General features: G+C 71.6%; 59 protein-coding genes, 1 tRNA gene and 1 pseudogene (2 of these 61 cut by a window edge). 42 read left to right on the top strand and 19 right to left on the bottom strand.

The window, feature by feature from the left end:
• The 3 genes in view from IEZ06_RS13285 to IEZ06_RS13275 are tightly spaced (at most 50 nt apart) and all read right to left on the bottom strand, a layout consistent with a single transcriptional unit that may run on beyond the window.
• Positions 1-684, bottom strand: partial view of an HAD-IA family hydrolase gene (locus IEZ06_RS13285; protein WP_189236995.1) — the 5' portion only. It extends 141 nt beyond the left edge of the window; the window shows 684 of its 825 coding nt (coding positions 1-684); it begins with the start codon at positions 682-684; its stop codon lies off the left edge, out of view.
• On the bottom strand, positions 587-1255 hold the full coding sequence (locus tag IEZ06_RS13280) for a thymidylate synthase (protein WP_189236994.1): 669 nt from the start codon (positions 1253-1255) through the stop codon (positions 587-589). Before IEZ06_RS13280 ends, IEZ06_RS13285 begins: the two co-directional genes overlap by 98 nt.
• Before the next feature lie 50 nt (positions 1256-1305).
• Positions 1306-1989 carry a hypothetical protein gene (locus IEZ06_RS13275; RefSeq protein ID WP_189236993.1) on the bottom strand — a complete coding sequence of 228 codons (684 nt, stop codon included), beginning with the start codon at positions 1987-1989 and terminating at the stop codon, positions 1306-1308.
• A 231-nt stretch (positions 1990-2220) separates the two neighbouring features.
• On the opposite strand from IEZ06_RS13275, the gene IEZ06_RS13270 reads away from it, so the two are divergent.
• Entirely contained in the window at positions 2221-3312 is a 1092-nt protein-coding gene (locus tag IEZ06_RS13270) for a calcium:cation antiporter (protein WP_189236992.1), read from the top strand.
• A gap of 22 nt (positions 3313-3334) precedes the next feature.
• Here the strand turns inward: IEZ06_RS13270 and IEZ06_RS13265 are convergent, their stop codons facing one another.
• Together IEZ06_RS13265 and IEZ06_RS13260 are read right to left on the bottom strand one after the other, a co-directional pair.
• Positions 3335-4384: a LacI family DNA-binding transcriptional regulator gene (locus IEZ06_RS13265; RefSeq protein WP_203871839.1), complete on the bottom strand. Its 1050-nt coding sequence runs from the start codon at positions 4382-4384 to the stop codon at positions 3335-3337.
• 217 nt (positions 4385-4601) lie between these two features.
• Entirely contained in the window at positions 4602-4778 is a 177-nt protein-coding gene (locus IEZ06_RS13260) for a hypothetical protein (protein ID WP_189236990.1), read from the bottom strand.
• 177 nt (positions 4779-4955) lie between these two features.
• Here IEZ06_RS13260 and IEZ06_RS13255 point away from each other — a divergent pair, with 177 nt between their 5' ends.
• From IEZ06_RS13255 to IEZ06_RS13245, 3 genes are all read left to right on the top strand, one after another.
• On the top strand, positions 4956-5864 hold the full coding sequence (locus IEZ06_RS13255) for an alpha/beta fold hydrolase (RefSeq protein WP_203871838.1): 909 nt from the start codon (positions 4956-4958) through the stop codon (positions 5862-5864).
• A gap of 171 nt (positions 5865-6035) precedes the next feature.
• Positions 6036-7025 (top strand): ATP-binding cassette domain-containing protein, encoded by a 990-nt coding sequence (locus IEZ06_RS13250; protein ID WP_189236989.1) that lies wholly within the window; start codon positions 6036-6038, stop codon positions 7023-7025.
• Complete coding sequence (locus tag IEZ06_RS13245) at positions 7022-7900, top strand: ABC transporter permease (RefSeq protein ID WP_189236988.1); 879 nt, start codon at positions 7022-7024, stop codon at positions 7898-7900. The genes IEZ06_RS13250 and IEZ06_RS13245 overlap by 4 nt, the downstream gene beginning before the upstream one ends.
• Before the next feature lie 18 nt (positions 7901-7918).
• Here the strand turns inward: IEZ06_RS13245 and IEZ06_RS13240 are convergent, their stop codons facing one another.
• Both IEZ06_RS13240 and IEZ06_RS13235 read right to left on the bottom strand, forming a co-directional pair.
• A complete protein-coding gene (locus tag IEZ06_RS13240; protein ID WP_189236987.1) occupies positions 7919-11029 on the bottom strand; it encodes an ATP-binding protein in 3111 nt (1036 codons plus the stop codon).
• An 850-nt stretch (positions 11030-11879) separates the two neighbouring features.
• Positions 11880-12071, bottom strand: coding sequence for a DUF6247 family protein (locus IEZ06_RS13235; RefSeq protein ID WP_189236986.1), 192 nt, complete (start codon positions 12069-12071; stop codon positions 11880-11882).
• A 401-nt stretch (positions 12072-12472) separates the two neighbouring features.
• On the opposite strand from IEZ06_RS13235, the gene IEZ06_RS13230 reads away from it, so the two are divergent.
• The gene (locus IEZ06_RS13230; RefSeq protein ID WP_189236985.1) at positions 12473-12718 is read left to right on the top strand and encodes a hypothetical protein; all 246 of its coding nucleotides are present in this window, start codon (positions 12473-12475) and stop codon (positions 12716-12718) included.
• A complete protein-coding gene (locus IEZ06_RS13225; protein WP_189236984.1) occupies positions 12715-13140 on the top strand; it encodes a type II toxin-antitoxin system VapC family toxin in 426 nt (141 codons plus the stop codon). The genes IEZ06_RS13230 and IEZ06_RS13225 overlap by 4 nt, the downstream gene beginning before the upstream one ends.
• Positions 13141-13319: 179 nt before the next feature.
• On the opposite strand, the gene IEZ06_RS13220 is transcribed toward IEZ06_RS13225, so the two are convergent.
• On the bottom strand, positions 13320-13541 hold the full coding sequence (locus IEZ06_RS13220) for a hypothetical protein (protein WP_203871837.1): 222 nt from the start codon (positions 13539-13541) through the stop codon (positions 13320-13322).
• A 401-nt stretch (positions 13542-13942) separates the two neighbouring features.
• On the opposite strand from IEZ06_RS13220, the gene IEZ06_RS13215 reads away from it, so the two are divergent.
• Entirely contained in the window at positions 13943-14290 is a 348-nt protein-coding gene (locus tag IEZ06_RS13215) for a hypothetical protein (protein ID WP_203871836.1), read from the top strand.
• A 316-nt stretch (positions 14291-14606) separates the two neighbouring features.
• Positions 14607-14918 (top strand): hypothetical protein, encoded by a 312-nt coding sequence (locus IEZ06_RS13210; protein ID WP_189236982.1) that lies wholly within the window; start codon positions 14607-14609, stop codon positions 14916-14918.
• Positions 14919-14933: 15 nt separating this feature from the next.
• Here IEZ06_RS13210 and IEZ06_RS13205 read toward each other — a convergent pair whose 3' ends face one another.
• On the bottom strand, positions 14934-16226 hold the full coding sequence (locus IEZ06_RS13205) for an NsdA family TPR-like regulatory protein (protein WP_505851884.1): 1293 nt from the start codon (positions 16224-16226) through the stop codon (positions 14934-14936).
• Positions 16227-16572: 346 nt separating this feature from the next.
• Between IEZ06_RS13205 and IEZ06_RS13200 the strand changes: the two genes are divergently transcribed.
• Both IEZ06_RS13200 and IEZ06_RS13195 read left to right on the top strand, forming a co-directional pair.
• Positions 16573-16863: a hypothetical protein gene (locus tag IEZ06_RS13200; RefSeq protein ID WP_189236980.1), complete on the top strand. Its 291-nt coding sequence runs from the start codon at positions 16573-16575 to the stop codon at positions 16861-16863.
• Positions 16864-17125: 262 nt separating this feature from the next.
• Entirely contained in the window at positions 17126-17860 is a 735-nt protein-coding gene (locus tag IEZ06_RS13195) for a GntR family transcriptional regulator (protein ID WP_203871835.1), read from the top strand.
• Positions 17861-17925: 65 nt separating this feature from the next.
• Here IEZ06_RS13195 and IEZ06_RS13190 read toward each other — a convergent pair whose 3' ends face one another.
• A complete protein-coding gene (locus IEZ06_RS13190) occupies positions 17926-18369 on the bottom strand; it encodes a hypothetical protein (RefSeq protein ID WP_189236979.1) in 444 nt (147 codons plus the stop codon).
• Between the two features lie 178 nt (positions 18370-18547).
• Between IEZ06_RS13190 and IEZ06_RS13185 the strand changes: the two genes are divergently transcribed.
• From IEZ06_RS13185 to IEZ06_RS13155, 7 genes and pseudogenes are all read left to right on the top strand, one after another.
• Positions 18548-18985 (top strand): plasmid replication, integration and excision activator, encoded by a 438-nt coding sequence (locus tag IEZ06_RS13185; RefSeq protein ID WP_189236978.1) that lies wholly within the window; start codon positions 18548-18550, stop codon positions 18983-18985.
• On the top strand, positions 18985-19257 hold the full coding sequence (locus IEZ06_RS13180) for a hypothetical protein (RefSeq protein WP_189236977.1): 273 nt from the start codon (positions 18985-18987) through the stop codon (positions 19255-19257). Before IEZ06_RS13185 ends, IEZ06_RS13180 begins: the two co-directional genes overlap by 1 nt.
• Before the next feature lie 82 nt (positions 19258-19339).
• Positions 19340-20763, top strand: a pseudogene (locus tag IEZ06_RS37630) (FtsK/SpoIIIE domain-containing protein).
• A complete protein-coding gene (locus IEZ06_RS13170; protein WP_189236976.1) occupies positions 20760-20909 on the top strand; it encodes a hypothetical protein in 150 nt (49 codons plus the stop codon). Before IEZ06_RS37630 ends, IEZ06_RS13170 begins: the two are co-directional and overlap by 4 nt.
• Positions 20906-22567: a replication initiator gene (locus IEZ06_RS13165; protein ID WP_189236975.1), complete on the top strand. Its 1662-nt coding sequence runs from the start codon at positions 20906-20908 to the stop codon at positions 22565-22567. The genes IEZ06_RS13170 and IEZ06_RS13165 overlap by 4 nt, the downstream gene beginning before the upstream one ends.
• Before the next feature lie 12 nt (positions 22568-22579).
• Positions 22580-22786 (top strand): helix-turn-helix domain-containing protein, encoded by a 207-nt coding sequence (locus IEZ06_RS13160; RefSeq protein WP_189236974.1) that lies wholly within the window; start codon positions 22580-22582, stop codon positions 22784-22786.
• The gene (locus IEZ06_RS13155; protein WP_189236973.1) at positions 22786-24123 is read left to right on the top strand and encodes a tyrosine-type recombinase/integrase; all 1338 of its coding nucleotides are present in this window, start codon (positions 22786-22788) and stop codon (positions 24121-24123) included. The genes IEZ06_RS13160 and IEZ06_RS13155 overlap by 1 nt, the downstream gene beginning before the upstream one ends.
• Positions 24124-24213: 90 nt before the next feature.
• Here IEZ06_RS13155 and IEZ06_RS13150 read toward each other — a convergent pair.
• Positions 24214-24287: transfer RNA gene (locus tag IEZ06_RS13150), tRNA-Gly, on the bottom strand.
• A gap of 112 nt (positions 24288-24399) precedes the next feature.
• Here IEZ06_RS13150 and dcd point away from each other — a divergent pair.
• On the top strand, positions 24400-24975 hold the full coding sequence (dcd, locus tag IEZ06_RS13145) for a dCTP deaminase (protein ID WP_189236972.1): 576 nt from the start codon (positions 24400-24402) through the stop codon (positions 24973-24975).
• Here dcd and IEZ06_RS13140 read toward each other — a convergent pair.
• Positions 24860-26221, bottom strand: coding sequence for an MFS transporter (locus IEZ06_RS13140; RefSeq protein WP_189236971.1), 1362 nt, complete (start codon positions 26219-26221; stop codon positions 24860-24862). The two genes, dcd and IEZ06_RS13140, sit on opposite strands and share 116 nt — an antisense overlap.
• Before the next feature lie 273 nt (positions 26222-26494).
• Between IEZ06_RS13140 and IEZ06_RS13135 the strand changes: the two genes are divergently transcribed.
• Together IEZ06_RS13135 and IEZ06_RS13130 are read left to right on the top strand one after the other, a co-directional pair.
• Entirely contained in the window at positions 26495-27112 is a 618-nt protein-coding gene (locus IEZ06_RS13135; RefSeq protein ID WP_189236970.1) for a DUF47 domain-containing protein, read from the top strand.
• Positions 27113-28117, top strand: coding sequence for an inorganic phosphate transporter (locus IEZ06_RS13130; protein WP_189236969.1), 1005 nt, complete (start codon positions 27113-27115; stop codon positions 28115-28117).
• 82 nt (positions 28118-28199) lie between these two features.
• Here IEZ06_RS13130 and mshD read toward each other — a convergent pair whose 3' ends face one another.
• Positions 28200-29123, bottom strand: a complete 924-nt coding sequence (mshD, locus tag IEZ06_RS13125) for a mycothiol synthase (RefSeq protein ID WP_189236968.1) — start codon at positions 29121-29123, stop codon at positions 28200-28202.
• Positions 29124-29254: 131 nt separating this feature from the next.
• Here mshD and IEZ06_RS13120 point away from each other — a divergent pair, with 131 nt between their 5' ends.
• Entirely contained in the window at positions 29255-31048 is a 1794-nt protein-coding gene (locus tag IEZ06_RS13120; RefSeq protein ID WP_189236967.1) for a bifunctional metallophosphatase/5'-nucleotidase, read from the top strand.
• 154 nt (positions 31049-31202) lie between these two features.
• Here the strand turns inward: IEZ06_RS13120 and IEZ06_RS13115 are convergent, their stop codons facing one another.
• On the bottom strand, positions 31203-31916 hold the full coding sequence (locus IEZ06_RS13115) for a winged helix-turn-helix domain-containing protein (protein WP_189236966.1): 714 nt from the start codon (positions 31914-31916) through the stop codon (positions 31203-31205).
• 274 nt (positions 31917-32190) lie between these two features.
• Between IEZ06_RS13115 and IEZ06_RS13110 the strand changes: the two genes are divergently transcribed.
• From IEZ06_RS13110 to IEZ06_RS13070, 10 genes are all read left to right on the top strand, one after another.
• The gene (locus tag IEZ06_RS13110; RefSeq protein WP_189236965.1) at positions 32191-32442 is read left to right on the top strand and encodes a MoaD/ThiS family protein; all 252 of its coding nucleotides are present in this window, start codon (positions 32191-32193) and stop codon (positions 32440-32442) included.
• Between the two features lie 247 nt (positions 32443-32689).
• Complete coding sequence (locus IEZ06_RS13105; RefSeq protein WP_189236964.1) at positions 32690-33370, top strand: LmeA family phospholipid-binding protein; 681 nt, start codon at positions 32690-32692, stop codon at positions 33368-33370.
• A gap of 164 nt (positions 33371-33534) precedes the next feature.
• Positions 33535-34086: a sigma-70 family RNA polymerase sigma factor gene (locus tag IEZ06_RS13100; protein ID WP_268245597.1), complete on the top strand. Its 552-nt coding sequence runs from the start codon at positions 33535-33537 to the stop codon at positions 34084-34086.
• Positions 34083-34985 carry a zf-HC2 domain-containing protein gene (locus IEZ06_RS13095; RefSeq protein WP_229798067.1) on the top strand — a complete coding sequence of 301 codons (903 nt, stop codon included), beginning with the start codon at positions 34083-34085 and terminating at the stop codon, positions 34983-34985. Before IEZ06_RS13100 ends, IEZ06_RS13095 begins: the two co-directional genes overlap by 4 nt.
• 17 nt (positions 34986-35002) lie before the next feature.
• Entirely contained in the window at positions 35003-35308 is a 306-nt protein-coding gene (locus tag IEZ06_RS13090; RefSeq protein WP_373293852.1) for a TlpA family protein disulfide reductase, read from the top strand.
• 91 nt (positions 35309-35399) lie between these two features.
• A complete protein-coding gene (locus tag IEZ06_RS37625) occupies positions 35400-35483 on the top strand; it encodes an Ms5788A family Cys-rich leader peptide (RefSeq protein ID WP_373293851.1) in 84 nt (27 codons plus the stop codon).
• Positions 35484-35543: 60 nt separating this feature from the next.
• Positions 35544-35909 (top strand): DUF4395 family protein, encoded by a 366-nt coding sequence (locus tag IEZ06_RS13085; protein WP_229798065.1) that lies wholly within the window; start codon positions 35544-35546, stop codon positions 35907-35909.
• A gap of 48 nt (positions 35910-35957) precedes the next feature.
• The gene (locus IEZ06_RS13080) at positions 35958-36797 is read left to right on the top strand and encodes a sulfurtransferase (protein WP_189236962.1); all 840 of its coding nucleotides are present in this window, start codon (positions 35958-35960) and stop codon (positions 36795-36797) included.
• A complete protein-coding gene (locus tag IEZ06_RS13075; protein ID WP_189236961.1) occupies positions 36794-37093 on the top strand; it encodes a DUF1416 domain-containing protein in 300 nt (99 codons plus the stop codon). Before IEZ06_RS13080 ends, IEZ06_RS13075 begins: the two co-directional genes overlap by 4 nt.
• A gap of 180 nt (positions 37094-37273) precedes the next feature.
• Positions 37274-38599, top strand: a complete 1326-nt coding sequence (locus IEZ06_RS13070) for a hypothetical protein (protein ID WP_189236960.1) — start codon at positions 37274-37276, stop codon at positions 38597-38599.
• On the opposite strand, the gene IEZ06_RS13065 is transcribed toward IEZ06_RS13070, so the two are convergent.
• From IEZ06_RS13065 to IEZ06_RS13055, 3 genes are read right to left on the bottom strand one after another with little or no spacing between them, the layout of a single operon-like run.
• A complete protein-coding gene (locus IEZ06_RS13065; protein WP_189236959.1) occupies positions 38589-39812 on the bottom strand; it encodes a hypothetical protein in 1224 nt (407 codons plus the stop codon). The genes IEZ06_RS13070 and IEZ06_RS13065 overlap by 11 nt on opposite strands.
• Complete coding sequence (locus IEZ06_RS13060) at positions 39809-40492, bottom strand: hypothetical protein (protein WP_189236958.1); 684 nt, start codon at positions 40490-40492, stop codon at positions 39809-39811. Before IEZ06_RS13060 ends, IEZ06_RS13065 begins: the two co-directional genes overlap by 4 nt.
• Entirely contained in the window at positions 40492-41133 is a 642-nt protein-coding gene (locus IEZ06_RS13055) for a hypothetical protein (protein WP_189236957.1), read from the bottom strand. Before IEZ06_RS13055 ends, IEZ06_RS13060 begins: the two co-directional genes overlap by 1 nt.
• Before the next feature lie 175 nt (positions 41134-41308).
• On the opposite strand from IEZ06_RS13055, the gene IEZ06_RS13050 reads away from it, so the two are divergent.
• The 4 genes from IEZ06_RS13050 (at position 41309) to IEZ06_RS13035 (ending at position 48676) form a co-directional block, all read left to right on the top strand.
• Positions 41309-43261 (top strand): hypothetical protein, encoded by a 1953-nt coding sequence (locus IEZ06_RS13050; RefSeq protein ID WP_229798063.1) that lies wholly within the window; start codon positions 41309-41311, stop codon positions 43259-43261.
• Between the two features lie 323 nt (positions 43262-43584).
• Positions 43585-46560 carry an ATP-binding protein gene (locus IEZ06_RS13045; RefSeq protein WP_189236955.1) on the top strand — a complete coding sequence of 992 codons (2976 nt, stop codon included), beginning with the start codon at positions 43585-43587 and terminating at the stop codon, positions 46558-46560.
• A gap of 66 nt (positions 46561-46626) precedes the next feature.
• Complete coding sequence (locus IEZ06_RS13040; protein WP_189236954.1) at positions 46627-47970, top strand: MurT ligase domain-containing protein; 1344 nt, start codon at positions 46627-46629, stop codon at positions 47968-47970.
• Positions 47960-48676, top strand: coding sequence for a type 1 glutamine amidotransferase (locus IEZ06_RS13035; RefSeq protein WP_189236953.1), 717 nt, complete (start codon positions 47960-47962; stop codon positions 48674-48676). The genes IEZ06_RS13040 and IEZ06_RS13035 overlap by 11 nt, the downstream gene beginning before the upstream one ends.
• A 77-nt stretch (positions 48677-48753) precedes the next feature.
• Here IEZ06_RS13035 and IEZ06_RS13030 read toward each other — a convergent pair whose 3' ends face one another.
• On the bottom strand, positions 48754-49116 hold the full coding sequence (locus IEZ06_RS13030; protein WP_189236952.1) for a DsrE family protein: 363 nt from the start codon (positions 49114-49116) through the stop codon (positions 48754-48756).
• A 68-nt stretch (positions 49117-49184) separates the two neighbouring features.
• Between IEZ06_RS13030 and IEZ06_RS13025 the strand changes: the two genes are divergently transcribed.
• From IEZ06_RS13025 to ygfZ, 4 genes are all read left to right on the top strand, one after another.
• Entirely contained in the window at positions 49185-49694 is a 510-nt protein-coding gene (locus IEZ06_RS13025; RefSeq protein WP_189236951.1) for a heme-binding beta-barrel domain-containing protein, read from the top strand.
• A gap of 81 nt (positions 49695-49775) precedes the next feature.
• Positions 49776-50081, top strand: coding sequence for a DUF2470 domain-containing protein (locus IEZ06_RS13020; protein ID WP_189236950.1), 306 nt, complete (start codon positions 49776-49778; stop codon positions 50079-50081).
• Between the two features lie 504 nt (positions 50082-50585).
• Positions 50586-50999: a Fur family transcriptional regulator gene (locus tag IEZ06_RS13015; RefSeq protein ID WP_189236949.1), complete on the top strand. Its 414-nt coding sequence runs from the start codon at positions 50586-50588 to the stop codon at positions 50997-50999.
• A 185-nt stretch (positions 51000-51184) separates the two neighbouring features.
• On the top strand, positions 51185-52168 hold the full coding sequence (ygfZ, locus tag IEZ06_RS13010; RefSeq protein ID WP_189236948.1) for a CAF17-like 4Fe-4S cluster assembly/insertion protein YgfZ: 984 nt from the start codon (positions 51185-51187) through the stop codon (positions 52166-52168).
• Between the two features lie 70 nt (positions 52169-52238).
• Here ygfZ and dtd read toward each other — a convergent pair whose 3' ends face one another.
• A complete protein-coding gene (gene dtd, locus IEZ06_RS13005; protein WP_189236947.1) occupies positions 52239-52664 on the bottom strand; it encodes a D-aminoacyl-tRNA deacylase in 426 nt (141 codons plus the stop codon).
• An 83-nt stretch (positions 52665-52747) separates the two neighbouring features.
• Between dtd and IEZ06_RS13000 the strand changes: the two genes are divergently transcribed.
• The 3 genes from IEZ06_RS13000 to IEZ06_RS12990 form a co-directional block, all read left to right on the top strand.
• The gene (locus IEZ06_RS13000; protein ID WP_268245596.1) at positions 52748-53683 is read left to right on the top strand and encodes an asparaginase; all 936 of its coding nucleotides are present in this window, start codon (positions 52748-52750) and stop codon (positions 53681-53683) included.
• 130 nt (positions 53684-53813) lie between these two features.
• Positions 53814-54068, top strand: a complete 255-nt coding sequence (locus tag IEZ06_RS12995; protein ID WP_189236945.1) for a type II toxin-antitoxin system Phd/YefM family antitoxin — start codon at positions 53814-53816, stop codon at positions 54066-54068.
• A protein-coding gene (locus IEZ06_RS12990) for a type II toxin-antitoxin system VapC family toxin (protein ID WP_189236944.1) crosses the window boundary here: on the top strand, positions 54065-54179 show its 5' portion. The gene runs 278 nt beyond the window's last position; 115 of the gene's 393 nt are visible here — the first part of the coding sequence; the start codon lies at positions 54065-54067; its stop codon lies off the right edge, out of view. Before IEZ06_RS12995 ends, IEZ06_RS12990 begins: the two co-directional genes overlap by 4 nt.

Below are 54179 nucleotides of genomic sequence, written 5' to 3'. Positions count from 1 at the left end.
CAGGGCCTCGTCGGGCTTGGCCTCCAGCAGGGAGAGCGCGTGGTGGAGCAGCGCGCCGTCGGGCTTGCGCAGGCCCACCTCGGGCGCGATCACCACGTGCTCGAAGAACCGCTCGATCCGGGTACGGCGGAGCTTGACCCGCTGGACGCGGGCGATGCCGTCGGTCACCAGCGCCAGCCGGAAGCGCCGCGACAGCCGCCGCAGGGCACCGTACGCCTCCGGGAACAGCACGGTCCCGCGGCCGAGGGCCTCCTCGAACGCGGCGGCCACGCCGGGACCGGCGCCCAGCCGGGCCCAGCGCTCCAGGCGCAGCTCGGACAGGTCGATCCGGCGCTCGCGGTAGGCGGCCCAGAGGGGCTGGTTGGCCGTGTGGAAGGCACGCAGGAACGCCGGCAGGTCCCGCAGGTCCGGCGGGCCGCCCGGATCGTGCGGGCCGTCTGAACTGTGCGGGCCGCTTGAGTCGTGCGGGCCGTCTGAACTGTGCGGGCCGCTTGAGTCGTGCGGGCCGTCTGAACTGTGCGGGCCGCTTGAGTCGTGCGGGCCGTCCCGACCGACCGGGCCGCCGCGGAAGAAGCGGCGGTGGACCTCACGGAGTGCGCAGTCCTCCGTCCGGGCGTAGTCGACCACGGTCCCGTCCAGATCGACCAGCAGGACCTGGTAACGCCGCTCCCTCGCCGAGCCCATCGCGCTCCGAACGCCCGAGGATCTCCTCGACCGCCGCCGCGTCGGCGACATAGATGTGAGGAACGTCGACGAAGACCCTCATTGACCCACGACCCACCCCGAGGTCGTCGGCGACCTCGTTCTGGATACTACGCAGGGGCACGTAGTTCAGGTAGCACGTGAGTGCGTTCTGCGACCGGAACGTCGCGGTCATCGCCAGCCGCCCGTCCCGGATCCGGAAGGCCAGGCCGGTCAGGCAGGGCACGGCGTCCGGCCGCTCGCCCGGCACGGTCAGCGAGATCCACCCGCTCTTGCTGTACGGCCGCGCGCGCAGCAGCCCGGTGACCCAGCCGAGCTGGTCCACGCCCTGCAGGCCGCGGATCCTGCCGCCGTAGCTGTACTTGAACGGCGGGACCACCGCGATCTCGCTGAACTTGCTGGAGTACAGGGTGATCTTCCCGGGGTCGCCGTGCGCTCTCAGGACCGGGTCGTCCCAGCCGAGTTCGGCGATCTCGAACAGCACGGCCGGTGCCTCGATGATCAGGCCCCGGTCGTCCTCGGCGGGCCCGCCCTCGTTCCGTACGTGGCGCATCAGCCACAGCCAGGTCTCCCCACAAGACGCGAATCGGAGGAGGTCTGCCATCAGGTCTCCACGTTGGGGAAATGGAAGGGGTTCTGCGGGAGCCGGCGCTGGCGGGAGACGTTGGACCGTACGTAGTAGACGAGGTAGTGGACCAGCGCGAGCAGCATGATGATCAGCAGGAGGAGGGTGGGCGTGGGTTCGGCCCCGGCCAGGCCGAGTGCGCCGACCGCGATGTAGGCGGAGTTGACCAGGGCCAGCATCATCACGTTGATGCCCGGCCAGGCCAGGGGGGCGTAGGTCTCCGGGTAGCGCGGGTCGACCGGCAGGTTGGGGGACCAGCCGAGGCCGGAGAAGTGGTCCTTCAGCTGCACGACGTACAGCAGCCGGAAGTTGTTGATCGCCCGCGCGGTGCGCATGTGCGCGTTCACCGCCTCGATCAGCCGGAGGAAGGGCACCACGCTCAGCAGCCCGAAGGCGGTGACGGTCGCGAACAGATACCACGGCACGGTGGCCCAGGAGGTGAGCGCGAGCGGGTTGACGACCTTCGCGCTCGCGAGCGCCACCGCGGCGGCGAAGGGCGCCGAGAGCAGGCTCATGGAGAGCCGGGTCATCTTGATGCGCTCGTCTTTCGCCGCCAGGTAGACGTGATACGTCCCGGTGAAATCCACCGAGACGAGCTGGAGGAAGTCCTTGGCGTCCACGGGCAGCTCGTCGAGGCTCTGGGGCAGGGATTCCGCACTCATGCGCGGCAGCATCTTGCGCATCGGGACCTCGGCTTCAAACGCAGTGAACAGACCCGGTAAGGAAATTTTGACGCACTTGTCAGCTAGGTGCGCGCCTTTTACCTATTTATCTTCAATAACTTTGCCAAGGTCACCGGCTTGCGGTGGGGATTATGGAGAACCGGTCTGGCCGGGGCCTCTCGGATGGGCGCGTCCGTCATGGACCGCATACGGCCGGGAAGGATAAGGCGCATGATCCGCCTGCCCGCCGTCGACTGGACCGTCGCCGTCCCCCTGCTCGCCGTCGTGACCCTGGCCCTCACCTGGGGCCGGGGCCTGTCGGCCCTCGGGGCGGTGGTCACGGGGGCCTTCCTGGCCGGCGGGGTGCTGGCGGCCGTGCACCACGCCGAAGTGATCGCGCACCGGGTGGGGGAGCCGTTCGGCTCGCTCATCCTGGCGGTGGCGGTGACGGTGATCGAGGTGGCGCTGATCGTCAGCCTGATGGCGTCCGGCGGCCCGGAGGCGTCCTCCCTGGCCCGGGACACCGTCTTCGCCGCGGTGATGATCACCTGCAACGGCATCGTCGGCCTGTCGCTGCTGGTCGCAGCGGTGCGCCGGAAGGTGGCGGTGTTCAACGCCGAGGGCACGGGCGGTGCGCTCGCCACGGTGGCGACGCTCGCCGTGCTGAGCCTGGTACTGCCGAAGTTCACCACGAGCACACCGGGACCGGTCTTCTCGGCGCCCCAACTGGGCTTCGCCGCGGCGGCCTCGCTCGGGCTGTACGGACTGTTCGTGGTCACGCAGACGATCCGGCACCGCGACTACTTCCTGCCGGTCGCGGCCGACGGCTCCCTCATCGCCGACGGCGAGCACGCCGTCCCGCCCACGACCCGGCAGGCCGTGGCGAGTCTCGGCCTGCTGATGGTCGCCCTCGTCGCCGTCGTCGGGCTGGCGAAGGTGGAGTCCCCGGTGATCGAGTCGGCGGTAACGGCCGCACGGCTGCCGCAGTCGGTGGTGGGCGTCGTGATCGCGCTGCTGGTACTGCTGCCCGAGACCATCGCCGCGGTGCGGGCCGCCCGCAGGGACCGGGTCCAGATCAGCCTCAACCTCGCACTGGGCTCGGCGATGGCCAGCATCGGGCTGACCATCCCGACCATCGCCGTCGCGTCGTTCTGGCTCGACGGGCCGCTGCTGCTCGGCCTCGACGCCACGCACATGGTCCTGCTGGGCCTCACGGTCGCGGTGGGAACCCTCACGGTCGTCCCCGGACGGGCGACCCTGCTGCAGGGCGGGGTCCACCTCGCCCTGCTCGCCTGCTACCTGTTCCTCGCCGTCAGTCCCTGACCCGGTGCCGGGCGGGCGGTGGTCAGCCCGGGGGAGGGGCGGTGCTGTCCCGGACGACCAGTTCGGTGGGGAGCAGGACGCGCTGCGGCGTGGCGGGCCCGCCGGTCCGGGCCGCCGCGATCGCCGCGGTGAGCGCGGCGGCCGCGGCCCGGCCCTTCGCCTCGATGTCCTGGCGCACGGTGGTCAGCGCCGGCCGGACCTGTACGGCCAGCGGGTTGTCGTCGAAGCCGGCCACCGACAGCTCCTCCGGGACGCGGATGCCCAGGTCGGCGGCGACCTGGAGGACGCCGTAGGCGACCGCGTCGGAGAAGCAGAGGATCGCGGTGGGGCGGTCCGGGCGGTCCAGCAGCAGCCGGGCGCCCGTCTTCGCCTGTTCCGGGGTGATCCCGGTCTGCCGGGCGATCAGCGGTCTGACGCCCGCGGCGTCGAGCGCGTCGAGCCAGCCGAGCAGCCGCTGCTTCGACGCGTGCCCGTCGATCGCGACGTCCTCGGGGGTGACGATCCCGTGCGGGCCGTGCAGGCCGGACATCAGCAGCCCGATCTCCCGGTGTCCCAGGTCGACGAGGTGCCGGGCGGCGGCGCGGGCGCCGGACCGGTCGTCCACGTTGACGCTGGAGATGCCGTCGACGGGGTCCTGGTCGACGTAGACCAGGGGCAGCCTGCGGCGGGAGAGGTATGCGACCGCCGTCGACGTCGGATCGCAGGAGTAGACCAGCGCGCCGTCCATCGCGACGTCCCGAGCCGGGATGACGTCGCCGCGGTCGGACGAGGTCAGCAGGGTGATGGCCAGTCCGGTCGGCCCGAGCTCCTCGGCGATCGCGCCGAGGAAGCCGGTGGCGACCAGGTCGGTGAAGGCGAAGCGCAGCGACGAGGTCAGCAGGACCCCGACGGCTCCGGTGGTGCCCTTGGCCAGGGCCCGCGCCGCCGGGTCCGGACCGACGTAACCGAGCTCCCGTGCGGCGGCGAGAATCCGCTCGCGCAGCGCGGCGGAGAGCTGGTCCGGCTTGGAGAACGCGTTCGACACCGTCATCCGGCTCACGCCGACGTGGTCGGCGATCGTCTGCAACGTCACCCGTGGCGCCATGTCACCGCCGATTCCGCCAGCTCGGTCCCCGTTCGCCACCGGCGGCCGCGGGTGTGACCGCGGGCGGCGACCCGGCCGGGGTGCGGGGCGCAGGTGGCCATTGACATCCGCCAGGCTAACAGGCTGACAGGCGAGGAGGCGGGGTCAGGCCGGCGCGCTCACGCGGACGGTCGGGTCAGGCCGGCGCGCTCACGAGCGGCGTGGATCAGGTCGGCGCGATCACGCGGGCGGCGTGGACCAGGCCGTCGGCCAGTGCCCTGCGGACCCTCCGGACGCGCCGCGGGCGCTCGACGTGCGGGACGACCGGCGCACCGGGAAGGGCGCTGGCGTACTCGTGGGTGACGCCGTTGACGGCGAGGACGAAGGCGGCGGGCATCTCCACGGTGGTTCCCCTCTTCTCTCGATTTCTCTATACCGGTAAAGTAAACGCTTCTTCTGTACCGGTCAAGAGGTTTTTCTGTAGCGGTACAGAACCCGCTGCGGCCGATCACCGCCTCAGGGGTGCCGGATGCCACCGGCCTCGTTGTGGCGGGGCCGCGGTGCTGAGAGGATCTTCACCATGCCTGTCTTCTCCGCATATGACGGGACCGGCCTCGCCTACCACGTGTTCGGGGAGGGCGCCCCGGTGGTCTGCCTGCCGGGCGGTCCGATGCAGGACTCCGCGTACCTCGGCGAGCTCGGCGGCCTGTCCGCGCACCGTCGGCTGATCATGGTGGACCCTCGGGGCACCGGCCGGTCCGCGACGCCGGAGGACACCGCCTCCTACCGGTGCGACCGGCTGGTCGGCGACGTCGAGGCCCTGCGCGCGCACCTCGGCCTCGACCGGCTGGACCTGCTCGCGCACTCCGCCGGCGCGAACCTCGCGGTGCTGTACGCCGCCCGGCACCCCGAACGCGTCGGCAGGCTCGCTCTGATCACTCCGAGCACCTTCGCCGTCGGCATCGCCGCCACCCGGGAGTCGCGGCTCGAGGTCGCGCGGCTCCGCAGGGACGAGCCCTGGTTCGGGCCCGCCTTCGCGGCCCTCGAGGCCGTCATGGCCGGGGACGCCACCGAAGAGGACCACAAGGCGATCGACCCCTTCTTCCACGGGCGGTGGGACGCGGCGGCACAGGCTCACCAGGCGGCCCAGGACGGCCGCCGGAACAGGGAGGCGGCGGCGGTCTTCGGCGCCGAGGGCGCGTACGACCCGGATGCCACGCGCACGGCGCTCGCCGCCTTCGGCGCACCGGTGCTGCTGCTCGCCGGAGAGGCCGACCTGAACACGCCTCCGGACGTCGCGGCCGAGTTCGCCGGGCTGTTCCCGGACGCCGAGTTCGTCGTGCAACCGGGGGCGGGCCACTTCCCGTGGCTCGACGACGCCGGCCGGTTCGCGGCGACGGTCGCGAGGTTCCTGACCGAGCCGGTGTCCCGGGAGGGCGGCGCGCGTCGACGTCGGTCAGGGCGAGGTCGACCGGGTGATCATGGCTGATCCCGACGGCGATGAGTTCGGTGTGCTGACCCCGTGATGACGCGGACGGCGCCGGAGCCGGTGAAACCGGCGGGTCCGGGGGTGAAACCGGCGTGAAGCCGTGACGAAGCCGAAGGCGCGGAGGCTCTCCTCGGACGCCGGGAGGTACCCGGCGGAGAGAGGAGACGCGTCATGGCGGACCTCAGCGCCGTCCGGGCCGACGGTCTGGTCAAGGACTTCGGAGACTTCCGGGCCGTGGACGGAGTCGACCTCCACGTACGGCAGGGCGAGATCTTCGGAGTCCTGGGCCCCAACGGAGCAGGCAAGACCACCATGCTCCGGATGCTCGCCACCCTGCTCCCGGTCGACGGCGGCCACGCGGAGATCTTCGGGGTCGACGTCCGGCGGGAACCCCACCGCATCCGGCAGCTGGTGGGCGTCACCGGTCAGTACGCCTCGGTGGACGAGGACCTGACCGCCCGGGAGAACCTCTGGCTCTTCGGCCGCCTGCAGGGCCTGACCGGCTCCCGGGCCAAGGCGGTCGCCGGCGAGCTGCTCGAACGCTTCGGACTCCAGGAGGCGGCCGACCGTCCCCTGTCCCAGTTCAGCGGCGGCATGCGCCGCCGCCTGGACCTCGCGTCGAGCCTGATCACCCGCCCGCCCCTGATCTTCCTGGACGAGCCCACGACCGGTCTCGACCCGCGAACCCGGGGCCAGATGTGGGACACCATCCGCGAACTGGTCACCGACGGCTCCACGATCCTCCTCACCACCCAGTACCTGGACGAAGCCGACCAGCTGGCCGACCGCGTGGCCGTGATCGACCGGGGCCGGAAGGTCGCCGAGGACACCCCCGACGCGCTGAAGACCCAGGTCGGCGACTCGACCCTGCAGCTCGGCCTCGCGGACGGCTCCGACGCTGCCCTGGCCGTGGAGGTCGTCCGCCGGCTGCTGGGCGAGGATCCGGTCCTGACCCCGGAGTCAGGACGCATGAACGTCCCCCTCCCCGACCCGGACCGGGCCGCGGACGTCCTGATCGGCCTGCGGGAGGCGGGCCTCGGCATCTCCTCGGTGAGCGTCGCCAAGCCGACGCTGGACGAGGTCTTCCTGGCGCTGACCGGCCACGGCGCCGACGACGAACCCCGGACGGACGACGAGTCCCGGATGGAGGCGGCCCGATGACCACCACGAGCACTGTGACCCCGACGACCCCGACGACCCCGACGACCCCGACGACCCCGACGGCCCGGCGCATCGATCCGGCCGCCGTGGTCGCCCGCACCACATCCCACAGCTCGCTCCGGGAGACCTGGACCGAGACCATGGCGATGGCGTGGCGGGCCCTGAAGAAGATGCGCCGCAAGCCCGAGCAGTTCTTCGACGTCCTCATCCAGCCCCTGCTGTTCACCGCGATGTTCGCGTTCATCTTCGGCGGCGCGATCTCCGGCAGCGTGGCGGACTACCTCCCGGTGCTGATCCCCGGCATCCTCGCCCAGACGGCCCTGACCGTCTGCATGGCGACGGGCGTGCAGTTGCGCGAGGACATGGACAAGGGGGTCTTCGACCGGTTCAAGTCCCTGCCGATCGCCCGGATCGCCCCGCTGGCCGGCCCGATGATCGCCGACCTGATCCGGTACGGCATCGCGTCGGTGCTGACGCTCGTCACCGGCCTGGCCATCGGCTACCGCCCCGGCGGCGGCGTGCTCGGCTGCGTCGGCGGCGTCGCCCTCACCGTGTTCGCGGGCTGGTCGCTGGCATGGATCTTCACCTGGCTGGGCACGATGGTGCGTTCGGCGCAGAGCGTCCAGGGCATCTCGATGATGATCATGTTCCCGCTCACCTTCCTGTCCAACGCCTTCGTGCCCGCCGAGACGCTGCCCGGCTGGCTGCAGGCGTTCGTGAAGGTCAACCCGGTCTCGCACGTCGTCTCCGCGGTGCGCGACCTGTTCAACGACGGGGCCGTGACGGCCGAGGTCGGCTGGGCGGTCGTCGGCTGCGTGGTCGTCGTCGCGGTCTTCGCCCCGCTGGCGGTCCGCTCGTACTCCCGCAAGATGTGACCGCGCGATGTGACGGTGTCAGCCCATCCGCTCCAGGACGGCGCGGGTCTCGGCCAGCAGGCCGGGGCCGCGCCGCTCGCCGTACTCGGCCTCGATCCGGGGCATGACGCCGGGGGCGAGGCGCTCGGCGTGCGCGGACAGCACCGGCCACTGCATCGTCGGGGTGAAGCGGTTGTAGGCGAACCGGTCGGCGAGCACCAGCAGCCGGACCGCGTCCCCGGTGGGCATCGCCCCCTTCAGCAGGCCCCAGACGCCCAGGCCGGCGAGCACCATCCCCACCACCGGGTAGTCCCTGAACGTATGGTCCGGGCCGAGCACGATCAGGACCTTGGCGCGCAGCGACTCGAAGAGGTCCGCGCCGTCGTCGCCCTCGCCGTACTGTGCGAACGCCGAGAGCGCGAAGGCCTCGCCCACGATGGCCCAGGGGGTGAAACCGTTCGGAGCGTGCGGGACGCGCAGGTCCCGGAGCAGTTCGGCGGCCTCGCGGTGCCGTCGCAGCCCTTCGGCGGTGTCGCCGTCGACGAGGGCCAGCTGGGCTCTGGCGACGGCGACCGACAGGACCTCGCCGCAGGTGCTCCGGGAGGCGAGCGCCTCCAGGTCGTCGATCATCCGCGCGGCCTCGTCGCGGCGGCCCTCGGCGAGTGCCGCCATGGCGAGGGCGGCGCGGATCTGGACGGCGTCCTCCACCGCGCCGAGGCGTTCGAGCACCGGGAGCGCCTCGGCGGCGTGCCGGGCGGCGGGGGCGAAGTCGCCGGAGTTCGCGTACAGGCCGGCCAGCTGGGTGTGCAGGGCCGCCCGGTTCCAGGGACCGCCGTCCTCACCGGTGAGCTCGAGGGCGGCCCGGGTCGCCTCGATCGCGCCGACCGGGTCACCGGCGTTCTCCCGGCCGTGGCTCAGGAAGTGCAGCGCGATCCCGCGGACCAGAGGGTCGGGATCGCAGGTCAGCCCGTCGAGACCCGCACCGGGGTCCGCCATCATGGTGAGCATCACCGTCACCAGTGCCCGGACGGCCGGATTCGCCGAGTCGGCGCCCAGCCCTGACAGCATCCGCGCGAGCGTCTCGGCCTCCTCGAAGGAGAAGACGACGGTGTTGAACAGCGCGATGCTCAGGACCACCCGGGTCCGGTCGAGGAGCCGGGGCGGCGGTGTCCAGCCGGTCAGGGCGGCGACGACGGCCGGAGTGAGGACGATGCTGCGCGGATGGTCCCCGCGGATCGTCCAGTAGCCGCCCAGCGCGGCGAACAGCACCACCACCGCCTCCGGATCGGAATCGGCGAGGGCCTCACGCAGGATGTCGCCGAGGTTCGTCTCCTCCGCACGCAGCCGGTCCATCGCGTCGACCTGCTCCGGTGAGTACAGCCGGACGCCGTGCCGGTCGGCGTAGCCGACGGCCCACGCGCGCACGGCGCCCCGCGCCCCGTCGGCCTCGCCGGCCTCCTCCAGCCGCATCCGGCCGAACTCGCGCACCGTCTCCAGCATGCGGTACCGGACGCCGTCGGCCGTCTCCACGACGGTGAGCAGGGACTGCTCCACGAGCTCGGTGACGTCGCCGAGGGCGCCGGCGCCGAGCACCTCCTCCGCCGCGTCGAGGGCGAAGCCGTCCGGAAAGGCCGAGAGGCGGCGCAGGGCCCGGCGTTCCCGCTCGCCGAGGAGGTTCCAGGACCAGTCGATCACCGCCAGCAGCGTCTGGTGCCGCGAGGGGGCGCTCCGGTCACCGCCGCGCAGCAGCGCGAACCTGTCCTCCAGCCGGCGGGCGATCTCTGCCGGTGACATCACCCTCACCTTCGCGGCGGCCAGTTCGATGGCGAGCGGCAGGCCGTCCAGGCGCGTCACGACGGCGCGCACGTCGTCCTCGCCGAGGCGGACACCGGGCCGGGCCGCGGTCGCGCGGTCGCGGAACAGCTCGACGGCGTCACCGGTCCCCAGCTGGGGGAGCGGATAGACGCGCTCGGCGGTGATCGCCAGCGGTGCCCGGGTCGTGGTGAGGACGCGCAGCTCCCGCGTGGTCGCGGCCAGATAGGCGACCAGGTCGGCGACCGCCTCCACCAGGTGCTCGCAGTTGTCGAGCACCAGCAGGGCGGGGGCCAGGCCGAGCTGCCGGGCGATCCGGGCGCGGACGTCGGCGAGCTGCCCCGGGGTGAGCGTGCGGCGTCCGGTCACCGAGTCGCGGACGCCGAGCGCCGACCCGACCTCGCCGACCAGGTCCTCGGGCGCGGTCACGCCGACCAGCTCGACGAAGTGCACCACGGGTTGCGGTGCCTCGCGGGCGACGGCATGGGCGAGGCGGGTCTTGCCGAGCCCACCCGGGCCGAGGACCGAGACCACCCGGGATGCGCCGAGCAGCGCCCGCACCCGCCGGAGGTCGTCGTCGCGGCCGAGCAGCGGGGTCGTGTCGAACCGCACGCCGACGCGCACGGGGCTGTCGAGCGCCAGCAGCTCACGATGGACCCGCCGCAGCTCCGGCCCGACGCCGGCGCCGATCCGGTGGCGGAGGTCCGACCGGTAGCGCTCGAAGCGGTCCAGCGCGGCACCCGTCCCGCGCACCGCCGCCTCGCTGCGCAGGAGGTCGGCGAGCAGTCCCTCGTCCTCGGGATGGACGCGCACGGCCTCCTCGAGTCCGGGCAGGGCGGAACCGTGGTCGCCGCCCCGGCTTTGGGCCCGGGCGAGCACGACCCGCGCGGACGCCAGGTCGCGTTCCGCGCGGCGGCGCACCTCGGCCAGCGGGCCGCCGCCCTCGGGGGGCAGCGTTCCGGCGCCCAGCGCGAGCGCCTCCTCCGCCACTGCAGCCGCCGCGAGCGGATCCTCGGCGAGCAACGCCCGCGCCCGGCCCGCCAGACCATGGAGACGACCGGCGTCGATGAGGTCGGGCGGAACCTCCAGCCGGTAACCGCCCCCCTCCGTGACCAGCGCCTCCGGCCCCACGACCGACCTGGTCCGGGAGACCAGGACCTGCAGCGCCTTCGCCGGATTGGCCGGCTCGTCGTCCCCCCACACCTCCGCGACGAGCCGGTCCGCGTGCACGGTCCGGCAGGAGAGAGCGAGGGCGGCGAGCAGCGCCTGAGCCCTCTCTCCGACCACCGGCCGCCCCCGCCACCGCACACCGTCGAGCAGGCTCAGGTCGGTCGGCATGGCCCAAGTCTAGGCTCCGCCGAGCCGTCCGCCCGGCCCGCGAGCACGTCGGCGTCATGGCGAGGACGATCGCCGTCGAACGGCCGGCGGTCGGGCCGCGCCCACGATGGGACCGGCGTCCGGGCCGCCGGAATCGCAGGTGAGCCCGAGGGGCTTACCCGTGCGTGACCGCGCTTCCCCGCCGGTCCTGGCACGCATCCGGCACGCCGCTCGCGGCCCTTATGTCAAAAGTGATGATCCCGGTGCGGTCGAGAAGCTGAGCAGCGCACTGGGCTACACGCCGGGCGTGGATTTCGTTCTTCCGGTCCGTCCTGACGTGTTGTGACCGGCAGGGAGGGTCTCGGTCAACCACCGCAGGAGGGATCACGCGGCTGCCGACCCGCTGATCCGCGAAGCGGTCATGCGCCAGGACGGTACCTATGTGAAGTAGGAGTTGCCGATCGGGTCTGAGCGCGGAGCCGTTACGGCCATTCGAGTCGGATGAGGTAGACCTCGCGTTGTTCGTCCAGCGCGATGTACGTCGCGAGCCCCCGTTCACCGAAGGCGTGGGCGAGCATGTTCGCCTTGGGTTGGCAGGGTTGTACGGTTGTCCGCTCCACGGCGCGATCTCCAGGAGGGCGAGCAGTTCCGCGAGCGGACGCAAGGCTTCCTCGGGGAGTTCGGCGATCTGTCCCTCAGCGATCGGGTCGAGCAGGACGTGGTACACCTACAGCCAGCTTGATTTCGCGCTCCGTCAGGAGCTCACGCACGGTCTGCCCCGGCGGGATGGTTCGTCGGCGATGATCTACTCGGCCCTGGCGTGCATCCGACGGCGTCCTTCGGGATCCTTCGCCGAGTCGCACGCGGAGATTCACCAGCGGTGGACGAAGGCGTTCAGCACGCTGAGATCCAGGCTGACCCGGACCTCGTCGAGTACGGCTCTGAGCCCGGCGTCGAATGCTTCGCGGTCTTGAGGCGTGACCAGAGCGGTGCGGATGGCGCGCAGGCTCTTCTCCGGTGCCGGTGGGACGGAAGCGGGGAGGTCCTGTGGCTGCGCGGTCATGTGACGGCTCCCCTCACCGGCCATGAGCTTACAGAGGAGCGAGGGAGAGACCCCCAGCTTCACCACGCTGGCGGTGAACCTCCGAGGAGACGGCTCGCAGACTCTAGAAACGATCAAGGCCCGGGTCGGGATGTGCTTCCTGAACTGGGCCTCAGTACGTGGAGCGGGTGACGGGAATCGAACCCGCGCTGTCAGCTTGGGAATCATCCGCTGATCTTGCTTCCATGAGCTGGAAAACGAGAGTGCAGGTCAGGGCGGATCGAGTGACCATGAGTCCCCGTGGGCGTCCCTGGTTCCCCGCCTGTTCTGGTACGCATCTGGCACGAAGCCTTGATGTCAAGACACCGCTGATACGGTGGTTGGGCTGGGGTAAGCGCAGACGCTTACGTAGACTCAGGGGTATGACTGCCGGGTACGCGCACGAGGAACTCCACCATCTGGTCGATCGGCTCTCTCCGGACCAGGCGCGTCGTCTGCTGCATCTGGTGAAGACGGATCCGGAGTTGGCTGAGACCGTGGGCGAAGAGATCGATGAGCCGGTTCGGCGTCGGAGGCTGTCGATCGCGGGGATCGGTGCCTCCGGTGAAGGAGATTTGTCGGAACGGGTCGAAGATCTGCTGGCGGAGCGGTTCAATCGGTCGGTGTGATCGCCACGCTTCTGGACACCGGCCCGCTGATCGCCGTCGTCGACCGAGATGACAAGCACCACGTCTCGTGTGTGCGTCTCTTGGAGGAACTGGAGGGGCCGTTGCTGCTGCCCTCGACGGTGCTCATCGAAGCCGGGTGGACGATCAACAAGCACATGGGGGCGACCGTACACGCCCAGTTCCTTGATCTCGTGACGGAAGAGTTCGAGTTGGTCGACCTCTGCCCCGCTGACGTGCGGCGCATGGCCGAACTCGTCCGGTTCTATAAAGACGCGCGTCTTGATCCGGCGGATGTGTCCGTCGTCGCTATCGCTGAGCGGTTGGATGTCAGGCAGATCGCGACACTCGATCGCCGGGACTTCACGCTGATCCGGCCCCGGCACATTTCGGCGTTCAGGCTGCTGCCAGCCGTACTCGCTTGAGGGGTTTTGGAGCGGGTGACGGGAATCGAACCCGCGCTGTCAGCTTGGGAAGTGCATCGATCATGCCTCGTAGAGCGGCTGAGCTGGGCGTCCGGCCGGTCGTGAGTGACCGTGGTTGACCCCTCGTCACCCTGTCTAATTGCACGCTAATTGCACGACGATCAGAGCCGAACCCCAGGTCATGCGCCATCGGTCCGGTAGTCGAAGTACACGGTGAGGCTCGGCCAGTCGCCGTCCTCGGTGATCTCGTTGTGCATGATCAGGTCGTGGACCTCAACGTCGCCCAGGTCCTCAATGCTGTCGGCCACCCTGCGAAGGAGCGCGGGCACGTCTCCTTGTGCTGATCCCTTCGGGTTGGTCTGGGAGAAGTGATGCATGGTGTAGGTGATCCGCTCGGACACGTCGAGCCTTCCTATGATCGCGTTGCTGTGCGCAGCATAGGGAGAACGCGGCCTCATGCCGCACACTCCGCTCGCCTGATCATCCCGTCTGCCGTCGACCCGCCCGCAGGGGAAGCGGATCAGGGCCAGGAGGTCAAGGTGGAGCGCCCCGCCGGACGAACGACCTTGACCTCCTGGCCCTGATCCGCTCGGCTTGTCCCGGGTCGACGGCAGACGGGATGATCAGGCCCCCTCCCCAACCACCGGCAAACCGATTGACGGTGTGCGTACCGTTGGATCATCCCGGAGCCGGAGCGCCCCCGCCGGAGGCTGTCATTTATCCCGTCCGGATCGTGGGGCGGGTTTGTGAGGTGGATGTGTCTGCTCGTGATCGCCGGCTGGCTCGGGGTGCGTCGTGGCCTTTGACCCGTTCGGATCTTAGGGAAGGTCTCGGAGAGAGTTTTGAGCATGTTCGTGAGCTGGATTTCTTCGGTGAGGTGCCGAGTGACTGGCCCTTGACGGTCAGTTGGCGTCCAGGTCGTGCGGGTGGTATTCACCCCGATGTCTACGGGGTCGAGCTGTTGGTTCAGCCTGTCCGTTCCGCAGATCGTGCTGAGATCCGGGAAGCGTTGCGTGAGATCGTCCTGCCGGAGCTGCGCGATTGGATCACTCACGCGGTGACAGCTACCGAGGTGTGGAAGGCTGCTGCTCATTGGCGGGTATGGCGGTGGACGGAGAACCGGGTGTTCGAGCCGGAAGAGACGTCGTGAAGGGCTCGGCCATGGGCGTGAAGGTCGCGCTGATCTGGTGGATGTTGTAGGCGCCGTGTAGTGCTTGGAGGGTCTTTCGGGCGGTGGTGCGGCCCAGGTGCGGCGAAATGTGTCGGTGCGGCGGGGGCGGTGGTCGGCGGGCGGCCCGAGTGCGGCCCCGGCCGTGACCGGCCCCCAGGCCGCATGCGCGGCCGGGGTCCGCGACGCTGGGCCGTGCGGCGGCGCGCCGCGCCGCCGCCTTGATACTTATAAGAACAATTCGGCAAGCTGTGCCTGTGGGGCGAGTCTGCCCTATATGACGGAGGAGATGAGCTGAATGATCCTCGCAGTGCTTCAGGGATTTGGGTTGGTGGCAGCGTGTCTGAACGTCGTGCTAGGAATTTACGTGCTGACAACCAACCGGCTTCCTCCGCTGGTACCGATCCGCAAACGTGATTACTACAAGCCTCGCCGATACGGGTGGGGAGTACTGCTGATGGCGGCCTTCGTCTTTCTCCTGGTGCTGGGCCAGTGGGTGATGGATTGGTCGCCTGAGCTGGCATTGGTACTGATGATCCCCATGATCGGATCTGTCATTGCAGGGTCATGCCTGTTGCTTTCGGCGAAGTCTTCTCAGCGGGTCTCGTAAGACTATGGGGTGTCGTCAGTCGAGTAGCTCAGGGCGGCGTGTCGTAAGGGCTCTGCGGGCTGTGACGTATCGCTCGTGGAATTCCTTGGCGAGAACTTCGCGACGGTAGCGCTGCCGGATGACGCGATCCAGGTCCCCGGCGCGGTTGACCAGGTCGGTGAGGGAACGGCGGTCGATGTCGAAGGCGGTCATGCCTTGTTCCACGGCGGCATCGAGGTCTCCGCGTCGGGCGTGGACGATGCCGAGGTCGATGTGGGCGTCGGCGACGCGCATGGGGGCGTTGGAGGTGCCATCCGGGCGGGTGTGCATCTGGATGGTCTCCCGCGCGTGTTCCTCGGCCCGGTCGTTGTCCTCCAGCCAGGTGTAGGCGGTGGCGGCGTAGAAGACCCACTTGGCGTGGTCAAACACGAAGTGGTGGTCGGGGTTGTCCGGGAGTGGGAGCCTGCCCAGGATGTCGGCTCCTCGGGTGAGGGCCTTGTCGGCTTCGCGGCGGTCGCCGATGCGGGCCAGTCCGCGGGCTTCTTGCAGGGTGAGCTGCACCATGGCGCTGGATTGGCCGGCGGCGGCCTGGCCCATGCGGGCGGAGGTGACCACGTCCTCGTAGCGGCCTTCGACCAGGGCGAACCACGCGGACATCTCGTAGGCCCAGCCCATGAGTTCGCCGTGCCCGACCTGGCGGCCCATCTCGTAGGCGGCCCGGCGGGCGGTCTCGGCCTCTTCCCGTTCGCCCAGGTCGTAGTGCACGCATCCGAGTAGCGCGGTCAGCCATCCGGTGATGACCAGGAGTTCCCGGTGCTGGTCCAGGGTGACCCGGCCGGACAGGAGCCGGGTGATCTGGGCGAGGCGTTTCTGCGTCCGGTCGCGCAACGTGGCGGCGGGAACGACCGGGTAGGCCCGGCACAACAGATCGACGGCCTCGGCGAGCGCTTCCAGCGTGCCGTTCCCGACGTCGGAGGCTTGGAGCTGCTGGGCGAGCTCCATCGTGCCGTACAGGTCGGCCTCGGCCCGGAGCGCGTCCGCAGGAGGCATCACCGTGGCCTCGATCAGGCGGCTCTGGCCGCGCCGGTTCTGGCGGAACCCCAGGGCTTCGGGCTGCAGGCCGGTCAACTGGGTGAGGGCGACCCGGTAGGACGTGTGCGGCCAGGAGACCTCACCCGCCTCCCATCGGCGGATTCGCTCCTCGTCACAGTTCAGGCGTTCTTTTATACCGGCCGGAGTGGCGTTGATTCGGTCGGCCATATCGGCGCGAGTGAGCCGGTGCTCATTGCGCCATGCTCGGAGTTGGACGTTCGGGATGTTGTCGGGCATCTCGGGTCTTCCTCGCGGCTGGGGGCTCAAGAGGGGGAAAGAAGGGGGGTCTTTCGGGGGTCCTGCCATTCGGGAATTGCCGGTGGACTTGCCATCAAGCAACCACGGTACGTCAGCCCGCCTTCCGCCGCAGGGAGCGCGGTTCAAACAAGGAGATGGCGACGGTGACCCGGCCAGACGAGAACAGCGAGACACGCCCTTGCCCTGCGTGCCGGGGTCGTGGGACCAAGCTGCGCACCTCGCGCCGTGCCCTTCTCCTCGGCGAGAGCAGCGCAGATCACGAGACGTACGGAGAACAGGAATGTCTCGACTGCCTCGCAAGCGGCCGGGCCGAAGGGAACGCCAGATGAACCCAATCATGCAGGCCACCGCGGCCTTCGTCGACCACCAACGCAACCTGCACGACGCGCGTGCCCTCATGCGCCTGCGCGACGAGCTGCTGAAACTCAAGGTCCGCGCCGAACTGCGCGACAACGACAGCGCACTCATGGTCCACCGCCTCGAGCCGGGCCTTCCGGTGTGGGTCTTCGTCGGGTACGGCGGGGCCTACTACTCCTGGCAGTCCGCCGAGAAGCGCCACCCGGTGAGAGACCCGGACGGGGCCGCCCAGGTCCTGGCCGAGTACGTCGGCCGCTGAAGACGGGCACGGCGGGGCAGTGAGCCCGTCGGCATGGAGGGTGCTCGATGAGCGTCACCCCTGCCCCGTCGTGTCTTCCGCTCCCCGGCAGGCAGTAGAGCATTCGCCGCACAAGCCCATCCCCTGTGCGTGCTTCCCCCGTCTCTGCTGCCTGCCGGGGCTTCCTCGTGTCGGCTGCCCTTCTCCCGGTCCGGGGTGACAGGACGGCCGGGTGGGGATACGCTCAAACTTGGTAAAACAACCTGTCGGGTGCAGGATGGTCATGATGTCGCTTGAGTCCGTACCGCCGAAGTATGCACAGCTCGTGCAGACGCTCCAACGGCGGATCGAGGCGGGAACCTATCCTCCCGGCTCGCTCCTCCCGAGCGAGAACCAGTTCATCCAGGAGTTCGGCGTCTCCCGGCCCACCGTGGTCGCCGCCCTGCGCATGCTGCGCGAACAGGGCTGGATCGACTCCCAGCAGGGCAAGGGCCGTTTCGTGCGCGGACGCCCCGCCCTCGCCTCGGCCGAACAGCCCCGGCCCGGACAGGCGTACCTGATCGCTCCGGAGAGCGCATCGCAGGGCGAGATCATCGAGGCGGCGGCGATCACGGCCCCCAACCGCATCGCCTCCCTGCTCGGCCTCGCCGTGAAGAGCAAGGCGTTCCTGCGCCGGCGACTCGTCAGCCGGGACGGTGAGCCGACCGAGATGGTCTCGCTGTGGCTGCCGGTCGAGCTGTCCCAGGGCACCGACCTGACCAGCGCCGAACCGCTGGCCCAGGGCTTCCGCGAACACCTCCAGTCCCGCAAGGGCGTGCGCTTCGACCATGTGGTGGAGCAGATCACCGCGCGCATGCCCACGACCGACGAGGCCAAGCGACTCGGCATGCCGAAGAACACGCCGCTGCTGGCCGTCTACGGTGCGGTCCGGGACGCCTCGGGCATGGCGTTGGCCGTGGTGGAGGTCCTGCTCCCCGCCGACCGGCATGAACTGGAAGACGCCTACCCGATCAGCTGACAGTCCGGTACGGGTGTCTCCGAGGGCGGGGACTGGCGGCTCCGGCCGACGAAGGCCGTCACTGCTCAATCGCAGAACCAGGGAACCTCTGCGGAGCTGTCCGGTGATGCCTCGCATATCGAAGGGGCGACGATCGCGTAATCGATGTAGCGGAGGGCGAACGGCCCCGGGGTCATGCGGATGACCGCGATGGTCAGAACCGCCAAAGAGGCGGCGAAAACCGCCGCTACCGCCATCCTTCTCCTCACCAGAGAGATCACCAGCCCGATCACTGGTATGCCGCCGCCGACGACCAGGGCGACGATGGCGAGCCATTCCTTGCGGGTGAAGGGATCGGGTGATAAAGCGCTGAGGGTTGGGCTCCACATCAAGATGTGATCCGTTTCCCACCACCCCATGAAGATGTCCACGAAGGTCAGCGCGACCAGGAACACTGCTCCGACCAGCCAGGAGCTCCCCAGCCAGAGGAGCCATGCACCGTTGCCCCGGCGGGTGCCATCAGACTTCATGATCGAGATTATGTACCGTTACCGTCGGGGCAGATGGCGGTGAAGTCCTCTATGTCCGCCCGAGCGGGCTGTCTGGCCGAACATCTCTGCCTAGTTACTTGACCTACCAAGTTGAGCTATCGTACTCTCAGGTCAGTTGATAGGTTAAGTGCCTATCTCTCGGCAGGAGGAAACCGTCATGGCTATGCAAGGTCCCATCCCCGTCACCTTCGCCCAGGTCTTCCCGCACGGCTGCTACGTCGTCGGGGAGGTCGAGGCGGTCAAGGACTTCGACGCCTCGACCAACGGCCGGTTCGTCCAGGCCCGCGACAAGTCCACCGGAGAGTTGGTGTGGCAGGTCGCGGTCATGGACGCCGACCCGGCCGTCAAGCCCGGACAGAAGACCGTCGCCGTCAAGATCCTCGCCCCGGTCCAGCCCGTGCCCCCGGCGCCCATGCCGGGCCTGCCCTTCACCCCGGTCGAGTTCGACCACGTCACCGTCACGCCCTACGTCAACGGCACCGGACGCCTCGCCTACTCGATCAAGGTCCGCGAGATGCGCGCCCCGCGCACCGGTCCCGCTCCCGCTCCCGCCAAGCCCGCCACCGCTACCACCACCGCGAAGGACGCCGCCTGATGACCCGTCGTAGGAACCACCGCGTCAGCATCATCAACCTCAACACCGGCCGGGGCGCCCGCGCGACCAGCCACCCCTACCCGGCACGCACGCCGGTCCTGGCGCTCGACTTCGGAGCCGTCTCGGTCCTGGTCACCACCACCGCCGGCGACCGGGTGACCGCCGCCGACGTCGAGTTCGCCCGCCAGCTCGCCCGCGAGGCCCAGACGTTCGCCCGCTCGGTCGAACGCTCCTTCCACGGCATGCCCGACGGCACGGGCCTCGCGGCCTGACATGGAAACGGGGCCGCTGGAACTGGTCCTTCCGGCGGCCCCTCGTCTCCCCAGATGCGATTCAAGAGAGAGCCGAAGTCTAATGTTCAAGAAACTGCCCGGCGACGAGGCCCGTACTCTCGTCTCCACCACCCCTGACACCGCCGTCGTCTTCCGCCCGGCCGTCGTCCAGACCCCGGCGATCATCACCATCGTCATCTTCGCCTGGCGGCTCCTGGCTGGCCTCGTCCGGCTCACCTGGCGTCACCCGATCGCCCTGGCCGTGCTCACCGCCCCCGCCGTCCTCGGCTGGCTGTACGGCTGGCGCGTCGCCCTGGTCGCGGTCATGATCCCCCTCTCCATCCTCGTCCCCTGGGCGCTGTTCGACCGGCCGACCTTCAACGCCTGGATCGGCTGGCGACTGCTCGCCTGGTGACGGCTGATCTGGGTCTACCGGCGGCACTGGCAACCGGTGATGATGATCTCCGGGCTCGGCCGTCACCTCCGGGGCCGCGACTGCCTGCCCCGCCTGCTCAAGGTCACCTGCACCTCGTGGGCCGACGTGGTCACGGTGAAGATGCTCAGCGGGCAGGCCGTCAAGGACTGGGCCGACCGGACCGAACACCTTGCCCACGGCTTCGGCGCTGTCTCCTGCCGGGTCACCGTGGCCCGCGCCGGCCGGTTGCTGCTCACCTTCCCCCGGTGCGATCCGCTGGCCGTACCGCTCCCGGCCGTCTCCGTCCCCGAGACCCCCTCGGTCGGCCCGGTGGAGGTCGGCAAGCAGGAGAACGGGCAGCCGTGGCGGCTCAAGGCCACGGGACTCACGTCCTGGTCGCCGGGGCCACCGGGGCGGGCAAGGGCTCCGTCATCTGGTCGGCGATCCGCGGGCTCCTCCCTGCCGTCCGGGCCGGGCTGGTGGAGCTCTGGGCGCTGGACCCGAAGCTCATGGAACTGTCCTACGGCCGGGCCGTCTTCGGCGACCGGTACGCGGCCTCTCCCAAGGAGTGCGCCGACCTGCTCGACGAGGTGGTCTCGGTCATGCAGGAGCGGGCGGGTCGCTTCGCCGGGGTCCAGCGCAACCACGTCCCGACCGCCGACGACCCGTTCGTCCTGGTGATCGTCGACGAGGTCGCGTTCCTGACCGCCTACCAGTCCGACAAGGGACTACGGCAGCGCATCACGGCCGCGCTCGCCACCTTGACCACGCAGGGCCGGGCGGTCGGCGTCGGCGTCCTGGCGGCTCTCCAGGACCCGCGCAAGGAGGTCATGAACATCCGCAACCTCTTCCCCGACAGGATCGCGCTCCGGCTCGACGAGTCCGAACAGGTGGACATGGTCCTCGGCGACGGTGCCCGCGACCGGGGCGCGCTGGCCGATCACATCTCGCCGATCCCGGAGCAGGGCGCGGGCGTCGGGTTCGTCCGGCTGGAGACCAGTCCCGACCCGATCCGGGTCCGCGCGGCCTACGTCTCCGACGCCGACATCCGCGCCATGGCCCGCGACTTCGTCAGGGGTGAGGCCGCATGACCCTGGCCCACTTCCTCGACAACCTGCGCTGCTCGATCTGCGGCACCCTCAACGCGCTCTGGCTCGACCCCGTCCGGGGCCTGGTCGAGTGCCAGGAATGCGGACAGCGGGCGCTCACCTTCCCGGAGATCGGAGAAGGCGAATGACCGAAGCTCAGGCCACACTCCCCGCGTCCCCGGCCCGGCCGGTGAAGACCGTCCTGCCCTCCGCCCTGGAGGTCCTGGAGGCGGTGGCCGTACAGAACGGCGTCTGCATCCGGCCCGTGCCGCTCAAGCGGATCGACCTGGCGACCGGCAGGGCCGAGATCGTCGACGTGCCGTGCGGCGCGACCCTGGAGAGCAAGTGCCCGGCCTGCGCCAAGCGGAACCGGCAACTCCGCATGGCCCAGTGCCGGGAGGGCTGGCACCTCGACCACGAACCGGTCGTCGTCAAGAGCGATCCCGACGAGGAACAGCGGCGGCTCGTCGAACAGCGGGCGGACCTCCAGGCGGCGCGGGACCGGATGGAAGAGGCCGGCGACTCCACCACGGATCTTGACGCGGTCATCGCCGACCTGGACGCGCGGATCAGAGCGGCCGGGGTCCGCGGTGAGGTCCTGCCCGACGGCAGGCCCAAGCGCACCCGTTCGACCCGGCGGCGGCAGGACGCCCCCGACCTGCCCAGACGGACCCGGGAGACGCGGACCGTGGGGCAGACCTTCACGGCTCCGGACGGGAAGACCTACCGGCCGTCGCTGTTCGTCACGCTCACCCTGCCCGGCTACGGCCGGGTCCGGCAGGACGGCACCCCCGTCGACCCGGACACCTACGACTACGTCCGAGCGGCCCGCGACGCGCTGCACTTCTCCAAGCTCGTCGACCGGTTCGTGCAGAACCTCCGGCGCGTGGCGGGCTATGACGTGCAGTACTTCTCCTCGGTCGAACCACAGCGGCGGCTCGCCCCGCACCTGCACATGGCGGTCCGGGGCACCCTGCCGCGCAGGGAGGTCAAGGCCATCGCCGCCGCGACCTACCACCAGGTGTGGTGGCCTCCCGTCGAGACGGTCGTCTTCGAGGGCGACCACCTGCCCGTCTGGGCGGACCGGCCCGAGCGCGCGGAGCCGTACCCGGACCGGCAGGCCGGCGACTACCTCGACCCGGTGACGGGGGAGCTGCTGCCCACCTGGGACCAGGCGCTCGACCGGCTCGACGCCGACGAGGAGGCAGAGCCGTTCCACGTGCTGCGCTTCGGCGTCCAGGTGGACGTTCAGGGCGTGCTCGCCGGGACCCCGGACGCCGACCAGTGCATCCGCTACCTCGGCAAGTACCTGACCAAGTCGGTCGGCGAGTGCCACACTCCGGAGACCGACGCCCAGCGGCGTCACGTACAGCGCCTGGCCGACGTGCTGCGTTACGAGCCGTGCGCGCCGACCTGCCCCAACTGGCTCCGGTACGGCGTGCAGCCCAAGAACGCCAAGGCGGGCATGCGGCCCGGGGCCTGCCGGTCCAAGGCGCACAAGCCCGAACACCTCGGCTACGCGGGCCGCCGGGTCCTGGTCTCCCGCAAGTGGTCCGGCAAGACCCTGCGGGAGCACAAGGCCGACCGGCGGGCTTGGGTGATGGAAGCGCTCGGCCTCACCGACGACCAGCCCGCCGACCGCTACGCCTGGCGGCCGGTCGTGGCCGGTGATCCCGACCTGCCGTCCCGTGCCCGCCGCCTGCTCAGACAGATCTCCGAACGCCAGCGGTGGCGCAGGGCCATGCAGCAGGCGGAGGCGAGAGCAGCGGGACGACAAGATCTTTCGGCAACTGCACTGGCCGCCTGACGGGAGAACCCATTGGACGAACTTCTCAAGGCCCATGAGGCCGCCGCACTGCTGCACACTTCCGAGCGCTTCGTCCGCCGATTGATCGCGGAACGCCGGATCGAGTTCGTGAAGATCGGCCGACACGTCCGCATCCGGGAGTCGGCCCTGCTCGCCTTCATCGCCGCCGGGACGGTCGAACCCCTGGCGGCCTCCGACGTCACCGGGAGGGCCGCCTGATGGCCAAGGGCAACAAGCCGAACCATCGCCGTTTCGGCAACATCCGTCAGTTGCCGTCCGGACGCTTCCAGGCGAGCTATCTGGGACCGGACGGGAGACGGCGTACGGCTCCGGAGACCTACGAGCGCAAGGGCGACGCCGAACGGGCGCTCACCCTGATCGAGGCGCGGATGATCTCGGGGGAGTGGACGGATCCGGACCGGGGGAAGATCAAGCTCCAGGACTACGCCGAGACGTGGATCTCCCAGCGGCCGGGCCTGCGCCCCCGCACCGTGGACCTCTACCGCTGGCTGCTCGGGAAGCACATCACCCCGCATCTCGGCAACACGGCCGTGGGGAAGCTCTCCACCGCCATGATCCGGCAGTGGCGGGCCGACCTGCTCGGCAACGGGGTCTCGGTCTCCGTGGCGGCCAAGGCGTACCGCCTGCTGAGGGCCGTACTGATGACGGCCGCCGAAGAGGACCACATCATCGCGCGCAACCCGTGCCGGATCCGCGGGGCCGGCGACGAGCACGCCCAGGAGCGGCCGGTGCTGACCGTGGCCCAGGTCTTCGAGCTGGCCGACCTGGTGGGCCGCCGACCGGTCGGCAACGTGCGCAAGCTCAAGGAGAACGCCTACCGGCTCCGCTTCCAGCGGCACGGCGAGATGCGGACCCATCCGGAGACCTTCACCAGCCGCACCGACGCCGAGCGGGCGCTGTGGAGGATGGGCATGGACGGCCGGGCCGACTGCACCCATGACCGGCGATTCCGCGCCCTGGTGCTGCTGGCTACCTTCGCGAGTCTGCGATGGGGCGAGGTGAGCGCGCTCCGCCGTACAGACGTGGACCTCGACGCGGGAACGGTGCGCGTCCGCGCGGCCTACATCGAACGCTCGACCGGCGGCCTGGTCCTCGGCCCGCCCAAGTCCAAAGCCGGTCGGCGGGTGATCGGCATCCCGAAGGGCATCGTCCCGGCTCTGCAGGAGCACGTCGCCACCTACGTCCGCGACGAGCCGGGGGCGCTGCTGTTCCCGGGGGCCAAGGGCGGTCCGCTGCGGCGCAGTGGCTTCAACACCCGCACGCGCTGGGTGGACGTGGTCAAGGAACTGGGCCTGCCCGGTCTGCACTTCCATGATCTGCGTCACACGGGCAACATGCTCGCCGCCGAGTCGGGCGCGGGGCTCAAGGACCTGATGGCCCGGATGGGCCACGACAACGTGCGCGCCGCGATGATCTACCAGCACGCCGTGCGGGGTGCCGACAGAGCGATCACCGACGCGATCGACCGGCAGCTTGAGAAGCGGGACGGCGACGATGAGGACGGCTCGGCCGGGGTGCTCGCTCCCGTGGGCTAATTGCACGTCAATTGCACGGAAGATCGAGAAGGCCCTAGAAACGATCAAGGCCCGGGTCGGGAATCTCTCCCTGACCTGGGCCTCGGTGTGTGGAGCGGGTGACGGGAATCGAACCCGCGCTGTCAGCTTGGGAAGCTGATGTTCTGCCATTGAACTACACCCGCAGCGGCGTGCCGCGCCAACCACTGTAGCGGAAACTCCGGCCACTCTGGACCCTCCACGGGCCCGAGTTTCTCGGCTCATCAGGACCAGGCGAGCGTTGGTAGGTTGCCTCACGTGCTGCTTTCCGATCGTGACATCCTCGCCGAGATCGAGTCCGGACGGGTCGGGCTCGATCCCTTCCAGCCGGAGATGATCCAGCCGTCCAGCGTCGACGTGCGGCTGGACCGCTACTTCAGGGTCTTCGAGAACCACCGCTACCCGCACATCGACCCCGCGGCGGAGCAGTCCGACCTGACCCGCATGGTCGAGCCCGAAGGGGACGAACCGTTCATCCTGCACCCGGGGGAGTTCGTCCTGGCCAGCACCTACGAGGTCATCACCCTGCCGGACGACATCGCCTCCCGGCTGGAGGGCAAGAGCTCCCTGGGCAGGCTCGGCCTGCTCACGCACTCCACGGCCGGTTTCATCGACCCGGGGTTCAGCGGGCACGTGACGCTGGAGCTGTCCAACGTCGCGACGCTGCCGATCAAACTCTGGCCGGGGATGAAGATCGGCCAGCTGTGCATGTTCCGGCTCAGCTCGCCGGCGATGCATCCCTACGGTTCCGAGAAGTACGGTTCCCGCTACCAGGGGCAGCGGGGCCCGACTCCGAGCCGCTCCCACCTGAACTTCCACCGGACCCGGATCTGACGCCGGCCTCGCCGTCCGGAGCGGGCCCGCCGCCGGGGGCGGGTTCACCGTCCCCGGCGGACCCGCCCGCCCGCCGGGATCCGCCACCGGGACCGCGTCGATCTCCGCCGGAGCCGCGTTCGCCGTCGAAGAGGAGCAGCCCCGGGACGAGCAGGGCGAGGAGTGGCAGGAGGGCGGTGGCGGCGCTGGCGGCCAGGAAGAGGTCGGGGCCCAGCGACTCCGAGAGCGGCACCGCCAGCGCCAGGCCGAACGGGCTCATGCTCAGCGCCGCCATCCACTCCAGGGAGGCCACGCGGGCCTGCCGGTCGGACCGGACGGTGCGCAGCATGCCGGTGATCCACTCGATGGCGGAGATCTCCAGGCCGATCCCGGCCAGCAGGTAGCAGGCGAACACCCGGCCCGGCACGATCGGCTCCATCAGGGCCAGGGGCACGAGGCCGTACGGCAGGAGCCCGGCCATGGCGACGAGGCCGGGGCGCCGGGGCGACAGGCGCATGGCGGCGACCGCGCCGATCAGGCCGCCGACGGAGAGCGCCGCCAGGGTGAGGCCGTACATCCCGTCCAGCGGGGACCGGTACGGCGACGCGGTGGTGACCGGGAGCAGCACCTGGGCGGGGGCCACGATGAAGGTCTGGTGCAGTGCCGTGACGGAGATCACGACGGCCATCCAGGGGCGGCGGGAGACCTCGGCGACGCCTTCGCGGATCTCGACGGAGATCGGGAGCCGGAGTCCGTGGGCGGCCGGGGGCTCGTGGACCCGGCGGAGCAGCAGGGCGCTGGCGGCGAAGCCCGCCACCGCGAACCAGAGCGCCGCCCGCGGGCCCAGGAGGGTGACCGCCAGGGCGCCGGCGACGGAACCGGCGACGGCTCCGATCCGCCAGGACGCGCTGGTCAGGCCGACGCCGGTGCGGTGCAGGCCCGTCGGGAGCACGGAGGCGAGGCAGGCCTGGAAGGCGGGCCGGAAGAAGGCCTCGGTGCCGCCGGCGAGGAAGACGGCGACGCCGAGCACGGCGGGCGCCGGAGAGGGCCAGAGGGCCACGGCGGCGACGATCAGCAGCAGGACGCACTGGGAGACCGCCATCACGGACTTGCGGGGCAGCCGGTCGGCCCAGACGCCGCCGAAGACGGCGAAGGCCACCAGGGCCACCAGGCGCCCGGCGAGCACCACCCCGACGGCCGAGCCGTCCGGGTCGCCGGCGAGGAGCGCGGTCACCACGGCGATGGGGAAGACGTGGTCCGAAGCCACCGAAGCGGTCAGACTCCACCACAGCAGACGAAACGGGCGTTCTCGCCATACGTCCCGGGCCCCCATGTGCGATCAGTATTCGCCATAAGATGGTCAAAGACCAGCAAACCGGTCGGCGGAAAGATGCCGCCAAAGCTCACCGATCCGCGTGTCGCTGCGCATACAGGGGGTAGCGACAGGGAGAAGAGTGGGCTTCTAGCGGGTGAAGTTCGCATTTCTGCTGGTAACCCTTACTCTTCTCTGCGGACCATCCCCGCACATCTGGAGATCGACGTGCGCCTGCGTCTCACGCCTAGTGAGGACAGCTACTACGACTTGTTCGCCGACTCGGCGAACAACCTCGTCACAGCGTCCCGGCTGCTGGTAGAGATCATTAGTGAAGGATCGGACAGGGAGGCCCTGGCCGAGAAGATGCGCGCGTGTGAGCACGCGGGTGACGAGCGCACCCACGCGATCATGAACCGCCTCAACGAGAGCTTCATCACGCCCTTCGACCGCGAGGACATCTACCGTCTCGCGGCCAACCTGGACGACGTGATGGACTTCATGGAGGCCGCCGCGGACCTCATCGTCCTGTACCAGATCGACCGCCTCCCCAAGGAGGTCGTCGGGCAGGTCGAGGTCCTGGAGCGCGCCGCCGAGCTGACCGCCGAGGCCATGCCCCGGCTGCGCTCCATGCGCAACCTGAACGAGTACTGGATCGAGGTCAACCGCCTGGAGAACCAGGCCGACCAGGTCTACCGCCGCCTGCTGGCCAAGCTCTTCAGCGGGGAGTACGACGCGCTCACCGTCATGAAGATGAAGGAAGTCATCGACCAGCTGGAGGGCGCCGCCGACGCCTTCGAGCACGTGGCGAACACGATCGAGTCGATCGCGGTCAAGGAAAGCTAAGTGGACCTCTCGCTCGCCCTGGTCATCGGGGTGGTGGTCGTGGCGCTGATCTTCGACTACACCAACGGCTTCCACGACGCCGCGAACGCGATCGCGACCTCGGTCTCGACCCGCGCGCTGACCCCGAGGGCCGCACTGTTCATGGCCGCGGCGATGAACTTCCTGGGCGCCCACCTCGGCACCCAGGTGGCGTCGACCGTCGGCAAGGGCATCATCGACGCCCCCCAGGGGTCACACGGCCTGGTGATCGTGTGCGCCGGGCTGATCGGCGCGATCACCTGGAACATGGTCACCTGGTACTTCGGGCTGCCCTCCTCCAGCAGCCACGCGCTGATCGGCGGCCTGATCGGGTCGGCGCTCGCCTCGGCCAGCGTCATCCACTGGGACGGCGTGGTGGAGAAGGTCGTCATCCCGATGATCCTCTCCCCGCTGGTCGGCTTCACGCTGGCCGGCGCCATCATGATCGGGATCCTGTGGGCCTTCCGGCGGGCCCACCCGGGCAAGGCCAACCGCGGCTTCCGCCACGCCCAGACGCTCTCGGCGGCGGCCATGGCCCTCGGCCACGGCCTGCAGGACGCGCAGAAGACCATGGGTGTGATCTTCCTGGCGCTCGTGGTCGGCGGCCACGTCGAGGAGACCGACCCGATCCCGCAGTGGGTCATCCTGGCCGCCGCCACGGCGATCTCGCTGGGCACCTACGCGGGCGGCTGGCGGATCATGCGCACCCTCGGCCGCCGGATCATCGCCCTGGACCCCCCTCAGGGGTTCGCGGCGGAGGCGGCCGCCTCGACCGTCCTGTACGGCGCGGCGATCGGCTTCGGCGCGCCGATCTCCACCACCCACACCATCACCAGCGCCATCATGGGCGTGGGCGCCACCAAGCGCCTGTCGGCCGTGCGCTGGGGCGTGGCGGGCAACATCGTGACCGCCTGGATCCTCACGATCCCGGCCGCCGCGCTGGTGGCCGCGCTGTCGTACTACGCGCTGCACTGGATGGTCGAGTAGCCGTCCGGTGCGCGGGGCGCCGGCCGCCCGGGGGCATCCCGGGCGGCCGGCGCCTTCCCGTCTCCGGCCCCCTCGCGGCCGGTCACCTCCGGTACATCACGTCCGCGCTCCAGCGGGTGAACCCCAGCCCCCGGTAGAGGCGGACCGCCCAGGCGTTGTCCTCGTCGACGTAGAGCATCACCTCGGCCAGGCCGCGCGAGCGCAGGTGCTCCAGGCCCGCCAGGGTCAGCGAGCGGCCCAGCCCGGCGCCCTGCTCGGCCGGGTCCACCCCGACCACGTAGACCTCGCCGATCGGCTCGTCACCCCGCCCGCCGCCGGTGTCGTGCACCTTCGTCCAGTGGAAGCCGACCAGCCGCTCGCCGCGCACTGCGAGGAAGAAGCCCGCCGGGTCGAACCACGGCTCCTGCTCGCGCAGCCTCAGGTCGTCCAGCGTCCAGGACCCCTGCTCCGGGTGGTGGGCGAACGCCAGGGCGTTCAGCGCCACCCAGGCCTCGCCGTCGGCCGCCGGGTCGAAGGTGCGCAGCCGTACGCCGTCGGGGAGCGTGAAACCGGGCAGGGGGCCCGCGTGCGGGCCGGTGAGCGGGCGCCGCATCTGCCAGAGCGACCTGATCTTCACCAGCCCCAGCGACCTCGCCAGCGCCCCGGCCCCCGGGTGATCACCGTGCGCCCAGACCCGGACGGCCTTCCTGCCGCGGTCCCGGTCCTGGACGCACCGGAACAGGAGGCCGCCGTGGCCCTGCCGCCGGAAGGCCGGATGGATCACCAGTTCGGCGCTCGGGCCCTCGGCCGGGTCCGCCAGGTCCACGTGCGCGTAGCCCGCGAGGTCCTCCCCGACGTACAGGAGCGCGGCCTCCGCGTGCTCGCCGCCGCCGCGGCGCAGCTGCAGCATCGCGTGCTCGTTGAGGGGAGCGACCCCGTCGGCCTCCGTGGCGGCCTCGACCAGCGCGAGCGCGGCGGCCACCTCTCGCTCGTCCAGTCGTTCCCTGTGTTCCACACGCAAGTCCATGCCCTGGACTCTAGGACGCCGCCGAAGCCCCGAGATCGCCGGGGACTGGCAGAAGATGCCAGGTTCCGGTCGGATGAATCGTTACCTCGCGGACATTCGATGCATAGATAACAGCTCTAGTGTCGTGTTTCATGATGTCCCGTTCCTTCCAGCGGTTGGCCATGGCCGGCGTCCTCGCCTCCGCCGGCCTCGTGCTCGTGACGGGACCGGCCGAGGCGGGCAACAAGCCCGCCAAGACGGTGCCGGTCCGCCTGCTCTCCCTCAACGACTTCCACGGCCACCTGGAGCCCCCGACCGGGTCCTCGGGCCGGATGGTCGACGAGACCGGCGCCACGGTCTATGCCGGCGGCGCCGCCTACATCGCGGCCCACATGGAGCAGCTCACTGACAAGAACACCATCAAGGTCGCCCAGGGCGACCTGATCGGCGCCACCCCGCTGATCTCCGCGGCCTTCCACGACGAGCCGTCGGTCGAGTTCCTCGGCAAGATCGGCGTCACCACCTCGGCCGTGGGCAACCACGAGTTCGACGAGGGCTACGCCGAGCTCCGGCGCATCATGAAGGGCGGCTGCCACCCGGTGGACGGCTGCTCGCCCGCCGGCACCTGGAAGGGCGCCGAGTACGACTACATCGGCGCCAACGTGATCCTCAAGCGGAGCGGGGCCGGCGCCGAGAAGGACGCGCTCGCCGCGCTCGGCCGCAACAGCTCCTCGCTCCGCAGCCTGCTGCGGCAGTACGGCGTCCCGGCGCTGCCCCCCGTCTCCATCCGCTGGATGAACGGCGTGCCGATCGGCTTCATCGGCCTGGTCACCAAGACCACCCCGAACATCGTCACCGCCGAGGGCATCAAGGACCTGGAGTTCGTCGACGAGGTCAAGGCCGCCAACGTCGCCTCCAGGCTGCTCAAGCTGGTCGGCGTCAAGGCGCAGGTCGTGCTGGTGCACGAAGGCGACCAGGTCACCGCCGGCCAGTCGCCCGACGCGTGCAGCGCCCAGCCCGGCGCGGGCAACCGCATCGCCACCCAGGTGGACGCCGAGATCGACATGATCCTCAGCGGCCACTCCCACCAGGCGTACCTGTGCACCGTGACCGACCCCAAGGGCGGCAAGCGCCTGTACAGCCAGGGCGGCTCGTTCGGCCGGGTGATCACCAAGGTCGACTTCCGGGTGGACACCCGCACCCGCGACGTGGTGCGCTCCTCCGTGGTCGCCGACAACCAGGTCGTGACCCAGACCATCACCCCCAACGAGGATATCGCCACGTTCGTCCAGACCTGGAAGGACCGCGTCGCCACGGTCGCGAACAAGCCGATCGGGAAGATCACCGCGGACATCACGAACACGGCCGCGCCCTCCGGCGAGTCCCCGCTGGGCAACCTCATCGCCGATGGCCAGCTGGCCGCCGCGAGGACCGGCGGCAACGCCCAGATCGCGCTGATGAACCCGGGCGGCGTCCGGGCGAGCCTCACCTACCCGAGCTCCCCCGCGGGCGAGGGCGACGGCGTGGTGACCTACGGCGAGGCCTTCACGGTCCAGCCGTTCAACAACCTCCTGCAGGTGGTCACCCTCACCGGCGCCCAGCTCAAGACGGTCCTGGAGCAGCAGTTCCCCGGCGGCCCCAACAACCAGGCCTTCACCAAGATCCTGCAGCCGTCGTCGAACCTGACCTACTCCTACAGCACGAGCGCGGCATGGGGCTCGAAGGTCTCCGACATCAAGATCGACGGGGTCGCCGTGACGGACACCCAGACGATCCGGGTCGCCGCCAACAACTTCCTCGTCGGCGGCGGTGACGCCTTCGCCGCCTTCACGCAGGGCACCGACGTGTGGAGCGGCCCGCTCGACATCGACGCGTTCGCCGCCTACTTCGCGGCGAACCCGGTGATCGCGCCGCCGACCCCGGACCACATCACGGTCCTGCCGTAGGGGAGCGCGACAGCCCGAACGAGAGAAGGGGCCCGCCGGACCGTCCGGCGGGCCCCTTCCCGCGTCCGTCTCCGGTGACCGGGTACGGCGGGCGGCGCGGGCCTCGCGGACCCCGCGGCGGTGGGCCGCGCTCCCCGCCGGACAGGGGGGCGGCTCAGTGGTGGGCCGGCTCGCGCTCCTCGGAGGCCTCGCCGCCGCGCTCGGGGACGAACCGGTAGCCGACGTTGCGGACCGTTCCGATCAGGGACTCGTACTCGGCGCCGAGCTTGGCGCGCAGCCGCCGGACGTGGACGTCCACGGTCCGGGTGCCGCCGAAGTAGTCGTAGCCCCAGACCTCCTGGAGCAGCTGGGCCCGGGTGAAGACCCGGCCGGGGTGCTGCGCGAGGTACTTCAGGAGCTCGAACTCCTTGAAGGTCAGGTCCAGCGCCCGGCCGCGGAGCCGGGCGGTGTAGGTGGCCTCGTCGATCGAGAGTTCGCCGCTGCGGATCTCGTCCGGGACCTCCTCGGCGGCGGACAGGTTCATCCGGCCCACGGCCATCCGGAGGCGGGCCTCGACCTCGGCGGGCCCGGCGCTGTCGAGGACGACGTCGTCGGCGCCCCACTCGGCGGTCATCGCGGCCAGGCCGCCCTCGGTGACGATCACCAGGAGGGGGCAGTCGAGGCCGGTGGTGCGCAGCAGCCGGCACAGGCTCTTGGCCTGGACCAGCTCGCGGCGCGCGTCCACCAGCACGGCGTCGGCGGGCGCCGCGTCGAGCAGCGCGGACGCCTCGGCGGGCGCGACCCGGACCGAGTGCAGCAGCAGGCCCAGGGCCGGAAGCACCTCGGCCGACGGCTGCAGGGCATTGGTAAGAAGCAGGAGGTTGCTCACGTGCACTCCTTCGCCGGGCTCATTGGCAGGCTCTCGTGCGGGGCGCGCTCGGCCGACCCGCTCACGATCGCCTCCTTCCCGCGTCTTGCCGGCGGCAGCCGTACGAAAACACGTAGGGACCCGGGGGCTACGTCGCCCAGGTCCCGTAGTAGGCGAGGATATCCGAGAAGGGTCGGGCGTCCAGCGGACGTCCACCTGATGAACACGTGTTTCCCCGGTGGATTCGCCGTAATCAGGTGTTGACCGAGCGTATGCCGGAAGGGGTGGTCGTCGGATGGCCAGGGGCAGGATCCGCTACTGGGCGGCGGCGAAGGACGCGGCGGGCGTCGCGGAGGAGCCTTTCGAGGCCGCGGACCTGGCGGAGCTGGTGGCGAAGGTCACAGCGGGGAGGGAGGCGCTGGCCGTCGTGGCGCGCCGGTCGTCCTTCCTGGTGGACGGAAGCCCGGTGGGCACCCGGGCGCACGAGACGATCGTGCTCCCGGACGACGCGACGGTCGAGGTGCTGCCGCCCTTCGCGGGCGGCTGACGCGCGGCCCGGGCGGCACACGGTTCCGGGGTACGGCCCGGCGCACGCCTCGGGCATGCGGCCGGGAGGGGGTCCCGGGGCCGGCGCGATCCGGGCGCACGGCCGGGGCGCGGTCCCGGACACGGCCCCGCCGCGGAAACGCGGTGGAGCAGGGCTCACGTTTCGGGCGAGATTGCCGGGGAACGCGCCGCGGTGGCAATCTGGCCGGATCCGGGAACGGACACGGAAACGAACGACGGGAAGTCGGATGCGCAAGCTGCTCGCTTTTCTGATCCTGCTGCTCGTTCTCCTCGCGATCCTGGACCGGGTCGCGGTCGCCGGGGTGGAGAAGGAGATCGCCACGCGGGCCACCGCGCGCTACGACCTGGCGGCCCCGCCGGAGGTGACCGTCCACGGCGTGCCGTTCCTGACCCAGGCCGTGGCCGGACGCTACGACGAGGTCGAGGTGAAGGTCGGCGCGCTGAACGCCGCGGGCGTCCGGCTGTCCGGTGTGGACGCCGTCCTGTACGGCGTGACCGCCCCCCTGTCCGACCTGGTGCTCCGCGCCGACCAGGTGGAGGTGCGCGCCGAGCGGGTGGTGGGCACCGTGGTGGTCCCGGAGGCGACGCTGAACCAGCGGGCGCCCAAGGGGATGAAGGTGGACGTCTCCGCCGCCGGCCTCGACGTCAGCGGAGAGATCACCTTCCTCGGGCAGAAGGTGCCCGCGAAGGCGAGGATGAAGATCGAGCTGACCGGGAAGGGCCTGCGGCTCGCCCCCGAGAAGGTCACCCTGGGCGGCGGCATCACGGTGCCCGACCCCGAGCGGTTCCTCCGCTACGAGGTCCCGATCGGCGACCTGCCCTTCGGCCTGAAGTTCACCGAGGTGACGCCCGTGGCCGGAGGACTGCGGATCACGGCGGAGGCGTCGGACGTCCCGCTGCAGGACTGAGCGGTCCGTGCCGGACCACGGTCCTCGCCCTCGCCCTCGCCCTCGGCCTCGGCGGCACCGCCGTCGTGGTGGCCGTGGCCGTGGCGGGTGCCCGATGACGGCCGGACCGTCACCGGCCGGGACGGGCGATCGTGCCGGACCGTCACCGGCCGGGACGGGTGGCCGTGACTGAACCGATCCGGCCCGCCGTACGTCGTGAGGGTGTGAGCCACGCCGGAACCGCCGACGAGCAGCTCGTCAGAGCGCTCTTCGACGAGCACGGCGGGCCGCTGTACGGCTACGTGCTGAGACTGACGGGCGACCCGGGGAGAGCGGAGGACGTCGTGCAGGAGACCCTGCTGCGGGCCTGGCGCCATCCCGACGCGCTCGGCGGGCGCTCGATCCGCGCGTGGCTGTTCACGGTGGCCCGCAACCTCGTCTTCGACCAGCACCGGGCGCGCCGGGCCCGCCCGCCGGAGACGGGTGACGAGGCGCTCGCCGTGGTGCCCGCCGAGGACGAGCTGGAGCGGGCCGTGGAGTCCTGGGCGGTCGCCGAGGCGCTGGCCGCGCTCCGGCCCGAGCACCGCGAGGTGCTCACCGAGGTCTACTACCAGGGGAAGTCGGTCAAGGAGGCGGCCGAGGCGCTCGGCATCCCCGCCGGGACGGTGAAGTCGCGCACGTACTACGCGCTGCGCGCGCTCAAGCTGGCGCTGGAGGAGCGGGGGCTCGCGCCATGACGATGAACTGTGACGAGGTGCGGATGTCCCTCGGGGTGTACGCCCTGGGCGCACTGGACCCCGAGGAGCACGCCGCCGTGGAGGCGCATCTCGCCGGGTGCGGGGAGTGCCGGGCGGAGGCGGAGGAGCTGGCCGGGGTCGCCGGGTTCCTCGGCAGGGTCTCCCAGGAGGACGTGGTCCAGGTCGCCAGCCCGCCGCGCGCGGTGCTCGACCGGCTGCTCGACGCCCGGACCAGGCGGCGTCGGCGGACGGCCCGGACGCTGCTCGCGGTGGCGGCCTCGGTCGTGCTGGCCGGGGTCGGGGGGACCGTCTGGATGGCGGCGGAGCGGTCCGCGCCGGAGATGACGGCGGCCTCGGCCCCCGACTCCGGGACCTCCGCCCCGTCCGCCGCTCCCGGCGCTTCGCAGTACGGCGCCTCCGAGGAGGGCGCCTCCGAGGACGCGGCGAGCTCCCCGCGCGACGGCGACGTCTCCCGGAAGGAGCGCGAGCCCTCCCCGGACGCGGCCGTCCAGGCCGCGCCCACCGAGTCGGCCAGGCAGGCCGCACCGAGCGAGTCGGCCGGTCCGCAGATCATGCTGGACGCCCCGCAGGAACCGCTGGTCAGGGAGGGGAGGAAGGGAACCGCCCGGGCCCGGGTGACCGCCGTGCCCGGGGCGGGGGCGACCGCCGTCGAGGTGGTGGTCTCCGGGATCGCCGCGGGCACCCGGTTCCGGCTGGACGCGGTCGACGCCGCCGGGAACCGCGAGACGGCCGGGAGCTGGACCGTCGACCGGGCCGCCTACGAGGAGTCGGGCCCCTTCCGGGGCTCGGTCACCATCCCGCCGGGCGGCGTCGAGCGGTTCGAACTGGCCACCGTCGGCGGCCGGGTGCTGCTCGTCGTCCCGGCCCGCGCGAGATGAGGGGCGACGTGCAGCGGATGACTCCGGACGACCTCGGTGCGGAGCTGGGCGAGCGGGCCACGCTGGTGCAGTTCTCCAGCGCGTTCTGCCAGCCGTGCCGGGCCACCCGCCGGATCCTCGCCGAGGTGGCGGAGATGGTGCCCGGCACGGCGCACGTGGAGATCGACGCCGAGTCCCGGCTGGAGCTGGTCCGCAGTCTGAACATCCTGAGCACTCCCACCGTGCTTATCCTCGACCGGTCGGGGTATGTGGTGAAGCGTGCCTCGGGCCGGCCACGGAAGGCCGACGTCATCGGGGCGCTGGGCCTCGCCATCGGTGAGTGAGCGGGGCACCTTATCGCCTTCCGGATCACCCTGTCTCAGAAACTGGACAGGGATGTGACAGATAGCGGGACGCCGGGGTAATGTCATCGCCATGCACCCCATGACAGAGCTGCTGACGAAGCGGCGCGCGGTCGACTTCTGCCGCGTCGCCACCGCGCTCTGTCGCGTTTCCTGAGGGCGATCCCAAGCGGCCCCGGCCGCACCGATCTGCACGACCCTTCAGGAGCATCGCACGATGCAGGCTGATCCCAGAGCCCTTCGCTCCGCCGCGACCGCAACCGCCGCAGTCCTCGCGCTCGTCCTCGTCACGGACGGCGTGCGGCTGCCGGTGGCCCAGGCCGCGGTGCTCGCGCTGGGCGTCGTCGGCGCCTCGCCGTACGGGATGGTTTTCAAGGGGATTGTGAAGAGCCCTCCCAGGGAATCGGAGGACGCCCGGCCGCCGCGCTTCGCGCAGCCGGCCGGTCCCGCCTCCGCCCTGGCGGCCCTGGTCGGACACGCAACGCAGATCGCGCCACCGGCCCTCGGCGCCACCGCCGCGGCCTGTTCGCCGCCTTTCTCAACGCCGCATCCGGCTTCCGCCTCGGCTGCGAGACGTATTTGATCATCCGCCGCCCACTGCCCGCCGCAAGATAATCCCGGAGGAATCCCAATGAGCCGTTCCGCCGCCCTGGTGGACGCCGACTGGGTCGAGGCCAACCTCGACACCCCTGGTGTCGTTCTCGTCGAGGTCGACGAGGACACCAGCGCCTACGACAAGGGCCACATCCGTGGCGCCGTGAAGATCGACTGGAGGGACGACCTCCAGGACCCGGTCCGCCGCGACTTCGTGGACCGCGAGGGCTTCGAGGCGCTGCTGTCGGCCCGCGGCATCGCCAACGACGACACCGTGGTGCTCTACGGCGGCAACAACAACTGGTTCGCCGCCTACGCCTACTGGTACTTCAAGCTCTACGGCCACGAGAACGTCAAGCTCCTCGACGGCGGCCGCAAGAAGTGGGAGCTCGACTCCCGCGAGCTGGTCACCGAGGTGCCGCAGCGCGCGGCCACCCAGTACAAGGCCAAGGAGCAGGACAAGAACCTGCGCGCCTTCCGCGACGACGTGCTCGCCGCGATCGGCAAGCTCAACCTGGTCGACGTGCGCTCGCCCGACGAGTTCACCGGCAAGCTGCTCGCCCCGGCCCACCTCCCGCAGGAGCAGGCGCAGCGCGCCGGCCACGTGCCGACCGCCCGCAGCATCCCGTGGTCCAAGGCCGCGAACGACGACGGCACCTTCAAGTCCGACGACGAGCTCAAGGCCCTCTACGAGGGCGCCGGCGTCGACTTCAGCAAGGACACCATCGCCTACTGCCGCATCGGCGAGCGCTCGGCGCACACCTGGTTCGTGCTGCACGAGCTGCTGGAGCAGGCCAACGTCAAGAACTACGACGGATCGTGGACCGAGTACGGCTCGCTCGTGGGCGTGCCGGTCGAGTTGGGAGAGGCCCGATGAGCACCCAGGGTTGCGCAGCACCGGAGCAGACCGCCGCTCTTCCCGCCGGGATCGACCTGTCGACCCAGGCCGTCATCCAGGGCGTCGTGACGGGCACCGGCACCGCCTACGCCCGCCTGCTGGACCACTCCGGCGAGTTCACCGGCGAGGTCGTCGTCTCCGAGGAGGGCGTCTTCCGCTTCTTCGCCGCCCCCGGTGACTGGACCGTCCGCATCATCGCGGGCGGCGGCGTCACCAAGGACGTCCCCGCACAGGCCCGTCTGGGCGAGGTCACCCAGCTGGCCGTGGCCGTCTGAGCGGCGCAGCCGGCTGAGTCGCGCGGCCGTCCGGGCCGCTCCGCGGGAAAAGGACCGGCGTCCCTCTTCGTGAGGGACGCCGGTCCTTCGCTTCTCCGGCGGTCACCTGCTCCGCGGCTCCGCTGCTCCGAGTCCGTGTTCGGCTGTGGCGCGGGGCGGTGGATCGCTACGATTCGTCGGGTGTCCGGAACGTCTGCTGCGTCCTCATCGTCCCCACCCGCCCCGCCGGCCTCAGCGCCGCAGGCCGTCCGGCGGGCGCCCGCCCGGCTCACGGCGTACTCGCTGCCCCTGCACACCTTCAGGGTCTTCGGTGCCTGCGCGCTCTCGCTGGTGCTCTGGTTCTCCGCCGGGCGGGCGGTCCGCGCGGCGCTGATGTGGGCGGGCACCGAGCTGGCGCACGGCGACCACCGGCAGGTGCGGATCGCCGTCACGACGCTGATCTTCACGCTGATCGTGCTGAACGAGCTCGTCGTCATGGTCGGCATGCTGCACTCGGTGCGCGGCGCGCTCCGGGAGATCCGGGTGCGCAGGTCCGAGGACGAGGGGGCCGACGAGAGCCTGTTCGGCGCGCTCAACCGGACCACCCTGCTCTTCGCCACGATCTACCTGGCGTGGAGCTTCCACCGGGAGGACGCCCAGGAGTTCATCTCCCTCGACAGCATGAAGCGGATCGACCAGGACATCCAGGGGTCGCTGGCCGGGATCGAGAGCGAGGCCGGCACGATCCTGCTCGGGCTGGACGTGCGGATCTCCGCCGGGATCGCGGTGGCGGCCTACATCCTCAGGACGCTGTTCGCCTGGCTGCACATGAACGGCAGGGTGCGGGGCGGCGGCGTGCTGACCGCCTTCTTCGAACTGGGCTTCGCCTTCTACGGCCTCAACGCGCTGTTCGCCTTCACCACGTCGCGGGCGGACTGGCTGGACGAGCGGGCCGCCGTGGCCGCGGTCAAGGGCCGGTTCGAGGACCTGGAGAAGTCCCTCCCCTGGTGGAAGGGGTTCTGGGAGGGCGCCGGCGAGCTCTGGCCGCTCGTCGTGGACGCGCTGATCGAGCCGCTCGCCTGGCTGGCCGTGGCCGCGCTCGTCTACGGCGCCTTCGCCGAGGACACGCGCGCGGTCGTCCGGGGGACCCGGCTGGAGACGGTGGCCGACCGGGTGGAACGGACGCACACCCTGACCCGCACGACCATGAGCGGGGCGACGGTCGGGTTCCGGGACCGCTGGGTCCCGCCGGTCCACGCCTTCCGGCTCGCCGTCCGTGGCGGCGCCGCACTGTTCGGCGTGTTCTGCCTGTGCTACGTCGCCCTCCAGGTGGGCGCCGACTATGCGGACCGGAGCATCCGGGCGCTGGTCGGCAGCGACTTCCCCTTCTTCTGGGCACTGTTCAGCAGCCCGGTGAAGTTCGCCGTGGACCTGGTCGCCGGCGTGCTGACGGTCTGCCTGCTGGCGGCCACGTTCGACATCGCGGCCACCCGCAGCCGCGAGGCCGGGCAGGCGCTCACCGCCTGAACAGCAGCACCTGGTCCTGGGGTTCGGTCTTCTCCGTGCCGGCGCGCTTGAACAGCTGCTCCACGCTCTCCTCCTCCAGCGGGACGCGGATCGTGCTGGGGATGACGTGGACCTCGACCTCGTCGGCGACCTCCTGCGGCACCACGCTGACCGCGTTGTAGCGGTAGGCGGTGCCGACCTTGTGCTCCTTGACCTCCAGGGGGAGGTCGTTGTCGGAGATCAGGACCTGCCAGCTGCGGCCGTCGGGGTGCACGGCCTTGATCGTGGGATCGCCGCGCCGGATCACCCCCTCGGTGTCGAGGGAGGTCCTGGAAACCGTGATCTTGAGCCATTTCCGGCCGGGCTTGGCCTTCCCCAGACCCGGCAGGCTGTCCGCCGCCTCGACCTCGGCCCGCCAGGACACGCGCATGAGCGTGCCGCTGCCGCCGGGCTCCACGGTGTGGAACCGCAGCGCGGGAATGCCGGTCCGGTAGAAGCTGTAGCCCTCCCAGGCGGGGATCCCGACGGCCAGGGCGACCGCGACGAGCAGCCCGCCGATCCGCAGTGCCGTACGGCGCCGCGGCGCGGGGGCGGCGGTCCCGGCGTCCGGCGGGGTGCCCTCCGACGCCTCTGAGGCCTCCGGCGGGACTGCGGGGGCCGCGTCGGCCGCCACCGGGGATGCGGCGGCCGCGGGAGCGGAGACACCCCGCGCGGGGGCGGAGGCGGGCCGCGGGAGCGGAGGCGTGGGGACCGCGGGGAAGGGCTGGGTCGACGAGCCCGGTGACTCGCGCACGGGCCGGGGCACGGGCGGCCAGACCTGCTCGTCGGGGAAGACCTGCCGGGGGGCGGGCGTCCAGGGCAGGCCTGCGGGCGGCGGTTCCGAGGCGGACGGCTGCGATGACGGGACGGCGGGCTGCGGTGCCGGGACGGCCGGGTGCCCAAAGGCGGGGTCCGGGTGCCCGAAGGCGGGGACCGGATGCCTGGGGTGGGTCTCCGGCGGGGCCGGGTGCCCGAAGGCGGGGTCCGGCCCCGCCGGGTGCCCGGGATGAGCCTCCGGCGGGGCCGGCCAGGCGCCGGAGGCGGGCCAGGGGGCGCCGCGGTAGGACTCGCCGTCGTAGGGCACACCGCGGGACCCGCCGGGGGACCGCCGGGGGGACTCCGCGGGCGGCTCCCCCCGCCCGGGGGCGGACCAGTCGGGCAGGCCCGCGTTCTCCGGGGCCGGGGTGCCGGTCACTGCTTGCTCGTCAAGGGGTAGACGTCCTTCGCATCGGCGATCAGGCGTTGCGTGCCCGCCTCGTCCAGGCCCAGGTCGACCTCCACCTCCGGCAGGTAGGTCTCCCCGAAGAGCAGGCCGGTCTTCAGCGGCAGCACGATCCGGGAGCCGGTCAGCGCGTTCACCGGGACCTCGAAGACCGCCACGCCCGCGGTCCACCAGCCCGGCTGGATGTAGGGGTTGACGATGGTCAGCGAGGAGTCGACCTTGTCGGTCGCCCGGTAGCGCCTGCCGTCGTCGGTGAGCAGCACCGGGGCCGCGAACTGCTGCGGCTCCCGGTGGGCGGTGGCCTCCAGCGTGACGACGACGAAGATCCCCGAGGTGGTGGCCTTCTCCACCTTGTCGGCCGCGTCCGTGGTCTGCACGGACCGCGCGCCGTACACCCCCTTCACCCGGGCGGAGAAGCGCGAGGCGACGACCTCCTCGCCGAGGCCGCCGGTCCAGGTCAGCGCGGCGCTCCGCTCCTCGACGCTCAGGGCGGTGGACTGCAGGGCCACCGCGGCGGCGGCCAGGGAGAGCCCGGCGAGCAGGGCGCCCGCCCGGCGCATCCGGCCCGGCCGCCGGGGCGGACGGCGGCGGCCCGCCCTCGCCTCGGACGCGGCGGCCGGGCCCGCCTGGCTCATGGGAGGCGCGGCGCTCATCAACCCTCCTGCCCGCGCTCGACCGGCAGCGTGACCTGCGCCACGACCTTCGGCGGGGAGCCGTCCGCCTCGCCGTCCTCCTCCAGGACCCAGCTGCCCGCGATGATCGTGAACTGCTCCAGGCGCTCGAACGTCCCCACGTCGAAGCGCACCTTCTCCGGAGGCTCCTGCCCCTCGGGCAGCTCGTAGCGGAGCACGACGGTGGAGGCCATGCCCGGGTGCAGCTGCCTGCTCGGCACCCCCTCGTCGGCGACGCTCACGATGGGGCCGCCCTCGGGCGCGATCGCCGGGCTCATCGCGAGCAGGCCCTTGGCGAAGAGCAGGCCCTTCGGGCCCGGCGACCCCGTGCCGGTGGTCTCGCCGCCCTTGTTCGTGACCTCCAGCTCGACCTCCAGGAACCGCTTGCCCCCGGGGCCGTACTCGTCCGCCTGGAAAACGGTCCGCGACGTCACGAACTTGGTGAGAAACTGCTTCTGGTCGACGACGGCGCCGGGTCCGAGCTGCTTGGGAGGTTCTTTGGGAGCGTCGGAGAAGCCGCCGAGGGCGGCGGTGACCCCCAGGCCGGCGGAGAGGACCAGGACGGTGACGGGCACTGCGATGGGGCGTCGCCGTGGTGTATCGCCGCCGGGGGGAGACGTCATGACAATGGATGGTAATCGCTGATCTCAGTACCGTCCGACTCATTCATCCCACATGTCACGATGAACGAGTGGAAAATACAGCGGATTGACCTGAACGCCGCCCCAACGGCAGGTCCAGCTCATACGCTGTCACGGAGGCGGACGAGAGCCCGACGGCGGAGGTTCCGTGGCGGACGTGCATCCTGAGCATGCGCAGCTCCAGGCGGACCGGATCTACCTGGGCTGGCAGTACGCCCTGCTCCACCCGGACCCCGGTCCGGCCCCCCGGCGCCCGTCCCCCGCCGAGGACCCCGCCTTCGAGATCGACCCCGAGTGGATGCGCCGCGAGCGGCTCAACGAGGACCTGCTCAACCGGCCGGTGAAGATCGTCCGCGGGTTCATGGTCGCCCTCGCCCTCCTCGTCGTCGCCATCTCCGCCACCGGGCTGCTCGACTGGTCGTTCGCCGCGGTCGGGCTGGCGGCCTCCCTGGGCGTCGCCGGGTTCTGCACCTACGCGGTCTACCAGGGCGACCGGGCGGTCCGCTACCGGATCGAGGAGCGCAGGACCGCCGTGGACCGGCGGCGGCAGGAGCGCGACCGGGAGCTCTACCTCGCCCAGGAGGAGCACGCCGCCCGCTACCGCGAGTGGGCGGAGAAGAAGGAGCGCTACGACCGCCAGCTCACCTGGTACGCGGTGACCGTCCCCGACGAGATCGACCGCATCGACGTGGCCGGCGGCACGCTGCCGGGCTGGTCGGCGCTGATCACCCTGCTCGGTGCGACGCGCCTCTACAGCGGCGGCCACCTGACCGTGCTCGACCTGTCCGAGGGCGCGATCGCCAAGGACCTGATCGAGCTGGCCCGCCGGGGCGGCGACGACCCGCTGGTCTGGGTGCTCCCGGTGGACCTGCCCAGGCTGGACCTGGGGGCGACGCTCGCGCCCGAGGCCTTCGCCGACGTCCTCGCCCACGTGGTGAGCGTCAGCGAGGAGCACCGCACCACCCGGGACCTGTCCTTCGACAACGCGATCCTGGAGCGCGTCCTGGAGGTCCTCGGCGCCAAGGCCACGATCAACCAGGTGACCGCCGCGCTCCGGGCGCTGGCCCAGGTGGGCGACCCCCGCGAGGACCTGCGCCTGGGCCTGATCACCGCCACCCAGCTGGAGCGGATCGGCACCCTGTTCGGCCGCGGGGTCAGCGACCGGGTGGTGATCGAGCGGGCCTGGGCGCTGGAGTCGCAGCTGCGCAAGCTGGAGACGCTCGGCTCGGAGGCCGTACGGCTCCCGCCCGCGCGGCTGCGGGTGGTCTCCATGGACCGGCAGGCCGGCGTGTTCGGCAACCGGGTGCTGGGCACCTACGTGGCCACCGCGCTCACCCACATCCTGCGCCAGTCGCCCGGCTCGGAGCGGCCCTGGTACCACACGATCATCGTCGCGGGGGCGGACAAGCTCCGCGGCGACGTGCTCGACCGGCTGATGGACGCCTGCGAGACCTCCAGGACGGGGCTGGTGCTGACCTACCGGTCGCTGACACCGACCGTGCGGGAGCGGCTGGGCCGGGGGCACGCGGCGGTGGCGTTCATGCGGCTGGGCAACGCCGAGGACGCCCGGGTGGCCAGCGAGCACGTCGGCACCGAGCACCGGCTGGAGCTCGCCCAGCTCACCGAGACCATCAGCGCCGCGGGCGCGGGGCTCGACGGCGGCTACATCTCCACGGTCGGCCAGACCGACGAGGAGGAGGACGGGCACGCCGCCGGCCACGCGGACCTGAAGGAGGACATCACCGAGTCCACCGAGTGGGGGCGGCGGGCGACCAAGGCGCTGGGCGACACCGAGCGGGTGCTGCACCGCTCCCGGGAGTTCCTCGTCGAGCCCCACCAGCTCCAGCAGCTCCCCACCACGTCGGTGATCGTCACCGACGCCACCGCGCAGGGCCGCCGGGTACGGCTGGCCGACGCCAACCCCGCGATCCTCACCTTCCCCAAGACGACGCTGGGGGAGTTCGAGGAGATCCGGGAGAGGCTGCTGGAGCCCTTCGCGGCGCGGGACGACCGGCCGCGCGAGCCGGACCGCGAACCGAACCCCTTCGAGGACGCCCCGCCCAACCTCGGCCCGCCGCCGCCCCGGCTCGACTGGCGCCGGCGGCAGTGAGCCGACGGCGCGGCGGTGACGGCGCGGCGGAGGCGAACGGCGGTGATGCGGTGGTGCGGCGGCTGTGATGCGGCGACGTGGCGCGTGATGCGGTGGCGCGACGGATGACGTGGCGGGTGGCGTGACGGCGGGCCGGACCGCGGTGAAACGCCCGGGCGCGTCAACGAAGGGTGCGGACAGGGTAATGGAGTGGTCAATGCCGGGGTGCCGGTCAGAGTGAGGTTCGACCGTAGTGCTGTCGCGAGGCCTCGCCCAGCACGGCGGAGCGATCGGTGAAGCGTCGACCCCCCGGCCCGGAGCCGGGGGCCCCGGGTGGAGACCACATGCAGCAGCAGAGCGTATCCCGTCTTCCGCACACCCTGGCCGGTCCGTGGTACCGGATCCAGGCGATCGCGGCGCCCTCGCGCGGTTCGTCGGCCGAGTGGGACTTCGTCACCGTCCTGCCCGCCGTACTCTCCGCGGCCCAACGCGGGCGGCCCTTCGTGATCGGCTGGCTCTCCCGGGGCGCGGGCGCCCCGCTGGAGCTGCTCACCAACGCCGGGCCGCTGACCCCGCCGCGCGCCCCCCGCCGGGCCGTCACCGCCGAGCACGGGCGGCGGACGGCCGAGCCCGAACCGCTGCTGTTCCCCGGCGGCGCCCGCGGCGTGCGGATCGGCGACGAGTGGCTGCGCGACCTGACCGATCTCGTCTGGACGACCTGCCCGGGACGGCAGGCTCCGCCGCTGGGCGGCCGTCGCGAGGCGGACGCCGACGAGGTCAAGCGGCCCACCCTGTTCGAGTCCACGCTGGTCACGCTCATGTCCCGGCCGTTCGCCTGGCTGGTGGTGGCCGAGCCGACCGACCTGCTGGACGCCGAGGTGGCGCACCTGCGGACCCAGCTCAACGTGCTGCGGCAGTACGGCGACGCCTCCGAGCGATCACGCTACGACGCCGAGCGGGCCGAGCGGCGCATGCAGGAGCTCGACACCTTCCGCGAGGCCGGGCTCTGGAACGTGCGGGTGCTGGCCGGAGCGGCCGGCCCGGAGGAGCTGCGGCAGATCGCCCCGGTGCTGGTCGGCTCCGCGGAGCTGGGCCACCACCCCTACCGCCTGCGCAGCGCGCTGTCCTCCCCGCCCTGCGGCTTCACGGACGCGCTCACGATGACCCTGCAGGACCCCGCCGACGGCGCCGCCGCGCCCTTCGCGGCCACCGCCGGGACGCTCGCCGCGCTGGCCGGGCTGCCCCGCCGGGAGGTGCCCGGCGTCCGGGTGGTGGAGGCGGGCTTCTTTGACGTGACCAGCGAGGCCGACGCGCCCGCCGGGGAGCCCTCGGTCGACCTCGGCACGATCGTGGACGGCCAGGAGCGCGCGGTGGGCACGTTCCGGGTCCCGCTCGCCACCCTGAACCGGCACGCGTTCGTCACCGGAGCCACCGGTTCCGGCAAGTCCCAGACGGTCCGCCACCTGCTGGAGGAGCTCACCGGCGCGGGCATCCCCTGGCTGGCGATCGAGCCGGCCAAGTCCGAGTACGCCGCGATGGGCGGCCGGATCGAGCACCTCGCCCCGGTGACCGTGATCAACCCCTCGGACCCCGACACCGTGCCGTTCAGCGTGAACCCGCTCGCGCCGGAGCCGGGCTACCCGGTCCAGGCCCACATCGACATGGTCCGGGCGCTGTTCATGGCCGCCTTCGACGCCGAGGAGCCGTTCCCGCAGATCATGTCGCTGGCGCTGCAGCGGGTCTACGAGGCCAACGGCTGGGACGTGGTCACCGGCGCGGCGGCCCCGGGGGCGGCGGTGCAGCCCGCCGTGCCGACCCTGGAGCAGCTGCAGCGGCACGCGATGGACGTGATCAAGGAGATCGGCTACGGCCGGGAGGTCCAGGCCGACGTCGAGGGCTTCATCGCGCTGCGGCTGCGCTCGCTCCGGGTCGGCTCGGCCGGGCGCTTCTTCGAGGGCGGCCACCCCGCCGACATCGGCGACCTGCTCCGGCGCAACGTCGTGCTCGCCATCGAGGACGTGGCCAACGACGAGGACAAGGCGTTCCTGATGGGCACGCTGATCATCCGGATCGTGGAGCACCTGCGGATGCGGGCCAGGTCGTCGAAGACCTCCGGGCTGCAGCACGTGATCGTGATCGAGGAGGCGCACCGGCTGCTCCGCGACCGGGGCGCGGGCCGGGCCAGCACGCACGCGGTCGAGCTGCTGGCCGGCATGCTCGCCGAGATCCGCGCGTACGGCGAGGGCATCGTGGTCGCCGAGCAGATCCCCACCAAGCTGGTCTCCGACGTGGTGAAGAACACCGCGCTGAAGGTCGTCCACCGGCTTCCCGCCGAGGACGACCGCCGGCTGGTCGGCGCCGCGATGAACCTGAGCGAGGAGCAGTCCCGGCAGGTCGTCTCGCTCCAGCCCGGCACGGCGGCGGTCTTCGCCGACGGGATGGACCGGCCGCTCCGGATCCGGGTGCCGCTGGGCGAGGACCGCGAGCACCCGGCCCCCGGGCAGACCCCGCCGATCTGCGGGCGCCGCTCGGTGGCCTGCGGGCAGGAGTGCAGCAGCGGCCGGGCGTGCACGCTGGTCGAGATCCGCGAGGCCGACCTGCTCGCCGAGGCCCCCGAATGGGCCTGGCTGCGGATCTGGGCCGACACGCTGGTGCTGGCCTTCTGCGTCAACCGGCCCGTTCCGGGCGTGCCCCGGGCGCTGGCCGAGCTCTGGGCGGAGCTGCCCGCGCGCCGGCGCGAGTGCCTGCTGGCCACGGCCGTGGAGCGTGCCGTCGCCCGCCGGGCGTGGGCGCTGCGCACGGTCGCCGACCCGGCCCTGCTCACCGAGCAGGTCGCCGAGGCCGCCGCCCGGCTGCTGGGACCCGAGCGCAAGCCCGGCGAGCGGCCCGGGCCCACCTGGGTGATCCCACAGGTCCGCTGGCTGCACGAGGTGGAGCGCCTCTTCCCCTACGGGCAGGCCGCCCCCAACCCGCGCGGTCCCGCGCCGGCCATGGAGTACCCGCTGTTCGACCGCCCCGCGGGAGGCGAGGAACTGCTCGGCCACCGCGCACGGGCCCTCCGGCACCACCCGCTCTCCATGGAGGCGGAGCGGAACCGGACGCTCGCCTGGCGGGTCCTGCTGGGTGACGACGAGCACGAGGGCGTGGAGCGGGACGTGCTGACCGTCACGATCGGGATCGACCCGGCCGAGCGGCTGCGGCACGTCGCGCAGACGATGGGGGCGGGCTGGCTGGAGACCGTGCTGTCCTGGCCGAACCGGTTCGTGCTCCCGTTCGACGCCGAGTCCTCCGACGCGGTGGAGCTCGCCTTCACCGAGTGACGGGTGCGGATTCCGCGGCGTTCCCGCAGGCGGCCGCCCCGCCCATCCCCGGCTAGGATCGGCGGCATGACTCAGCTTCCGCTGCGGGCGCAGCTCGCGAGTGCTCTCGGCCGGACGGCCGCGACGCTGTCCCGGGCGACCGGACGCGGCGACGGATCGGTGATCGGCGGCCGGGTCGGCCTGGCCCTGGAGCCGGACCTGCTGCGCAAGCTCGCCCGCGACCGCAGGCTCGCGCTGGTGAGCGCGACCAACGGCAAGACCACCACGACGCGGCTGATCACCTCCGCCCTGCAGGAGCTCGGTGACGTCGCCACCAACGCCTTCGGCGCCAACATGCCCGCCGGACACGTGTCAGCGCTCTCGTCGGCGAAGGACGCGCCGTACGGCGTGCTGGAGGTCGACGAGAAGTACCTCCCCGAGGTGATCGAGACCACCGGCGCGGGCGTGGTCGTCCTGATGAACCTCAGCCGCGACCAGATGGACCGGGCGGCCGAGATCTGGCTGCTGGCCCAGAAGTGGCGCCGCGCGCTGGTGGCCAGGAACACCCACGTGATCGCCAACGCGGACGACCCGCTGGTGGCCTGGGGTGCGTCCACCGCCCCCCGGGTGACCTGGGTCTCCGTCGGGCAGCCGTGGAAGGAGGACTCCTGGTGCTGCCCCGAGTGCGGCGGCCCGCTCGACCGCGGGGGGATGGACTACGTCCCGCCCGGCGGTCACGCGCCCGGCGTGGCCGTACGGCAGGCGGACGGGAGCGTCCCCGCGGCCCCGGGGTCCCCGGGGGGTCCGGGCGGCGGGCTGGCGGAGAACGACTGGGCGTGCCGCGAGTGCTCCTTCCGGCGGCCCGCCCCGAGCTGGTTCCTCGACGGCGACACGGTGGTCGACCCCCGCGGGCAGCGCTGGCCGCTGGACATCCGGCTGCCCGGCCGGGCCAACCGGGCCAACGCGGTGGTCGCGCTGGCCACCGCGGAGGCGTTCGGCCTCCCCGTCCAGCGGGCGCTGCCCCGCCTGGCCGAGGTCACCTCGGTGGCCGGCCGCTACACCACGGTGGAGCGCGAGGGCCGTCAGGCGCGGCTGCTGCTGGCGAAGAACCCGGCGGGCTGGCTGGAGGCGTTCGACGTGCTCGACCCCGCGCTGCCGGTGATCCTCTCGGTGAACGCGCAGGGCCCCGACGGCCGCGACACCTCCTGGCTGTGGGACGTCGACTACCGGGTGCTGCGCGGCAGGCCGGTCTACGTGACCGGGGAGCGACGGCTCGACCTCGCCCTCCGGCTCGACGTGGCCGAGGTGCCGTTCCAGCTGACGGAGTCCTTCGGGCACGCGCTCGCGGTCCAGCCGCCGGGCAAGGTCGACGTGATCGCCAACTACACCGCCTTCCAGCAGATCCGATCGGAGTTCGGTCGTGCCGTCTGACAGCGTCCTGCGTCTTGTCTGGATCTATCCGGACCTGCTCAGCACCTACGGCGACCAGGGCAACGTCCTGGTCCTGGAGCAGCGGGCCCGGCGCCGCGGGATCGCGGTCGAGACCGTCCACGTGCGCTCGGCCGACCCGGTGCCCGAGCAGGGGGACGTCTACCTGATCGGCGGCGGTGAGGACCGGCCGCAGATCCTGGCCGCCGAGCGGCTGCGCCGGGACGGCGGGCTGCACCGGGCCGTCGCCCGGGGCGCCGCCCTGCTGGCGGTCTGCGCGGGCTACCAGATCATGGGCAGCACGTTCGGCGGCGAGGAGGGGCAGCCGGTGGACGGCATCGGGCTGCTCGACATCGCCAGCGGCCGGGGCGATGCCCGCGCGGTCGGCGAGCTCGTCGCCGAGGCCGACCCGGCGCTCGGCGTCCCGACCCTGACGGGGTTCGAGAACCACATGGGCGTCACCAGGCTCGGACCGGGCGTGCGCCCGCTCTCCCGCACGGTGGTCGGCACCGGGAACGGCGACGGGACCGAGGGCTGCTACGCCGGGAAGATCGTCGGGACCTACCTGCACGGCCCGGCGCTGGCGCGCAACCCCGGTCTGGCCGACCTGCTGCTGACCTGGGCGGTCGGCGCGCAGCTCCCGCCGATCGACGACACCTGGTTCGAACGGCTCCGCCAGGAGCGGCTCACCGCGGTCCGGCCCGTCTGACCCGTCCGCCCGGCCGGACCGACCGGCCGGGCGCCGCGGACGTCAGTACCGGACCGACCGGCCGGGCCCCGCGGACGTCAGTAGACGAGTGCCTGGACGCCGTCGCCCAGGGCCTCCTCGACGAACGTGGGGGCGCCCGCGATGCGGACCCCCTCGATCACGTCGTCCACCGTGATGTCCCGCCGGGCCGCGCACTGCGTGCACAGCGTCACCCGGCCTCCGGCGAGCACCGCGTCGAGCAGGTCGCCGAGCCGGGCCGCGTGGGGCAGGGTGAACTCCTCGGCCCGTCCGGGGAGGGCGAACCACGAGGCCTCGCCCGTCAGCCAGAGGGAGACGGGCACCCCGCTCGCCAGGGCCGCCGCGGCCACCGTGAACGCCTGGTTGCAGCGCTCCGGGGCGTCCGCGCCCGCGGTCACTTTGATCACCAATGATCGTGCCATGCTCGAAGACTATTCGGGCCCGGGCCACCGGCGCGAGCCAGGTCCGGCCGGGCCTACCCTTGAGGGCTATGGACGTTCCTGAGCTGCATCCCGACCTTGAGCCGATCGCCTTCCTCGTGGGCCGGTGGGAGGGCGCCGGGGTGGGGGGATACCCGACGATCGAGAGCTTCAACTTCGGTCAGGAGATCGTCTTCGGGCACAACGGCAAGCCGTTCCTGACCTACACCAGCCGCACCTGGCTGCTGGACGAGGCGGGCGCCAAGGTCCGCCCGCTGGGCACCGAGACCGGCTTCTGGCGCCAGCTGCCGGACCGCCAGCTGGAGGTCTGCCTGTCGCACCCGACCGGCATCGTGGAGATCTACGTCGGCGAGGTGGTCTTCCACAAGATCGAGCTCCACACGGACGTGGTGGCCCGCACCGCCACCGCCAAGGAGTACACCGGCGGCCACCGACTCTACGGCCTGGTCAACGGCAATCTGATGTGGGCCTACGACATGGCGGCCATGGGGCAGGGGATCCAGTCGCACATCTCGGCCGAGCTCAAGCGGGTGGGCGACTTCGTGCCCGACGCCGACTGAGACCGGGCGAGGACTGGGACCGGGCGAGGACTGGGACCGGGCGAGGACTGGGACCGGGCGAGGACGAATACGATGCCGGACATGAGCACCCCCTTCACCCCCGACGTGGTCGAGGCGATCAGGCGCCACATGAACGACGACCACGCCGACGACGCACTGCTGATCGTCAGGAGCCTGGGCGGCAGGCCCGAGGCGACGGCCGCGACGACGTCGGACGTGGACGCCGAGGCGATCGAGTTCGCCGCGGTCGTGGACGGCGACGAGGTCACGGTGCGCGTTCCGTGGGGCAGGACGCTGACCGAGCGGGCCGAGGTGCGCCGGGAGGTCGTGCGCCTCTACCGGGAGGCCTGCGCCGCCCTCGGGGTCCCGGCCCGCGGTGAGCACTGAGGGGACCGGACGTCGGGCCTCGGGCCTGAGGAAAGCGCCGGGAGAAACACGGAGAGAACGAAAAAAGAGAACCCCGGGCTCGCTCCTCCGCTCTGGGCGTGAGGGCCGGATGGACCAAAGACGGGATGTGCCCGCCCTCCGGCAGCCCGGGGTTCCGGTGATTGTCGTGGATTCGCCGAACGTCGCGAGACGTCCGGACAGAGTCCGGAGTCGCGGCGTCCTAGCGGACAGCCACCTCGCTAGCCCAAGTATGATCAACCATTGTTTGGACCACCTCCCTTCTGCGTGATTCGTACGTTATGCGACCGCTTCCGGGTTGGGCAAGTAAATATTCGCCAAGCAGGTTTCCGCTGGTGGAAGCCCTGGAAGTCGTCCCGGGAGCGGATCCCGGACGGCCGGACATCGCGGTCGGCCGGGATCGCGGCCCCGGTGGGCGGAGAGCACGAGGGCGGGCTCCAGGCGAAGATCAATTGAGTCGGCCGGGGCACGGCATAGAATCGCGCCATGACCGAGACGTCGTGGCATGAGGAACTGCGGGCGCGCGGTTATCGGGTCACCCCGCAACGCCAGCTGGTGCTCGAGGCGGTCAAGTCGCTGGAGCACGCCACCCCGGAGGAGATCTGCACCCGGGTGCGCGAGACCGCCCGCGGGGTGAACATCTCGACCGTCTACCGGACCCTCGAGCTGCTCGAGGAGCTCGGCATGGTCGCCCACAACCACCTCGGGCACGGCGCGCCCACCTACCACCTGGCCGCCGACGCCGACCACGTGCACCTGGTCTGCCGTGGTTGCGGTGAGATCAGCGAGGTCAGCCCGGAGCTGGTGCGGGCCCTGGTGGACGGGCTCGACGCCGAGCTGGGCTTCGCCACCGACGTGCACCACCTGACGGTCTTCGGCCGCTGCCGCAAGTGCCGCTGAGAGCGCCCGGGCCGCCGCCGTGAGCCGCCCGCGGGCCCATGGGCCCGCGGGCGCGGCCCGTCCGTCCCGGGTCCGCGAGCCGCGGTCACACGCCCTCCGGGGGCCTGCGGGCCGCGGTTCCGGACGCCGCCGGGGGCCCGCGGGCCGCGGCTCCGGGCGCCGCCGGGGGCTCGTAGGCTTGGGGCATGCGAAGCCCTCTGCTGGACACCCCCGGCGCGGTCGCCGCCGACGCCCCCGACGACGGCGTCGCCGGACACTACGGTGACCTGTTCGCCGAGCAGCGCGCCTTCCTCGCCGGTGAGGCGATGGTCGACCGGAGCAACCGGGAGGTCGTCAGGATCTCCGGGCCCGACCGCCTGAGCTGGCTCAACAGCCTGAGCTCCCAGAAGCTCGACGACCTGGAGCCCGGCCGGGCGACCGAGACGCTGCTGCTGGACGCCCAGGGCAGGGTCGAGCACCACCTGGTCCTCGTCGACGACGGCGAGGCCGTCTGGGCGCACGTGGAGCCGGGCACCTCGGCCGGCCTGGTCGCCTTCCTCGACAAGATGCGGTTCATGCTCCGGGTCGAGGTCGCCGACGTGACGGACGCCTACGCGGTGGTCTCCGTGGCCGACCCGGCCCGGCTCACCCCGCCCGCCGGGGCGGTCGTCGCCGGCGGCGATGTGCTGCTCCCGCGCGACCTGCTCCCCGGGCACCTCGGCCTGCGGCTCGCCGGGCTCTGGGCCCACGAGGCGCTGCGGATCGAGGCCCACCGCCCCCGGCTCGGCTTCGAGACCGACCACAAGACGATCCCGCACGAGGTCGGCTGGATCGGTACGGCCCTGCACCTGAACAAGGGGTGCTACAAGGGCCAGGAGACCGTGGCGCGGGTGCACAACCTCGGCCACCCGCCGCGCCGGCTGGTCTTCCTGCACCTGGACGGGAGCGCCGACCGGCTGCCCCGGCGCGGCGCCCCGGTGACCGCGGGCAAGGACGAGGTCGGGTTCGTCGGCGGCTCCGCCCGCCACCACGAGCTCGGCCCGATCGCCCTGGCCCTGGTCAAGCGGACCGTGCCGGTGGAGGCGCCGCTGGAGGCCGACGGGGTGGCGGCGGCCCAGGAGGTCGTCGTGCCGCCGGACGCAGGGCGCAACGTGCAGATCGACCCGGCCCTGCGCCGCCGCATCCGCTGACCCGCTGACGGAACGCCGAGGGGGCCGCTCCCGGGCTTCGCGGCCTCCGGATCCGCCGGGTCCGCGGGGCTCAGACCTCCAGGACCAGCGTGATGGGGCCGTCGTTGGTCAGCGCGACCTTCATGTCGGCGCCGAAGACACCCGTCCCGACGCGTGCTCCCAGCGCGCGCAGCTCCGCGCAGACGGCCTCGACCAGAGGCTCGGCGACCGGCCCGGGGGCCGCCGCCTGCCAGGTGGGGCGGCGTCCCTTGCGGGCGTCGCCGTACAGGGTGAACTGGCTGACCACGAGCAGGGGCGCGCCGATGTCGGAGCAGGACTTCTCGCCGTCCAGGATCCGCAGCCCCCAGAGCTTGGCGGCCAGCCTCGCCGCCTCGGCCGGGGTGTCGGTGTGCGTCACCCCGACCAGCACGAGCAGGCCCGGCTCGTCGATCGCCCCGACCACCGCACCGTCCACCGTCACCGACGCGGAACTCACCCGCTGCACCACCGCACGCATGCCCCCATCATCCCGCGCTCCGGGTGCTCTCTAGACTCTGCGCGGGCTCTGCATGAAAGGGGACAAAGGTGTCTACAGGGTCGTTGGTCGTCGAAGTGGTCCGTTCGGGGTTCGTGGAGTCCACGCACCGGGCGCGGATGCTGGCCGTCGCGGCGGACGGTTCCGCGGTGCGGGTGCACGGGGCGGTGGACGCGCTGGTCTCGCCGCGCTCGTCGATGAAGCCCTTCCAGGCGCTCGGCATGGTGCGCAGCGGGCTCGCCCTGGAGGGGGAGCTGCTCGCGCTGGCGTGCGCGAGCCACGACGGGGAGGCGTTCCACGTGGACGGCGCCCGCAGGATCCTCGCCGGGGCCGGGCTGGACGAGGACGCGCTGCGCTGCCCGGAGGACCTGCCCGGCGACGCGGCCTCCCGTGAGGAGGTGCTGCGCTCGGGCGGCGGCCGGGCGCGGATCTACATGAACTGCTCCGGCAAGCACGCGGCGATGCTCGCCACCTGCGCGGCCAACGACTGGCCGCTGGAGACCTACCTCGACCCCGCGCACCCGCTGCAGCGGGCGATCCGCGCCGCGGTGGAGGAGCTGACCTGCGAGAAGGTCGCCGCCACCGGCGTCGACGGCTGCGGCGCCCCGCTCTTCTTCGTCTCGATGACGGGCGTGGCCCGCGCCTTCCGCGCCCTCGTGCTGGCCGAGTCCGGCAGCCCCGAGCGGCGCGTCGCCGACGCCTTCCGCGCCCACCCCGAGTGGACGTCCGGCACGACCCGCCCCGAGGCCCGGCTGATGCGGGCGATCCCCGGGCTGCTGGTCAAGGCCGGGGCCGAGGCCTTCGACGCCTTCGCCTTCGAGGACGGCCGCGCCGGCACGGTCAAGATCGAGGACGGCGGCCAGCGCGCCCGCGTGCCCGTCACCGTCGCCGCGCTGCGCGCCCTCGGCCTCGACGCCCCCGAGCTCGCCGACCTCGCCGCCGGAGTCCTGTACGGCGGCGGCCGTCCGGTGGGCGAGATCCGCCTGGGCGGCGGGGCGTAAAAGGGGCTCCTCGTCCGGGCTCGGGTTGGCCCGGGATGCCTTGTTTCCTCGGGCCGGCCCGAGCCCGGATCAGGAGCCGGGATACCGACTTTCTTGCTACAGGCGTAGCAAGGGTTCTACGGTTGGGTTCATGACTGCGATTCCTGCGCGTGAGTTGCGGAACAACACGGCCGAAGTGCTGCGGCGTGTCGAGGCCGGTGAAGAGATCGAAGTGCTGCGGGACAACCGTCCGGTGGCGAAGATCATTCCTTTCCCCCGCCGCAGCCGCTGGCTCTCCGCCACCGAGATCGGGGGAGAGCTCGCCCGCCTCGGGCCGGACGGGACGGGCTGGGCCGAAGAGCTGCGGGAGACCTTGTCCGGGACCACCGACGATCTGCCGTGGTGAGCCCGCAGCGGGCGCTGGCCGATACATCGATCTTCATCGGCATGGAGGCCAGCCGGTTCGATGTCGAGCGCTTCGCCGACTACGAGTGGGGTGTTTCGGCGGTCACCCTGG

The organism is Planomonospora antibiotica (genome assembly GCF_014647955.1).
GTDB classification, from domain to species: domain Bacteria; phylum Actinomycetota; class Actinomycetes; order Streptosporangiales; family Streptosporangiaceae; genus Planomonospora; species Planomonospora parontospora.
The sequence above is the reverse complement of the archived record's forward strand: the minus strand, read 5'-3'. Positions and strand labels throughout refer to the sequence as shown.

What these genes read in the sequence shown, in the direction of transcription:
- IEZ06_RS13280 (WP_189236994.1), bottom strand. Translation starts at nt 1,255, where the DNA reads ATGCGCCACGTACGGAACGAGGGCGGGCCCGCCGAGGACGACCGGGGC.
- IEZ06_RS13275 (WP_189236993.1), bottom strand. Translation starts at nt 1,989, where the DNA reads ATGAGTGCGGAATCCCTGCCCCAGAGCCTCGACGAGCTGCCCGTGGAC.
- IEZ06_RS13270 (WP_189236992.1), top strand. Translation starts at nt 2,221, where the DNA reads ATGATCCGCCTGCCCGCCGTCGACTGGACCGTCGCCGTCCCCCTGCTC.
- IEZ06_RS13255 (WP_203871838.1), top strand. Translation starts at nt 4,956, where the DNA reads ATGCCTGTCTTCTCCGCATATGACGGGACCGGCCTCGCCTACCACGTG.
- IEZ06_RS13250 (WP_189236989.1), top strand. Translation starts at nt 6,036, where the DNA reads ATGGCGGACCTCAGCGCCGTCCGGGCCGACGGTCTGGTCAAGGACTTC.
- IEZ06_RS13245 (WP_189236988.1), top strand. Translation starts at nt 7,022, where the DNA reads ATGACCACCACGAGCACTGTGACCCCGACGACCCCGACGACCCCGACG.
- IEZ06_RS13240 (WP_189236987.1), bottom strand. Translation starts at nt 11,029, where the DNA reads ATGCCGACCGACCTGAGCCTGCTCGACGGTGTGCGGTGGCGGGGGCGG.
- IEZ06_RS13235 (WP_189236986.1), bottom strand. Translation starts at nt 12,071, where the DNA reads ATGACCGCGCAGCCACAGGACCTCCCCGCTTCCGTCCCACCGGCACCG.
- IEZ06_RS13230 (WP_189236985.1), top strand. Translation starts at nt 12,473, where the DNA reads ATGACTGCCGGGTACGCGCACGAGGAACTCCACCATCTGGTCGATCGG.
- IEZ06_RS13210 (WP_189236982.1), top strand. Translation starts at nt 14,607, where the DNA reads ATGATCCTCGCAGTGCTTCAGGGATTTGGGTTGGTGGCAGCGTGTCTG.
- IEZ06_RS13205 (WP_505851884.1), bottom strand. Translation starts at nt 16,226, where the DNA reads ATGCCCGACAACATCCCGAACGTCCAACTCCGAGCATGGCGCAATGAG.
- IEZ06_RS13200 (WP_189236980.1), top strand. Translation starts at nt 16,573, where the DNA reads ATGAACCCAATCATGCAGGCCACCGCGGCCTTCGTCGACCACCAACGC.
- IEZ06_RS13195 (WP_203871835.1), top strand. Translation starts at nt 17,126, where the DNA reads ATGATGTCGCTTGAGTCCGTACCGCCGAAGTATGCACAGCTCGTGCAG.
- IEZ06_RS13190 (WP_189236979.1), bottom strand. Translation starts at nt 18,369, where the DNA reads ATGAAGTCTGATGGCACCCGCCGGGGCAACGGTGCATGGCTCCTCTGG.
- IEZ06_RS13185 (WP_189236978.1), top strand. Translation starts at nt 18,548, where the DNA reads ATGGCTATGCAAGGTCCCATCCCCGTCACCTTCGCCCAGGTCTTCCCG.
- IEZ06_RS13180 (WP_189236977.1), top strand. Translation starts at nt 18,985, where the DNA reads ATGACCCGTCGTAGGAACCACCGCGTCAGCATCATCAACCTCAACACC.
- IEZ06_RS13170 (WP_189236976.1), top strand. Translation starts at nt 20,760, where the DNA reads ATGACCCTGGCCCACTTCCTCGACAACCTGCGCTGCTCGATCTGCGGC.
- IEZ06_RS13165 (WP_189236975.1), top strand. Translation starts at nt 20,906, where the DNA reads ATGACCGAAGCTCAGGCCACACTCCCCGCGTCCCCGGCCCGGCCGGTG.
- IEZ06_RS13155 (WP_189236973.1), top strand. Translation starts at nt 22,786, where the DNA reads ATGGCCAAGGGCAACAAGCCGAACCATCGCCGTTTCGGCAACATCCGT.
- mshD (WP_189236968.1), bottom strand. Translation starts at nt 29,123, where the DNA reads ATGGACTTGCGTGTGGAACACAGGGAACGACTGGACGAGCGAGAGGTG.
- IEZ06_RS13120 (WP_189236967.1), top strand. Translation starts at nt 29,255, where the DNA reads ATGATGTCCCGTTCCTTCCAGCGGTTGGCCATGGCCGGCGTCCTCGCC.
- IEZ06_RS13110 (WP_189236965.1), top strand. Translation starts at nt 32,191, where the DNA reads ATGGCCAGGGGCAGGATCCGCTACTGGGCGGCGGCGAAGGACGCGGCG.
- IEZ06_RS13105 (WP_189236964.1), top strand. Translation starts at nt 32,690, where the DNA reads ATGCGCAAGCTGCTCGCTTTTCTGATCCTGCTGCTCGTTCTCCTCGCG.
- IEZ06_RS13095 (WP_229798067.1), top strand. Translation starts at nt 34,083, where the DNA reads ATGACGATGAACTGTGACGAGGTGCGGATGTCCCTCGGGGTGTACGCC.
- IEZ06_RS13090 (WP_373293852.1), top strand. Translation starts at nt 35,003, where the DNA reads ATGACTCCGGACGACCTCGGTGCGGAGCTGGGCGAGCGGGCCACGCTG.
- IEZ06_RS37625 (WP_373293851.1), top strand. Translation starts at nt 35,400, where the DNA reads ATGCACCCCATGACAGAGCTGCTGACGAAGCGGCGCGCGGTCGACTTC.
- IEZ06_RS13085 (WP_229798065.1), top strand. Translation starts at nt 35,544, where the DNA reads ATGCAGGCTGATCCCAGAGCCCTTCGCTCCGCCGCGACCGCAACCGCC.
- IEZ06_RS13080 (WP_189236962.1), top strand. Translation starts at nt 35,958, where the DNA reads ATGAGCCGTTCCGCCGCCCTGGTGGACGCCGACTGGGTCGAGGCCAAC.
- IEZ06_RS13075 (WP_189236961.1), top strand. Translation starts at nt 36,794, where the DNA reads ATGAGCACCCAGGGTTGCGCAGCACCGGAGCAGACCGCCGCTCTTCCC.
- IEZ06_RS13060 (WP_189236958.1), bottom strand. Translation starts at nt 40,492, where the DNA reads ATGAGCGCCGCGCCTCCCATGAGCCAGGCGGGCCCGGCCGCCGCGTCC.
- IEZ06_RS13055 (WP_189236957.1), bottom strand. Translation starts at nt 41,133, where the DNA reads ATGACGTCTCCCCCCGGCGGCGATACACCACGGCGACGCCCCATCGCA.
- IEZ06_RS13045 (WP_189236955.1), top strand. Translation starts at nt 43,585, where the DNA reads ATGCAGCAGCAGAGCGTATCCCGTCTTCCGCACACCCTGGCCGGTCCG.
- IEZ06_RS13040 (WP_189236954.1), top strand. Translation starts at nt 46,627, where the DNA reads ATGACTCAGCTTCCGCTGCGGGCGCAGCTCGCGAGTGCTCTCGGCCGG.
- IEZ06_RS13030 (WP_189236952.1), bottom strand. Translation starts at nt 49,116, where the DNA reads ATGGCACGATCATTGGTGATCAAAGTGACCGCGGGCGCGGACGCCCCG.
- IEZ06_RS13025 (WP_189236951.1), top strand. Translation starts at nt 49,185, where the DNA reads ATGGACGTTCCTGAGCTGCATCCCGACCTTGAGCCGATCGCCTTCCTC.
- IEZ06_RS13020 (WP_189236950.1), top strand. Translation starts at nt 49,776, where the DNA reads ATGAGCACCCCCTTCACCCCCGACGTGGTCGAGGCGATCAGGCGCCAC.
- IEZ06_RS13015 (WP_189236949.1), top strand. Translation starts at nt 50,586, where the DNA reads ATGACCGAGACGTCGTGGCATGAGGAACTGCGGGCGCGCGGTTATCGG.
- ygfZ (WP_189236948.1), top strand. Translation starts at nt 51,185, where the DNA reads ATGCGAAGCCCTCTGCTGGACACCCCCGGCGCGGTCGCCGCCGACGCC.
- dtd (WP_189236947.1), bottom strand. Translation starts at nt 52,664, where the DNA reads ATGCGTGCGGTGGTGCAGCGGGTGAGTTCCGCGTCGGTGACGGTGGAC.
- IEZ06_RS12995 (WP_189236945.1), top strand. Translation starts at nt 53,814, where the DNA reads ATGACTGCGATTCCTGCGCGTGAGTTGCGGAACAACACGGCCGAAGTG.